Genomic DNA, 57671 nt, shown 5'->3' with positions numbered 1-57671 from the left:
GGTACCGGCTGCAGGCCCAGCTTGCGCTTGCCTTTCACTTCCATCCGGTAAATACCGACGTTCTGCTTGCCGAAGTTGTCCGGGTCAAGCGGATCGCGCGAAACCACACAGGCTTTGTCGAGATAGAAACCACCGTCGCCATCGTTCAGGCGGAACAGCGGCAGAATATCGAACAGGTTGATATCGTCGCCATCAACGGTGTTTTCCGCCCACGCCGGATTGGCGCGACGCTCCGGCGTTACCGGGAATTTATCCCAGCGGCGAATAAATTCATCAATCTGCTTTTTCACCGGCGTGTTTGGCGGCAGCCCCAGCGAAATCGCGTGGTTTTGCCAGGAACCGATGGTGTTCATGGCGACACGGGCGTTGGTAAAGCCGCGAATGTTATCGAACCATAGCGCCGGCGCGCCGTCGCCGATGCGCCCAGTGGCGTTAGCGGCAGCGGCGAGATCCGGCTCGGCATTCACCTCTTCGCTAATTTTTAGCAGTTGCCCCTGCTCATCCAGCGCCTGCAAAAAGCTGCGTAAATCATCAAAAGCCATGACTAATTCTCCTGTGATAAATTCTCGACCGCGCGTAAGCCTTTCCAGCGACGCGCTTTGTGGTATTCGAGACCAAACTGATCCAGCACCCGGGTTACAATATGGTTGGTGATATCCTCTACCGTTTCCGGGTGGTTGTAATAGGCAGGCATGGGCGGCACCATCGCTACGCCCATGCGCGACAGCGCCAGCATGTTCTCCAGATGAATGGTGCTCAGCGGCATTTCACGTGGCACCAGAACCAGCTTGCGCCCCTCTTTCAGCACCACGTCCGCCGCGCGGCCGACTAACCCTTCCGCATAGCCAGCGCGGATACCCGCCAGCGTTTTCATGCTGCAGGGGATAACAATCATGCCGTCGGTACGAAACGATCCTGATGAGATGGTCGCGGCCTGATCCGCAGGGCTATGGCAGAAGTCCGCCAGCGCGGCGACTTCACGAGCGCTATAGGGCGTTTCCAGCTCAATGGTGGTTTTTGCCCATTTCGACATCACCAGGTGCGTTTCCACATCCGGCATTTCGTTCAGCGCTTGCAACAGCGCGACGCCTAACGGCGCGCCGGTCGCCCCGGTCATCCCAATAATCAGTTTCATTCGCTACCTCATACATTGTTCGTATACGAACATTTGTATTAAAACTACGCTCATTCTTGCGAGATCTCAATATCGTTCGCACACGATCGCATCAATAATCAAAAAAATGAGATGTGAAAAGAAGCCGAAAATACGGCTATCATAAAGGTGATATTTTTGTGACGGAGTGTCCATGGAGTTACGTAACGAGGCGTTCCACCTTCTACGCCAGCTTTTTCAACAGCATACCGCGCGCTGGCAGCATGAATTACCGGAACTGACCAAGCCGCAATACGCGGTGATGCGCTCGGTAGCCGAACATCCTGGTATCGAGCAGGTGACGCTTATCGAAGCGGCCGTCAGCACAAAAGCGACGCTGGCGGAGATGCTTAGCCGGATGGAAAAACGCGGGCTGGTACGCCGCGAACACGATCCGAGCGATAAACGTCGCCGCTTTGTCTATCTGACGGATGAGGGGCAGGCGCTGCTGGCAAATTCCATGCCGCAGGGCAATCGGGTCGATGAAGAGTTTTTGAGCCGCCTTAACGAAGAGGAGCGCGCGCAGTTTTCCCGGCTGGTGCTGAAAATGATGGAAAATAAAAACGCGGATTAAGCGGTTCGTTCGCGCAGAAAATCGATAAATGCCCGGACCTTGGTTGGCACATGCTGCGCGTCCGGGTAGACGGCGTATACCCCCTGCGATGGAAAAATATACTCTGGCACTACCCGCACCAGCTCCTGCCGCGCGATAGCTTCGGCCACCAGCCACTCCGGGAGCAGCGCCACCCCGCTTCCCGCCAGCGCGAAGCCCATTAACGCTTGTGCGCTATCGGCTGAGATCCGCGGTGGTTGCGTAATTTCAAAAGCGATCGATTGCCCTTCGACGGTCAGGAGCTGCCAGCGTAGCGGCGTCGCCAGGCGCTCGTTAACTATCCACTCCGCCTGTGCCAGGTCGGCAAGCGTGCGCAGCGGATGTTTATCCAGCCAAATCGGCGAGGCCACGGGCACGATGGCGAAACGCGAAATCCGGGCCGCATGATAGCGTGAATCGGCCAGGGTCCCGAGGCGTATCGCGACATCAAAACGTTCAGAGATCAAATCCGCGTGATAAGACGATGAGACGTGACGCACCCGCAGCGCCGGATGTCGACGAGCAAATTCCGCCAGTGCCGGGATAATCACCTGGGCGCCATATTCCGGGGTGGTGGTGATCCGCAGTTCACCACTTAACCCGGCGTGGCTGGCGCGCACCTCATCCTGTAAATTCTCCGCGGCTTTCAACAGCCCGACGCCGCGCTGGTAAAACACCGCCCCGGCTTCGGTGAGCGTTAACCGGCGCGTCGAACGCAGCAGCAACGTCACCCCCAGTTCACTCTCTAGCTGGCGAACGTTAAAACTGACCACCGCTTTGGTCTGCCCAAGCGCCGCCGCCGCGGCAGTAAAGCTTCCGGCATCAACAACGGCGACAAACATGGTAACGCGCTGCAGGTTTAGCATTTGAATAGGGCTTATTGTCAAAAATTTTTAGACAGTATATCCCTGAAAAGCGCATTTATCCGCCCCTGAGACGCGGTTTACAGTAATCCCCTGCATTGCCTGCAGCTTAATCCGGAGAAAACATGAACCCATGGATCCAAGAAGTTATCGACGCCCACGTGATCATTGAACAATGGCTGGGCCGGAAGGAAGGTAGCGCACAAGCGCTGATGAGCCGTTTTGCACAAGAGTTTACAATGGTTCCTATCAGCGGCGCTAAGATGGATTACCCGACGGTAAGCGGCTTTTTCCATAGCGCTGGCGGCAGCCGCCCGGGATTAAGTATCGTGGTTGATAATGCGCAGGTGTTGAGCGAATGGCATGACGGCGGCGCGGTGCTCTACCGCGAAAGCCAGACCCTGCCGGAACAAGGCGAAGTCGTGCGCTGGTCCACGGCGATATTTCAACGCATTGAGGGAAAAATCCTCTGGCGTCACCTGCAGGAAACCCGTATCGGTTAATGCAAAGGAAAAGGCCCAATCGCTGGATTGGGCCTTTTTGAGAGAAAACGATTTATTCGCGGAATAGCGCTTCGATGTTTAGCCCCTGTCCCTGCAGGATCTCCCGCAGGCGGCGCAGGCCTTCCACCTGAATCTGACGAACGCGTTCGCGGGTCAGGCCGATTTCACGACCCACATCTTCAAGCGTTGCGGATTCATAACCCAGCAGCCCGAAACGACGAGCCAGTACTTCGCGCTGTTTGGCGTTCAGTTCGAACAGCCATTTGACGATGCTCTGTTTCATATCATCGTCCTGCGTGGTGTCTTCCGGGCCGTTGTCTTTTTCATCGGCCAGAATATCCAGCAGCGCTTTTTCTGAGTCACCGCCCAGCGGGGTATCCACTGAGGTAATGCGCTCGTTCAGACGCAGCATACGGCTAACGTCATCAACCGGTTTATCCAGCTGTTCGGCTATCTCTTCGGCGCTTGGCTCGTGGTCCAGCTTATGCGACAACTCGCGCGCGGTACGCAGATAAACGTTCAGCTCTTTCACAATATGGATGGGTAAACGAATGGTACGGGTTTGGTTCATAATCGCCCGTTCAATCGTTTGACGGATCCACCAGGTGGCGTAGGTTGAAAAACGGAACCCACGCTCCGGGTCAAACTTCTCAACTGCGCGGATCAGGCCGAGGTTACCTTCTTCAATCAGATCCAGCAGCGCCAGACCACGATTGCTGTAACGACGAGCAATCTTCACCACCAGACGCAGGTTACTTTCAATCATGCGACGGCGTGAAGCAACATCTCCACGTAGTGCGCGACGGGCGAAATAGACTTCTTCTTCGGCCGTCAGCAGCGGGGAATAACCAATCTCACCAAGATACAGCTGTGTCGCATCGAGAACGCGCTGGGTGGCGCCTTGCGACAGCAGCTCTTCCTCAGCCAGATCGCTATCACTGGGTTCCTCTTCTACTAAGGCTTTCTCGTCGAAAACCTCCATTCCGTTCTCATCAAATTCCGCGTCTTCATTTAAATCATGAACTTTCAGCGTATTCTGACTCATAAAGGTGGCTCCTACCCGTGATCCCTGAGCAAAGCACCTTCCGCGACCCATCACTAAACGACGCCGGAGTTATCCTCTTTATGCCTCCACTGAAGGAGGCATATCGCGACCGCCCTGGCGCCTTTCATGGTGTTACGCTTATCCGTACTTTGCCAAATTATCGCTGCGGTAAGTACTGCAGCGGGTTGACGGATTTCCCCTTGTAACGAATTTCAAAATGTAATCTTGTTGAGCTGGTTCCGGTGCTACCCATGGTAGCGATTTTCTGCCCCGCTTTGACTTCCTGTTGCTCCCGAACCAGCATGGTATCGTTATGAGCGTAGGCACTCAGGTAATCATCGTTGTGTTTGATGATAATAAGATTACCGTAACCGCGCAGTGCGTTACCGGCATAGACGACGCGCCCATCGGCGGTCGCGACAATAGCCTGTCCTTTACTGCCTGCAATGTCGATACCTTTATTGCCGCCTTCCGCGCCGCTAAAGTTCTCGATAACCTTGCCATCAGTCGGCCAGCGCCATGATGAGATCGGCGAACTGGTAGACGTACTGCTTGCAGTCGGTTGGGTTGTGCTAACGGTTGATGGCGCCGTAACCGGAGCGACCGCTGTCGTGGTCGTTGCTGGTTTATTATTCGGCAACATCTTAGTAGCACTCTGTTCACCTGAAGATTCAGAATACGTAATAGTCGGTTGTGACGCAACCACTGCGGTGGATTTTTGTGCAGAAGTTGTGGTGGCCGTCGCACCGCCGCTTGCTTGCGCGCTAGCCTGAGATACCGGGTTTTCGCCGGTGATCGGCTGGCCTGCGGAGTTGCCGACCTGCAGCACCTGGCCCACGTTCAGCGCGTACGGCGCCGGGACGTTGTTGCGTTCCGCAAGGTCGCGGAAATCGTTGCCGGTGACCCATGCGATATAGAACAGGGTATCGCCGCGCTTAACGGTATAGGTGCTGCCGCCGGTGTAGCTGCCTTTCGGAATATCGCCATATTTACGGTTGTAAACGATCTTACCGTTCACCGTCTGCACCGGTTGCTGAGCCATCGGCTGAACCTGGGTCGGCTGAGTCTGAATTGGCTGGGTCTGCATCGGCTGAATCGGCTGAGCCGGCGGAACTTGCTGCGCGCCGGAGGATGGCGGTGTAATCAGCATCCCGGAATTGGTGCTGGAGGACGCAGCGCCGCTTGCCGAATTCACCGGCGCAGGCGGATTATTGGTATTTGTACACCCGGCCAGCCAGAGTGAAACCAGTGACAACGCCGCAATACGGCTTACGGTAAATTTTGGGCTTCCCGCGCTCATTTATCCCCCAGGAATATGTTAACTGCCAATATCTTGCTTACCGGGCAGCGCCCGGCCAGGACACTGAAAAATGTGTCCACCCTACGCCTAAACTTAGGCAAAAAAAACCTGGAATAATCCGGGTTCAGGCCAGTTCCCCTCTGACGAGCGGAACAAAGCGAACGGCTTCGACGGTATCGATGAAAAATTCGCCGCCGCGGCGACGGATCCGCTTCAGGTACTGATGTTCTTCACCGACAGGCAAAACCAGCACGCCGCCTTCATCAAGCTGCGCCATCAGCGCGGCCGGAATTTCCGGCGGCGCGGCGGTGACGATAATCGCGTCAAAAGGCGCGCGAGCCTGCCAACCCTGCCATCCATCGCCATGACGGGTTGAAACATTATGTAAATCAAGTTGTTTAAGACGCCGACGCGCCTGCCACTGCAGGCTCTTAATCCGCTCAACCGAGCAGACGTGGTGCACAAGGTGCGCCAGGATCGCCGTCTGATAGCCGGAGCCGGTGCCGATTTCCAGCACCCTTGAGTCCGGCGTCAGTTCCAGAAGCTCCGTCATCCGCGCCACCATATAAGGCTGCGAGATGGTTTGCCCCTGGCCAATCGGCAGCGCGGTGTTTTCCCACGCCTTATGTTCAAAGGCTTCATCAACGAATTTTTCGCGCGGAACCTGCGCGATTGCCTCGAGGACCCGCTCATCGACGATGCCCTGAGTGCGTAGCTGATTCAACAAACTTTCAACACGTTTACTTACCATTGCGTATCAACCCCGACGCGTTCTAACCAATCGGTTACCACCTCATGTGCCTGATGAGCGGTTAAATCGACATGCAATGGCGTTACGGAAACATAGCCTTCATCCACCGCCGCAAAATCGGTCCCCGGCCCGGCATCGCGCTTATCTCCCGGCGGGCCGATCCAGTACAGCGTATTGCCGCGCGGATCTTTTTGCGGGATGACCTGGTCGGCCGGATGCCGGTTACCGCAGCGGGTGACGCGAATGCCTTTGATTTGCTCGAGGGGAAGATCCGGCACGTTGATGTTGAGGATCCGCCCGGTACGCAGCGGCTCGCGGCTTAACGCGCGCAGAATGGTGCACGTCACTGCCGCCGCGGTATCGTAATGTTGATAGCCGTTCAGCGAAACGGCAAGGGCGGGAAAACCAAGATGGCGGCCTTCCATCGCGGCCGCGACGGTACCGGAATAGATAACATCATCGCCAAGATTGGGGCCCGCGTTGATTCCAGAGACCACAATATCCGGGCGCGGGCGCATCAGCGCGTTAACGCCGAGATAGACGCAGTCGGTCGGCGTGCCCATCTGGACGGCGATATCGCCATTTTCAAAGGTGAACGTGCGCAGAGAAGATTCCAGCGTGAGCGAATTTGAGGCGCCGCTGCGATTACGATCGGGTGCAACGACCTGGACCTCAGCAAATTCGCGTAAGGCCTTCGCCAGGGTTTGGATCCCCGGCGCGTGGATACCGTCATCGTTACTCAGCAATATTCGCATAGTCACCCGTTGTATTGATAAGTTCCCTTACCACGCTGGTGGCAAAACTTCCCGCTGGCAGCCAGAAGCGCAGTTCAACAGTGACATCATCCCACCAGTTCCAGCACAATTGCTGCGGATACAGCAGCATCGCCCGGCGCGCGGCTTCAACTTTCTCGCGCGCCAGCAGCGCCTGTAGCGACGTTTCTTCGGCTATCGCGGCTTGCTCGGCGGCCAGCGCGTCGCGTTGGCTGCCCCAGTCGCCGCTGCCCGGCAGCGCAGCGGTAATCATCAGTTCGCGGTTATCGACCCGCGTCTGCAATTCCGCCAACTCTTCGGTGGTTGCCACAAACCAGCTTCCGCGCCCCGCTAATTGTAGCGCATCGCCATCAACAACCTGATTAAATTCCGTTTTTTTTAATCTAATTGCAACTTGCTGATTAAACAACGCGCTGCGAGCCGCCGACAACCAAAAACTGCGTTTATTGCGATCGCGCACCGGTTCGCCGCTCTCGGCCCAGCGCAAAGCGCCCTGCAGGTTACTGCCGCCGATACCAAAGCGTTGCGAGCCGAAATAGTTCGGCACGCCGCAGTCGGCAATCGCCTGCAAGCGCTTTTCGACATCGTCGCGTTCGCTGATTTCCCGCAGGATCAGCGTGAACTGGTTGCCCTTCAGCGCGCCTAAACGCAGCTTACGCTTATGGCGGGCATACTCCAGCACCTGGCAGCCTTCGAGCTGAAACTTGCTCAGATCCGGCATCTCTTTGCCCGGCACGCGGGCGCACAGCCACTGTTCGGTGACCGCGTGCTTATCCTTTTGCCCGGCAAAGCTCACTTCGCGCGCATGGATTTTAAGGAATTTCGCCAGCGCATCGGCAACAAAACGGGTGTTGCAGCCATTTTTCAGAATCCGCACCAGCACATGTTCGCCTTCGCCATCAGGGGCGAAACCGAGGTCTTCGACCACCAGAAAGTCTTCCGGATTGGCCTTCAGCCGCCCCTGGCCCAGCGGCTTGCCGTGCAGGTATGTTAAGTCATCAAAGGCGATCATTGCGCAGCCTTACGCAGCAGCGCCACCGCTTCACAGGCGATGCCTTCGCCACGGCCGGTGAAGCCAAGCTTCTCGGTGGTGGTCGCTTTCACATTGACGTCGTCCATATGGCAGCCGAGATCTTCGGCGATAAACACGCGCATCTGCGGGATATGCGGCAGCATTTTTGGCGCCTGGGCGATGATGGTGACGTCAACGTTGCCAAGGATATATCCCTTAGCCTGAATCCGCCGCCACGCTTCACGCAGCAGCTCGCGGCTATCCGCGCCTTTAAAGGCCGGATCGGTATCCGGGAACAGTTTACCGATGTCGCCGAGCGCCGCAGCGCCCAATAGCGCGTCGGTCAACGCGTGTAGCGCGACGTCGCCATCGGAATGGGCGAGCAGCCCTTTCTCATAAGGAATACGTACCCCGCCAATAATAATTGGCCCTTCACCGCCAAAAGCGTGTACGTCAAAACCGTGTCCAATTCGCATTAAGCCTTCTCCTGGTGTCGGGAACGGGTAAGGTAAAATTCGGCCAGCGCCAGATCTTCCGGGCGCGTTACTTTAATATTATCAGCTCGTCCGGCGACCAATTCGGGATGGAAGCCGCAGTACTCCAGCGCCGACGCTTCATCGGTGATGGTCGCGCCTTCATCCAGCGCGCGCGTCAGGCAGTCAAATAGCAGTTCACGCGGGAAAAATTGCGGCGTCAGCGCATGCCATAAATCATTGCGTTCAACGGTATGGGCGATCGCGGTTTTGCCCGGTTCGGCACGCTTCATGGTATCGCGCACCGGCGCCGCCAGTATGCCGCCGACGCGGCTGGTTGCGCTCAGCGCCAGCAGCCGCGAGAGATCGTCCTGATGCAGGCACGGTCGCGCGGCATCATGAACCAGCACCCATTGCGCATCCGCTAACGCTTTTAGCCCCGCGAGTACCGAATCTGCGCGCTCGGCGCCGCCGTCAACGACGGTGACCTGCGGATGATGGGCTAAGGGAAGTTGACTAAAGCGGAGGTCGCCGGGGCTGACGGCGATCACCACCCGCTGAACGCGTTCGTTCGCCAGCAGCGCGGCGACCGAATGTTCGAGAATCGTTTTGTTACCGATTGAGAGATATTGTTTCGGGCACTCCGTTTGCATACGGCGGCCAAAACCGGCTGCCGGCACCACGGCGCAAACGCCCGGAAAAGTGGCTGCCATATTGTCATCCTGGGCTTGTTTATCGATTATTCTGCGCAGAACCCTGATTGCGTTTTGAGGCATCCGGCACCAGACGATAGAATGTTTCGCCCGGGCGGGTCATGCTGAGTTCATTGCGTGCGCGTTCTTCGATCGCTTCCTGACCGCCGTTGAGATCGTCAATTTCGGCGAAAAGCTGATCGTTGCGCGCTTTTAATTTGGCGTTAGTGGCCTGCTGAGCGGAGACATCGTCATTAACCCGGCTATAGTCGTGCAAACCATTTTTGCCAAACCACAGCGAGTACTGTAGCCAGACCAGCAAAGCTAATAATAGCAGCGTTAATTTACCCATCCTGCCCCCTGAAAAACGGCATCATCATCCCATAACTCGCCGGAGTACTCTACCCTGGCGCGCGGACGATGCCGCGTAACGCGGGGACTGTACCACATTTTTGCGATGGATACCCAGGCTTGATTCATCCCAAAAAGGCTATCCCAACAACCAGAGGAACAGCAGACCAAACATCAGCCCGACGGTTAAAATCGTCGCGCAAACGCTGTAAATCAGCTTGCCGTCCAGTAATGAATGTAGCGCAATACCGACCACCACGGCGACCGGCATAATGGCAAGGAAGAAAGGCCAGGTGTAGAGGAAGAAAAAGAGCGTATTACCGCCATACAAGAGGAAGGGAATACCCAGCGCCAGCAGCCACGAAATAAAGCCCACGGCGGCGCCCGACAAAGACCAGGTGGTCTCGTCGCTGGCCGCCGGAGGCGGTTCTGAACGAATAATACTGAGGTTCTGGGTATTGCGCATATCGAATCCTGTTGACCGGCCGACCGGCACCCCTCGATGCCGTTGCCTTTTCAGGATCTGATAATATCGCTCTGTCGAAGCAGGTCTAATAGTTGGTGCACCAAATTTGTTACCAATTGTTCACCATCCAGATGAATTTCAGCATTCTCCGGGGATTCATAGACCGAATCAATACCGGTAAAATTGCGCAACTCCCCTGCCCGCGCCTTCTTGTACAATCCTTTTGGATCCCGCGTCTCACAGATGGCTAACGGGGTATCGACAAAGACCTCGATAAAGCGTCCCTCTCCCAAACGCTCACGCACCATCTGCCGTTCTGCACGATGCGGAGATATAAATGCCGTCAATACAACCAGCCCGGCATCGACCATCAGCTTAGCCACTTCACCGACGCGGCGAATGTTCTCTTTGCGATCGTCGTCACTGAATCCCAGATCGCTGCACAGCCCGTGACGCACATTATCGCCGTCAAGCAAATAGGTGCTTACGCCAAGCTCGTGCAACGCCTCTTCCAGCGCCCCGGCGACGGTGGATTTACCCGACCCCGAGAGGCCGGTAAACCACAGCACCACGCCGCGATGGCCATGGTGCTGCTCGCGCTGCTCTCGGGTCACCGGATGCGCATGCCAGACGACGTTTTCGTCATGCCGGGCCATTACTTGCCTCCCAGCAGATCGCGCGCGTCCCAGTGCGGGAAGTGTTTCCGAATCAGCTGATTCAGTTCCAGTTCAAACGCGCTGTACTGCGACGTCGGGGCCTGCGCCTGCAGGTGCGGTTCGTTGACCATTCCCGCGCCAACCGTCACGTTGCTCAGGCGATCGATAAAGATAAGCCCGCCGGTCACCGGGTTGTCCTGATACGAATCGAGCACCAGCGGCTCGTCAAAGGTCAGCTCCACCAGCCCAATGCCGTTCAGCGGCAGGGTTTCGACTTCCCGCTGGGTCAGATTATTGATGTCCACCTGATAGCGGATAGCGTCAACGCGTGCGCGGGTTTTCTTGCCAGCCACTTTAATGTCATAGCTCTGGCCCGGCGACAGCGCCTGTTCCGCCATCCACACGACGTCGATGCTGGCGCTTTGTACCGCAGGCAGCGAGGCTTCAGCGTCAACCAGCAAATCGCCGCGGCTGATGTCGATTTCATCTTTCAGGACGATAGTGATCGCTTCCCCCGCCCCGGCCTGAGGCAGGTCGCCGTCAAAGGTGACAATACGCGCCACGTTCGACTCCACGCCCGACGGCAATACCTTCAGGCGCTGGCCAACGGTGACCGTACCGGAAGCGACGGTGCCGGAGAAACCGCGGAAATCCAGGTTCGGACGGTTCACGTACTGCACCGGGAAGCGCAGCGGCTGGCTTTCAACCTCGCGCTGGATGTCAACGGTTTCCAGCACTTCCAGCAGCGTCGGGCCGCTGTACCACGGCATTTTATCGCTCTGGGTGGCGACGTTATCCCCTTCCAGCGCCGAGAGCGGCACGAAACGGATATCAAGCTTGCCCGGCAGCTGTTCGGCGAAGGTCAGATAATCTTCACGAATTTCATTGAAGCGCGCTTCGCTGAACTCGACGAGATCCATTTTGTTCACCGCGACCACCAGGTGCTTAATCCCCAATAGCGTAGAGATAAAGCTGTGGCGGCGAGTCTGGTCGAGCACGCCTTTGCGGGCGTCAATCAGCAGGATCGCCAGATCGCAGGTGGACGCGCCGGTCGCCATATTACGGGTGTACTGCTCATGGCCCGGCGTGTCGGCAATGATAAATTTGCGTTTCTCAGTCGAGAAGTAGCGATAGGCGACATCAATGGTGATGCCCTGCTCGCGCTCGGCCTGCAGGCCATCCACCAGCAGCGCCAGATCCAGTTTCTCGCCCTGAGTACCGTGACGCTTGCTGTCATTGTGCAGGGAAGAGAGCTGATCTTCATAAATCTGGCGCGTATCGTGCAGCAGGCGGCCAATCAAGGTACTTTTGCCGTCATCGACGCTGCCGCAGGTCAGAAAACGCAGCAGGCTTTTGTGCTGTTGCGCGTGCAGATAAGCTTCTACGCCACCTTCTTTAGCAATTTGTTGTGCAATCGTAGTGTTCATGGCGGCTCCTTAGAAATACCCCTGACGTTTTTTCAGCTCCATGGAGCCTGCCTGGTCGCGGTCAATGACGCGCCCCTGACGTTCGCTGGTGGTGGATACCAGCATCTCTTCAATAATTTCCGGCAGCGTTTGCGCGTTGGACTCTACCGCGCCGGTCAGCGGCCAACAGCCGAGGGTACGGAAGCGCACCATCTGCTTTTTGATCATCTCGCCCGGCTGCAGATCGATACGGTCGTCATCAATCATCATCAGCATACCGTCACGCTCCAGTACCGGGCGCTCTGCCGCCAGGTACAGCGGAACAATTTCAATATTTTCCAGGTAGATGTACTGCCAGATATCCAGCTCGGTCCAGTTAGAGAGCGGGAAGACGCGAATGCTTTCGCCTTTGTTAATCTGACCGTTGTAGTTGTGCCACAGCTCCGGACGCTGATTTTTCGGGTCCCAGCGGTGGAAACGATCGCGGAAGGAGTAAATTCGCTCTTTGGCGCGGGATTTCTCTTCATCGCGACGCGCGCCGCCGAATGCGGCATCAAAGCCGTATTTGTTCAACGCCTGCTTCAGGCCTTCGGTTTTCATGATATCGGTGTGCTTGGCGCTGCCGTGAACGAACGGGTTGATGCCCATCTCCACCCCTTCCGGGTTTTTATGCACCAGCAGCTCGCAGCCATAAGCTTTGGCGGTACGGTCACGGAATTCATACATCTCACGGAATTTCCAGCCGGTATCGACGTGCAGCAGCGGGAACGGCAGGGTCCCCGGATAAAACGCTTTGCGCGCCAGATGCAGCATTACGCTGGAATCTTTACCGATGGAGTACATCATCACCGGGTTAGAGAATTCGGCGGCCACCTCACGAATGATATGGATGCTTTCCGCCTCCAGTTGCCGCAGGTGAGTGAGTCGTTTTTGGTCCATAACCGTTCCTTAAGCCAGATTTACCACAGAAGAGTTAAACCCTTCCGCTGTCGTTGTGTGTTGAAACCAGGCGAGCTGCTGATGCAGCTGTACCACTTCGCCCACCACCAGTAGCGCGGGCATTGGGGCATCTTTCGCCAGATGTTCGAGCTGTTGTAACGTGCCTGTCAGCGTCTGCTGATCCTCGCGAGTGCCGCGGGAAATCACCGCCACTGGAGTATTCGCGTCGCGGCCATGGGCGATCAGCTGAGCGCTGATGTCCGCCGCTTTCATGGTGCCCATGTAAATCGCCAGCGTTTGTTGGCTCTTCGCCAGCAGCGCCCAATCAAACGGCGCGCTGTCAGATTTATAGTGACCGGTGACGAAAACTGCGCTTTGCGCATAATCGCGATGGGTCAGCGGAATGCCGGCATAGGCCGTCGCGCCCGCCGCGGCGGTAACGCCTGGCACCACCTGGAACGGGATCCCGGCGGCGGCGGCGGCCTGCAGTTCTTCCCCGCCGCGCCCGAAGATAAACGGATCGCCGCCCTTCAGGCGCACTACCGTTTTCCCCGCTTTGGCGGCCTCCACCAGCATTTGATTCGTTTCGTGCTGCGGTACGGAGTGCTCGCCCGCGCGCTTGCCAACGCAGATCATTTCGGCATCGCGGCGCACCAGTTCCCGCACGCTCTCGGTCACCAGATGGTCATAAAACACCACGTCCGCCTGTTGAATCGCCTGCAGGCCGCGTAGCGTCAGCAAGCCGGCATCCCCCGGCCCGGCGCCTACCAGAATAATTTCGCCCACGCTGCGTTCCGGCCTGTCGAGTTCATCCTGCAGCGCCCGTTCCGCCGCCGCGTGGTTACCGGCCACCATCAGGCTGGCAAAACGCCCGGTGAAAACGCGCTCCCAGAAGCGACGACGCGCTTCGGTGGTGGTCAGCCGGGTTTTCAGATGATGGCGCCAGTAGCTCGCCGTTTCGGCCAGCCGCCCCAGATTGGTTGGCAGTAGCGCTTCGATTTTTTCACGCAGAATGCGCGACAGCACCGGCGCCTTGCCGCTGGAGGAGATCGCCACCAGCAGCGGCGACCTGTCGACAATAGAAGGAAAGACGAATGAGCACAGTTGCTGGTCATCCACCACATTTACCAGGCGGTAACGCGCGTTAGCCGCGGCAAACACCCGCTGGTTAAGTTCACGATCGTCGGTGGCGGCAATCACCAGAAATACATCGTCCACCTGCTGCTCATCAAAGGCGGTTGCCCGCCAGCTGATTTGCTGACGTTCAACCTGTTCAGCGAGCTCCGGCGACAGGACGGCGGCGACCACCTGTACCTTCGCCTGCGCCCGCAGCAAGAATTTAATCTTACGGACGGCAATTTCACCGCCGCCGATAACCAGCACGGGTCTCTCTTTCAACTCGGCAAACAGGGGCAAGTAATCCACGGCGCAACAACTCTCTTACATTCAGCAATAGAGGGACTATAGGGGGCGGCCTTGAGCAAATGAAATTACGAAATGGAATGAGTTGTGACGCAAAAGAATAACGAGCTGGAAATCTAAATATCAAAAAGTGCTTAACACGCTCATTTTCCGCTATTTAAGAGCAAATGAAATTGTTTAAGCGCCGTCACAGTTTCATACTAACGCGGTCGAAATGTTTCGCTTGTGTAAGGACCCATTATGTTTTCCGCGATGTGCCGCCGTCTGCTGCCGCTGGCGCTTGGCACAGGTTTTGTCTTCTCCGCCGCTCCGGCATTCAGCGCCCTGGGCGACACCGCCAATACCCAGGCCCGCCATATTGCTACCGTCTTCCCCGGAAGAATGACCGGTACGCCGGCCGAGATGCTATCAGCCGATTATCTTCGTCAACAGTTTGCCCAGATGGGTTATCAGAGCGACGTGCGTAGCTTTAATACCCGCTACATCTATACCGACAGCAATCAACGTAAGAACTGGCACAACGCCACCGGCAGCACGGTTATCGCCGCGCATGAAGGCCAGTCTCGCCAGCAAATCATTATTATGGCGCACCTCGATACCTACGCGCCGCAGAGCGATAAAGACGTTGAGAACAACCTTGGCGGCCTGACGCTGCAGGGGATCGACGATAACGCAATGGGGCTCGGCGTGCTGCTGGAGCTGGCGGAACATTTAAAGAACGTCCCCACCCGTTACGGCATTCGCTTTATCGCCACCAGCGGCGAGGAAGAAGGCCGCCTGGGCGCGCAAAACATACTTAAACGCATGAGCGAGGCGGAAAAGAAAAATACGCTACTGGTGATTAATCTCGATAACCTGGTGGTCGGCGATAAGCTCTATTTCAATAGCGGGCGCAGCACGCCGGCATCGGTACGCAAGCTGACCCGCGATCGCGCGCTGGCTATCGCCCGTAGTCACGGTATCGCCGCGTTCACCAATCCAGGGCTGAATCCGGAGTTCCCGAAAGGCACCGGTTGCTGTAACGATGCCAGCGTTTTTGATAGCGCCGGGATCCCGGTACTCTCTGTGGAAGCGACTAACTGGTCATTGGGTAAAAAGGATGGCTATCAGCAGCGCAGTAAAACCCGTAGCTTCCCGCAGGGTACCAGCTGGCATGATGTACAACTGGATAACCAACAGTATATCGACAAAGCGCTGCCGGGAAGGATCGAGCACCGCGGGCGCGATGTTGTCAAAGTGATGCTGCCGCTGGTGAAAGAGCTGGCGAAAGTTGAGAAGAAAAAGTGATTTTCGCAAAGCGAACCCGCGGTATAGCCCGCGTGTCCGCTTTGGAATAACACTCTCCGGCATAGCGCATCGCTTAGCCTTCGTGCAATCCGCACTCCCGCTTGAGGCCAAAGAATCGGGTTTCTTCTTCCGCCATACCGGGTTCCCATTTACGGGTGGTGTGAGTGTCACCGACGGACAAATACCCCTGCTCCCATAGCGGGTGGTATTTCAGGCCGTGCTTTTGCAGATACTGATAAACCGTCCGGTTATCCCAGTCGATAATCGGCAGCAGCTTAAAGACGCCGCGCTGGATAGCCAGCACCGGTAAATGCGCCCGGCTGCCGGACTGCTCGCGGCGCAGGCCAGCAAACCAGGTGCGGGTGTTGAGCTCCTTCAGCGCCCGGTTCATCGGCTCAACTTTGTTGATTTCATTGTACTTCTCAATGCCTTCAACGCCCTGCTCCCACAGTTTGCCGTAACGCGCTTCCTGCCAGGCGGCGCTTTCCGTCGCCCGGTAGACTTTAAGGTTCAGGTTGAGCTTCTCGGTCAATTCATCAATAAACTGATAGGTTTCCGGGAACAGATAGCCGGTATCGGTCAGGATCACCGGAATGTCCGGGCGCAGCTGGTTCACCAGATGCAGGCTGACTGCCGCCTGAATACCAAAGCTTGAAGAGAGCGCATAGTCGCCGGGCAGGTTTTCCAGCGCCCACGCCACGCGTTCTTCGGCGCTGAGTTTTTCCAGCTGAGTGTTAACTTCCGCCAGCGCCATGACGCGTTCTACTTTAGGCAGATCGTTCAGCGCGTTTAGATCGAGTTTGGACATAGATTCCTCACTGTGTGCCTTGCCTGATGGCGCTTCGCTTATCAGGCCTACGCGAACGGTAGGCCTGATAAAGCATTCATGCCGCTATCCGGCAATTCAGGTTATTCCCAGAAATCTCGCGCCGGGTCGAGCACCGGGCGAATGATGCCCGCACGCACCGTAAAGTCGCCGAAGCCTTCACCCGCTTCGCGCTCTTTCGCCCAGCGCCCTACCAGCTCGTCGAGCGAAGCAAGGATCTCCGGCTCGGTGATATTTTCACGATACATTCGTGGAATGCGCGTCCCGCTGCGGTTGCCGCCAATATGCAGGTTATAGCGGCCAGGGGCTTTACCCACCAGGCCAACTTCCGCCAGCATCGCGCGGCCGCAGCCGTTCGGGCAACCCGTGACGCGGGTTACGATATGCTCATCGCCAACGCCGTGCTTGCTCATCACCTCTTCGACCTTGTCGATAAACGACGGCAGGAAACGCTCGGCTTCGGCCATCGCTAACGGACAGGTCGGGAACGACACGCAGGCCATTGAGTTCTCACGCTGCGCCGTGACGGCATTCATCAGGCCATGATCGCGGGCCAGTTTCTCGATCCGCGCTTTCTGATCTTCCGGTACGCTGGCGATGATCAGGTTCTGGTTGGCGGTGATACGGAATTCACCTTTGTGAATCTTCGCGATCTCCAGCAGGCCAGTTTTCAGCGGGCGGCCCGGATAATCCAGAATACGGCCGTTCTCAATAAACAGCGTCAGGTGCCAGTTATTATCGATACCCTTAACCCAGCCGATGCGGTCGCCGCGGCCGGTAAACTCGTACGGACGAATCGGTTCGAATTTGATCCCGGCACGACGCTCAACTTCCGCCTTGAAGGTCTCCACGCCGACGCGCTCAAGGGTATATTTGGTTTTCGCGTTTTTACGATCGGTACGATTACCCCAGTCGCGCTGGGTGGTCACGACCGCTTCCGCCACTGCCAGGGTATGCTCCAGCGGCAGATAGCCAAACTCGCTGGCGGTACGCGCATAGGTTTTCTTATTACCGTGCTCGATAGACAACCCGCCGCCCACCAGCAGGTTAAAGCCGACAAGCTTGCCGTTTTCCGCAATCGCCACGAAGTTCATATCATTGGCATGCAGATCGATATCGTTCTGCGGCGGGATCACCACCGTCGTTTTGAATTTACGCGGCAGATAGGTCTGGCCGAGGATCGGTTCCTCGTCGGTGGTGGCGACCTTTTCCTGATCCAACCAGATCTCAGCATAGGCGCGGGTACGCGGCAGCAGATGTTCAGAGATCTTCTTCGCCCACTCGTAGGCTTCGGCATGCAGCTGCGACTCAAACGGGTTCGAGGTGCACAGCACATTGCGGTTCATGTCGTTGGCGGTCGCCAGCGCGTCCAGCCCAACGGAGTGCAGCATCTGATGCACCGGCTTCACGTTCTTCTTCAGAATACCGTGGAACTGGAAAGTCTGACGGTTGGTCAGACGAATACTGCCGTAGATGGTGTTATCCGCGGCGAATTTATCGATCGCCTGCCACTGTTTGGTGGTGATAACGCCGCCCGGCAGACGGCAACGCAGCAGCATCGCGTGGCGCGGCTCCAGTTTCTGCGCCGCGCGTTCTGCGCGAATATCGCGGTCGTCCTGCTGGTACATACCGTGGAAGCGGATGAGCAGGAAGTTGTCGCCTTTAAAACCGCCGGTCAGGCCGTCATTTAAATCTTCCGCGATGGTGCCGCGCAGGTAGTTGCTCTCGATCTTCATACGCTCGGCGTCGGAGAGTTTACCTTCGACCACCAGCGGGCCAGGATGTTTTTCGCTCATTAGTAGACATCTCGCTGATAACGGCGCTCAACGCGCAGCTCACTTAAAAATTCGTCCGCCGCTTCGGCGTCCATCGCGCCGTATTCGGCAATCACTTCCAGTAACGCCTGCTCGACGTCTTTCGCCATACGATTGGCATCGCCGCAGACATAAATATGGGCGCCGTCGTTAATCCAACGCCACACTTCAGCCCCCTGCTCGCGCAGTTTGTCCTGTACATAGACTTTTTGTTGTTGATCGCGGGACCAGGCCAGGTCGATTCGGCTCAACACGCCCTCTTTGACGTAGCTCTGCCATTCCACCTGATAGAGGAAATCTTCCGTGAAATGCGGATTGCCGAAGAACAACCAGTTCTTCCCTTGCGCCCCTTCCGCCGCGCGCTGCTGCATAAAGGCGCGGAACGGCGCAATCCCGGTTCCAGGGCCAATCATGATAACCGGGGTTTGCGGGTTGGCAGGCAGACGGAAGTTGTCATTGTGTTCGATAAAGATTCGCACTTCGCCATCTTCCTCCACGCGGTCGGCGAGGAAGCTGGACGCGCCGCCGGCGCGAGCGCGGCCTTCGATGTCATAACGCACGACGCCAACGGTAACGTGGACTTCGTTTTCCGCTTCCGCCTGTGAGGACGCAATAGAGTAGAGGCGCGGCGTTAGCGGGCGCAGCAGACCGATTAGGGCTTCGGCATCCAGCTGTGCCGGCGAGAAGCGCACCATATCGACGATAGGCGTCGTCGCAGCGTAGTGCTGCAACTGCGCTTTATCGCCAACCAGCGGCAGCAGCGTTTCACTGCGGGTCAGGGTGGCATAGTTCTCAACAATATTGGCGGTATTGACCGTCAGCTCGAAATGCCACTCCAGCGCTTGCGCCAGCGGCAGCGTTTTGCCTTCGATCGTGACCGGTTCATCACCCTTGAGCCACAGCAGCTCCACCAGCTCTTTGACCAGCGCAGGATCGTTCTGATACCACACGCCTAGCGCATCTCCCGGCTGATAACGCAGGCCGGAATCACCCAGATCGATCTCAATATGACGGACATCTTTTTCCGAGTCGCGACCGGTTATTTTTTGATTCACAGCAAGCGTCGCCGTCAGCGGCGCTTCTTTAGTATATGGACTGGTATGAATTTCATTCACGGCGCAGCTGGTCGCAAGCTGGGCAGGCGCAGCCGTCGGCGCGCGCGCTTTCAGCACATCCACTACGCGAGCGCGCCATTCCGCCGCCGCGGCTTGATATTCAACGTCGGCATCAACGCGATCGAGCAGGCGTTCGCCGCCCAGTTCGGCCAGTTTGCTATCGAAATCTTTGCCGGACTGGCAGAAAAACTCATAGGAGGTATCGCCGAGGCCAAACACCGCGAAGGCGGTGCCATCGAGCTTCGGCGCTTTCTTTGAAAACAGGAATTTATGCAATGCGACGGCTTCTTCCGGCGGCTCACCTTCACCCTGGGTCGACGTCACCACGACCAGCAGTTTTTCACCGGCGATTTGTTTGAATTTATAGTCGCCGGCGTTCACCAGTTTCACGTTCAGCTGCGCGGCCTGCAAATCGTCGCGCAGCGCTTCGGCAACCCGACGCGCGTTGCCGGTCTGCGAAGCGGAAATCAGGGTGATGGCCGGCGCTTCTACCGCCTGAGCGGGCGCGCTTACCACGGCGCCGGGCTGCTGATTCAGCATGCCCCAGAAATAGCCGGACACCCAAGCCAGTTGGGTTGGCGTAAAGTCAGTCGTGGCCGCCTGTAGGCGCGCCAGTTGCTCCGGGTTTAGCGGCAGCAGATTGGAAGGTGGGGCCTGTGTCGTCATGCGTCGTTATGTTCCAGTAAGCAAAGCTGTTATTCACGCCCTGTCAGCGCGACAAAAACAGAAGAGATTGTAAGGTTAACGGCGGGCATACTAACAATTAAAGAAGGGATGGAAATAACAAATAACCAAATGGACTAACCTGTTTTAGTTATAGTTATTAACAACAAAAGCGATTAGTTAACCTATTGAAAAAAAATAAATTAAATCATCAAAACACCACAAAAACGGCGATTTTGCGTTCAGGGCCGTTTTAGTTAATGCTAAAAAATGTACTTTCCGGTACCCTACGGCGGTTTTTTTCGTCCTGTTGAGAGTTAATGATGTCCACCACGCTGTTTAAAGATTTCACCTTCGAAGCCGCCCACCACCTGCCGCACGTACCGAAAGGCCACAAATGCGGTCGCCTGCATGGTCACTCTTTTATGGTGCGTCTGGAGATTACCGGTGAAGTCGATCCCCATACCGGGTGGATCATGGATTTCGCCGAGCTGAAAGCCGCGTTTAAACCGACCTACGATCGTTTAGACCACTATTACCTGAACGATATCCCAGGACTGGAGAACCCAACCAGCGAAGTGCTGGCCAAATGGATTTGGGATCAAATGAAACCGCTGGTTCCTCTGCTGAGCGCGGTAATGGTAAAAGAGACCTGCACCGCAGGCTGCGTCTATCGCGGCGAGTAATTCCCTGCCTATCCGCCATCGGGCTGCTGCCAAGGCGGTTTTCTGTTTCATCCCACGCCGTTGGAATCAACGCACCAGATAGCCGCCATCCACCGCCAGAATATGGCCGTTAACGTAATCCGAGGCCCGGCTGGCGAGGAACACAATGGCGCCCATTAAATCCTGCGCTTCTCCCCAACGGCCTGCGGGTATATGCGCCAGCACGCGTCGGTTCTCTTTTGGGATACTACGGGTGATAGCGGTCATGGCGGTTTCGTAATAGCCAGGCGCGATGCCGTTAACCTGAATATTATGCGGGCCCAGCTCATCGCAGTAGGCTTTGGTTAAGCCAGCCAGCGCATGCTTGGTGGCGGCATAGGCCGGCGACCAGCTGCCGCCGAGATAAGAAAACACCGAACAGATATTAATAATCTTACCGCTTCGCCGCGGAACCATAATTTTCGCGGCTTCGTGGCTAAGCTCGAACGCTGCGGTCAGGTTAGTCTCGATCATCGGATCCCAGTCTGTTCGCCCAAAGCGCAGCACCTTATTCAACTGACAAATACCGGCATTGTTCACCAGAATATCAACGGTACCGAAACGTTCGCAGCAGGCGGCGATAATCCGCTGCGGCATACCGCCATCGGTGATATCCGCCAGCATGAATTCCAGCTCAACGCCCTGCTGTTCGATAAGTTTGCGGGTTTGCGTGTGTTCTTCGCGCAGAGCGGGAACAAACAGATTCGCGCCGGCGGTCGCCAGAGCAACGGCAAAAGCCTGCCCCAGGCCGCTATTACCACCGGTAACGATAGCGGTTTTCCCCTTGAGCGAGAAGAAGTCCATAGAGAAGGCAGTGGATGGATCAATTGGCTGCATGGTTAACTCGTTCCTTAAGTCAACGTATCAGCCGCCCGCTTCAGGCGGCTGAATTAATGCGCCAATGATAGCACTGCTGTCATGAAGGCGTATCTCAACCCCGGCGCTGAAATCGAGTGCAAAGATGAATTCATATATGAAGAAGAGAGCTGCCGGGCGGTTAGCAACCTACCCGGCAATGAAAGAGGTGATCAGGCGATGTTCAGGTATTTATGCGTCTGCATGGATAAGCGCCAGTTTCGGGCGATACAGGTCTCAATGCACAACCGCGTGGCATCTTCTTTTTGGCTAATCGGCTGCAAGGCAATAATACGCGGCTTTTCGTCGGCCAGCGTTTCCAGCAGTTCATCCAGCGCTTCGATATCGCGCACGCGGCCAACCGGATGCTTGATTTCATCGGCGCGCTGCAGCGCCTGCGAAAGCACATCATAGCCGCCGCGCATGTTCACTTTCGGCGAGACCGTGACCCAGGTGTTGTGGCTGCAGCGCACTTCATGGGTGCCGCTGGTTTCAATCTGGCAGCTGAAACCATGTTGCTCAAGCAGATCGGTCAACGGCGTGAGATCGTGAATACAGGGCTCGCCGCCGGTAATCACGACGTGACGGGCGGTCCATCCCTGACGGCCAATGATCGCCAGCAGATCGTCGCTGGTCGCCGGGCCCCACTTATCGCTCTCTTTGGTTTTAGCGAGGATACTAAATAGAGACACTTCCCGATCGGCCAGCTTATCCCAGGTATGTTTGGTATCGCACCAGGCGCAACCAACCGGGCATCCCTGCAAACGAATAAAAATGGCAGGCACGCCGGTAAAGTAACCCTCGCCTTGCAAGGTCTGGAACATCTCGTTAATCGGGTACTGCATAGTCATCTCTGTTCAGGTGGTAAAAAGGTATTATCGCAGATTCAGGCGCTCAGGTCTTGTCCTCAGCTGCGATTACCAGACCCCATCGTCAGCTTTTCGTAAGCCATCTTTTTATATTAGCTAGCAAACTATAAAATAAGCACAAAATGTATTTACGATATTTTGAGTATTATTTTAGCATGCGCCGCACTTGGTCATTGAATTGGATTATTTATTACTTTCTTCAGATGTATCTGCGCGCGGATAAAGATGTAACAAAGAATGTCTTTGATGATCGTAATGACATTATCCATCGCTGTCCAAAGCAACAAAAAGAAATTATTAATCAACGATGTACAAACCGATACATGAAACAATGAATCTTTTATCTTCGCCCAGGGTCAAATTCAATTCACTTGATTTCCATAGCTTAAAATAAGCTTAAGAAAGCGCTTGTTGCCGCCTGTTTTTATTTAATCTCCGTTTAATTTTCTGCGCCTAGAATCCAGTCGACCAACCATGAGAGACTGCATTCATGAATACATTATTAATTACAGGCGTTACCGGATTTCTGGGTGGAGCGGTATTAGAGAATATCCTCAATAATGAAAATGGGATTAATCTACTGCTCCTGGTGCGAGCCAATAACGATGAAGCGGCTCTGGCCCGGGTGAAGGAAAACCTGCGTAAATTCAATATTGCAGAGGAGAAGCTGGCCGCATTAACCCCCCGGCAGATCCTGCTCGGCGATTTGTCATCACCGGAGACGTTCCTGAGCGACCCGCGCCTGGAGCAGGTCACTCACGTGATCAACAGCGCTGCCGTCGCCTCATTTGGTAATAATCCACTCATCTGGAAAGTGAACGTCGAAGGAACGTTCAAATTTGCCCAACGGATGTCCCGCGTAGCTGGACTACAACGTTTTCTCCACGTCGGCACCGCGATGTCTTGTACCCCGGAGCCAGATTCACTGGTCGCAGAAAGCGCTGAATTCCGCGAGCACGCCGAGCATCTGGTGGAGTATACCCATTCCAAATCGACGATTGAGCGCCTGATGCAGGTGCAATGTCCGACGTTACCGTTAGCCATCGCCCGCCCTTCTATCGTCGTTGGTCATACTCATCACGGTTGCCAGCCCTCAAGCAGCATTTTTTGGGTGTTCAGCATGGGGCTGATGCTGCAAAAATTCCTCTGCTCCCTGGAAGACCGTGTTGACGTGATCCCGGTCGACTACTGCGCCGATGCGCTGCTGATGTTATTGCAGCGCCCGTTGGCGCGTGGTGAAGTCGTGCATATCTCCGCCGGAGAAGAAAACAGCGTGAAATTTGCGGAAATCGATCGCGCGATGGCCTCAGCGCTGGAGCAGGCTCCGGTAGGCGACCGATACGCGCAGGTCAGCTACGAGACGCTGGTTAAAATGCGCCGTGAGTTGAAGGATATTTTTGGCCCGTGCAACGAGCGCCTGATGCTCAAAGCGATGCGCCTGTATGGCGCCTTCGCGACGCTTAACGTCCGCTTCAGCAATGATAAGCTGCTCAGCCTGGGCATGCCTAAACCGCCGCGCTTCACCGATTATATCGACCGCTGCGTACAAACCACCCGCGGGCTCTCTATCCCGCAGCAGATGGCCGTCGATTTCAAGTAAGTGCAATTAGCAGGTAAAAAAAATGCCAGTCCGCAGACTGGCATTTTTATTTCACAAAAAGTCAGGATTAAGCCTGGCCTTTGATCTCTTTACGACCGTTGTACGGCGCTTTTTCACCCAGCGCTTCTTCGATACGAATCAGCTGGTTGTATTTAGCAACGCGGTCAGAACGGCTCATAGAACCAGTTTTGATCTGGCCTGCAGCGGTACCAACAGCCAGGTCAGCGATGGTAGCGTCTTCAGTTTCGCCAGAACGGTGAGAGATGACAGCGGTGTAGCCAGCGTCTTTCGCCATCTTGATTGCAGCCAGAGTTTCGGTCAGAGAACCGATCTGGTTGAATTTGATCAGGATGGAGTTAGCGATGCCTTTTTCGATGCCTTCTTTCAGGATCTTGGTGTTGGTTACGAACAGATCGTCACCAACCAGCTGGATTTTGTCGCCCAGTACTTTGGTCTGGTATGCGAAACCGTCCCAGTCAGACTCGTCCAGACCATCTTCGATGGAGACGATCGGGTACTGTTTGGTCAGCTCTTCCAGGAAGTGGGTGAACTCTTCAGAAGTGAACGCTTTGTTGCCTTCGCCAGCCAGAACGTATTTACCGTCTTTGTAGAATTCAGAAGCTGCGCAGTCCATCGCCAGAGTGATGTCTTTGCCCAGTTCGTAGCCTGCTGCTTTAACCGCTTCAGCGATAACAGCCAGCGCTTCGGCGTTGGAACCCAGGTTCGGCGCGTAGCCGCCTTCGTCACCAACTGCAGTGTTCATACCTTTGGATTTCAGAACTTTCGCCAGGTGATGGAACACTTCAGAACCCATGCGTACGGCTTCTTTCAGAGTCGGCGCGCCAACCGGCTGAATCATGAATTCCTGGATGTCGACGTTGTTGTCAGCGTGCTCACCACCGTTGATGATGTTCATCATCGGAACCGGCATAGAGTATTTGCCCGGAGTGCCGTTCAGTTCAGCAATGTGTTCGAACAGCGGCTGGCCTTTAGAAGCAGCTGCTGCTTTGGCGTTCGCGAGGGATACCGCCAGGATTGCGTTCGCACCGAAGTTGGATTTGTTTTCAGTACCGTCCAGGTCGATCATGATCTTATCGATGCCAGCTTGATCTTTAGCATCTTTACCCAGGACTGCCTGAGCGATCGGGCCGTTTACCGCAGCAACAGCTTTGGTTACGCCTTTACCCAGGAAACGGGATTTGTCGCCATCGCGCAGTTCCAGCGCTTCGCGGGAACCAGTAGAAGCACCTGACGGAGCAGCTGCCATACCGACGAAACCACCTTCCAGGTGTACTTCGGCTTCAACAGTCGGGTTACCACGGGAGTCGATGATTTCACGACCGATGACTTTAACGATTTTGGACATTAGGTTTTCCTCAGTACAAGTTAAACTAAAACTCCAGACAAACAATGCACCCAATTGGGTGCATTGCCGTTCTAACTCTTTTTACTTCGCCTGACGCTTCTGGTACTCGCTCGCGGCTTTCACAAAGCCTGCAAACAGCGGGTGGCCGTCACGCGGCGTCGAAGTAAACTCCGGGTGGAACTGGCAGGCCACAAACCACGGATGGTTCGGCACTTCGATGATCTCGACCAACTGATCATCCCCGGAACGGCCCGCAACGCGCAGGCCGGCAGCTTCAATCGGTTTCAACAACATGTTGTTGACTTCGTAGCGGTGACGATGGCGCTCGGTGATAGTCGGCTCGCCGTACAGCTGACGGACCAGAGAATCATCACCCAGCTGGCACTGCTGCGCGCCAAGGCGCATGGTGCCGCCGAGGTCGCTCTTCTCGGAACGAACTTCAACGTTGCCTTCTTCGTCACGCCATTCGGTAATCAGCGCCACCACCGGGTACTTACAGTCTGGCACAAATTCCGTAGAGTTGGCGTTTTCCATGCCCGCTACGTTGCGCGCGAACTCAATCAGCGCAACCTGCATACCCAGGCAGATACCCAGATATGGAATATTGTTCTCACGCGCATAGCGCGCGGTGGCGATCTTGCCTTCAACGCCGCGGTAGCCGAAGCCGCCCGGGATGAGGATCGCGTCTAAATCTTTGAGGATTTCGACGCCGCGCGTTTCAACATCCTGCGAATCGATAAGCTTGATGTTGACGGTCACGCGGTTTTTCAGACCACCGTGTTTCAGCGCTTCAATCACCGATTTGTAGGCATCCGGCAGTTCAATGTACTTACCGACCATACCAATGGTGACTTCGCCTGCCGGGTTAGCTTCTTCATAGATTACCTGTTCCCATTCGGCCAGGTTTGCTTCCGGACAAGTTAAGCTGAATCGTTTACAAATATAATCGTCCAGCCCCTGAGATTTCAACAGGCCTGGAATTTTATAAATGGAATCGACGTCTTTCAGAGAAATCACAGCCTTTTCCGGGACGTTACAGAACAATGCAATTTTTGCACGTTCGTTGGCCGGAACCGCGCGATCGGAGCGGCAAATCAGGATATCTGGCTGGATACCGATGGAGAGCAGCTCTTTAACAGAGTGCTGAGTCGGTTTAGTTTTGACTTCACCCGCCGCCGCCATGTATGGCACCAGGGTCAAGTGCATGAACAGGGTATGCTCACGGCCGATTTCTACCGCCATCTGGCGAATAGCTTCGAGGAACGGCAGGGATTCGATATCGCCTACGGTACCGCCGATTTCAACCAGCACCACGTCATGGCCTTCGCCGCCAGCCAGTACGCGCTCTTTGATGGCGTTGGTGATGTGCGGGATAACCTGTACGGTTGCGCCCAGGTAGTCGCCACGGCGCTCTTTACGCAGAACGTCGGAGTAGATTCGACCGGTAGTGAAGTTGTTGCGGCGAGTCATCTTGGTGCGGATGAAGCGCTCGTAGTGGCCCAGGTCCAGATCGGTTTCAGCGCCGTCTTCAGTAACGAACACTTCCCCGTGCTGGATTGGGCTCATGGTGCCCGGATCGACGTTGATGTACGGATCCAGTTTCATGATAGTTACATTGAGCCCACGGGCTTCAAGAATGGCTGCCAGGGAAGCTGCGGCAATGCCTTTACCCAGAGAGGATACGACCCCGCCGGTCACAAAAATATAGTTCGTTGTCATGCTGAACCTGAGAAGTTAGGGTAAAACGATGGAATAACCAGGACGGGAAAGTAGTATACCCGAACATGCGTGACGCCACAAACTTTCATTCTCCCCTCCTCTTCTTTCTACCAGCCGCACCTGCGTTGCGACTCGAACAACTCGAAGAGGCAGGCTACATGGTGTTTCAACAACATAACGGAATGAGAAAATAGCCGCTTTTGGCGAAATGTTTTTGACGTAAATCAAGCGCTTGTTATTTATAAAATCACACAAATAGCGCTTGATCACGAAAACTCGTTAGAGATCAGTTTCCTGGCGTTTTACTTCCTGCCACACTTCTTCCATGGTTTCGAGGTCAACGCCGGTCATTTCCAGACCTCTGGCGGCGACAATCCGCTCAACTTCGCGGAAGCGGCGCTCAAATTTGAGGTTCGCTTTCTGCAATGCGACCTCAGCTTTAACCCCTAAATGACGGGACAAATTCACCGTGGCGAACAGCAAATCGCCCACTTCTTCCTCAAGTTTAGCGTCATCAACCACCGCCTGCTGCGCTTCATGCATGACTTCATCTATCTCTTCATGCACTTTATCGAGCACCGGGCCAAGCGAGGTCCAGTCAAAGCCCACCGCCGAGCAGCGACGCTGAATTTTATGCGCGCGCATCAGCGCCGGCAGGCTATGCGGAATATCATCCAGCGCCGAGTGTTGCGCCTTTTCCGCTCGTTCCGCGCTCTTAATCTGCTCCCAGCGCGCCAGCACTTCCGCACTGTTCCCGGCCGAAGCATCGCCAAAGATATGCGGATGACGACGTTCCAGTTTGTCGCTGATGGCGGCGCAGATATCGTTGAAATCAAAACGCCCTTCTTCCTGCGCCATCTGCGCATAGAACACCACCTGGAACAGCAGATCGCCAAGCTCGCCGCGCAGATCGTCAAAATCTTCGCGCGCAATGGCGTCCAGCACTTCATAGGTCTCTTCAAGGGTGTAAGGGGCGATAGTGGCAAAGGTCTGTTCTTTATCCCACGGGCAGCCGTTTTCCGGGTCGCGTAGGCGACGCATAATACCGAGCAGGCGGTCAATTTGAGTCATGTAACAATCCTGGAAATTTAAAAATAGTAGGCCCGCAAAGGCATTTATGCCTTATCCGGCCTACAGACGAATTAACCGCCGTGCAGACGACGCGCGTCGATCACATCCGGCACCTGGTTCAGCTTGCCGAGCACCCGGCCCAACACCTGCAGGTTGTAGATTTCAATGGTCATATCGATGGTCGCCAGCTGCTGTTTCGTATCGCTGCGGCTGGCCACCCCCAGCACGTTCACCTTCTCGTTGGCAAGAATAGTGGTAATGTCGCGCAGCAGGCCGCTGCGGTCGTTGGCGACCACGCGCACCACCAGCGAATATCCCGCCGAATAGCTCTCACCCCATACCGCATCAACGATGCGTTCCGGCGCGTGAGACTGCAGCTCAGCCAGCTGATCGCAGTCGGCGCGGTGTACTGAAATCCCGCGCCCCTGGGTGATAAAGCCGACGATTTCGTCGCCGGGGATCGGCTGGCAGCAGCGGGCAATGTGATGCATCAGATTGCCGACGCCCTCAACCACCACCCGGCCATTATCTTTGCTGCGGTTCTGCGGGGTGTAGGTTTTTTGCTGCAGTTGCTTCAGCGCGGCGGCATCCTGCTCGGCGGCGCTCGGTTTGTTGAACTGCGCCTGCAGGAAGTTGACCATCTGGTTAAGGCGAATATCGCCGCCGCCGATAGCCGCCAGCAGTTCATCCAGTTCATTAAAGTTGTAGCGCGGCAGCAGATGTTTCTCGGCATCCTTCAGGCTGATGCCCAGATGCTCGAGCTCATCGTCGAGGATCTGCCGCCCGGCGAGAATGTTTTTATCGCGATCCTGTTTACGGAACCAGGCGTGAATTTTGGAGCGTCCACGGCTGGTGGTCACGTAGCCAAGGTTCGGGTTCAGCCAGTCGCGGCTTGGGTTCGGCTGCTTCTGGGTGATTATCTCAATCTGATCGCCCATCTGCAGCTGATAGGTGAACGGCACAATGCGCCCGCCAATTTTGGCGCCGATGCAGCGGTGCCCGACATCGCTATGGATATGGTAGGCAAAGTCGAGCGGAGTTGAGCCCGCCGGCAGATCAACCACGTCGCCCTTCGGCGTAAACACGTAGACCCGGTCGTCGAAGACCTGGCTGCGCACTTCGTCGAGCATTTCGCCGGAATCGGCCATCTCTTCCTGCCAGGCGATCAGCTTACGCAGCCAGGCGATACGGTCTTCATGGCCGCGACCGCCGCTCGCCCCGGCGCTGGCCCCCTCTTTATACTTCCAGTGCGCCGCCACGCCGAGCTCGGCGTCTTCATGCATCTGTTTGGTGCGAATTTGGATCTCAACCGTTTTCCCGCCCGGCCCAAGCACCACGGTGTGAATAGACTGGTAGCCGTTCGGTTTCGGGTTGGCGACGTAATCATCAAATTCGTCAGGCAGATGACGATAGTGGGTATGCACGATCCCCAGCGCCGCGTAGCAATCCTGCAAACGTTCAGCGACGATACGTACCGCGCGCACATCAAACAGCTCATCAAAAGCGAGATGCTTCTTCTGCATTTTGCGCCAGATGCTATAGATATGCTTCGGACGCCCGTATACCTCAGCCTTCACGCCTTCATTTTTCATTTCTGAACGCAGGTGGCCGACGAACTCATCGATGTAATGTTCGCGGTCGATACGGCGTTCGTGCAGCAACTTAGCAATACGCTTATATTCGGCTGGATGCAGGTAACGGAAGCAGTAGTCTTCCAGTTCCCACTTCAGTTGACCGATGCCTAAGCGGTTCGCCAGCGGCGCATAGATATTGGTACACTCTTTTGCTGCCAGTACGCGCTCATCTTCGGGTTCATCTTTTACCTCGCGCAGGTGAGCGATACGTTCCGCAAGCTTGATAACCACGCAGCGGAAATCATCGACCATCGCCAGCAGCATGCGGCGAATATTGTCGACCTGTTCTGAGGAGACGGTGTCGGTGTGCGTGGCTTTAAGCTGGCGAATCGCCGCCATATCACGCACGCCGTGAATCAGGGTAACGACGGATTTGCCGACGCTCTCTTGCAGGACCTCTTCGCTGACGACGTTGCCGTCCGCCAGCGGAAACAGTAAAGCGGCCCGCAAGGTATCGATATCCATATTGAGCATGGAGAGAATTTCTACCATCTCCACGCCGCGCCAAAGCAGGAGATCCGCCTGCGGGTGTCCCTGCGTTGTTACGCGACAATAATCCCAGGTCTCGGCTAAGCGCTCACACGACTGCTGGCTGGAAATCCCCAGACTCGCGATCCATTTCTTCGGGTCAAACTCACCAGCTTTATTAAGATGTGCACTTCTTACCGCAACCATTGTCCTCTCCTTAAGGGACTCAGCCTACCGAAGTCAGCAAGCCGTATTTTATACCCGTCATACTTCATCCTTCAGTCCACACCGCCATCAGGCATCTTCACTGTCGCCTCGATGCGGGCTGAACAATTTTATGTAAGCTCGCGCTCAAACAATACTATCGATTCCAGGTGCCCGGTGTGCGGGAACATGTCCAGCATCGCCAGACGTTGAATGCGATATCCCGCCTGAAGCAACGCTTCGCTATCGCGCGCCAGCGTCGCCGGGTTACATGAAACATAGACCATCCGCCGCGGTGCCAGCTTGATAATATGCGCCATCACGCCCGGCGCCCCGGCTCTTGCCGGGTCGAGTAGAATTTTATCAAAGCCATGCTTCGCCCAGGCCTGCCGGGTAACATCTTCTTCCAGGTTTTCATGAAAGAAAGTCACGTTCTGCAATTCATTGAGGGCGGCATTTTCCCGTCCCTTTGCCACCAGCGCGGGTACGCCTTCGACGCCCACCACGCTCGCCGCCACTTTGGCCAGCGGCAGGGTGAAATTGCCCATACCGCAAAACAGATCCAGAACGCGGTCCTGCGGCTGAATATCTAACCAGGCCAGCGCCGTACGCACCATTTTCTGGTTTACGCCATCGTTGACCTGGATAAAATCGCGCGGACTGAACACTAAGCGTAGTCCGTCTGACGTGTACCATGGTTCATCGCCGCGAATATGTTCAAGTATCTCGCTTTGCGGCGCGAGGTACAGGGATAGACCGTGAGTTTGCGAAAAACGTTCCAGTTTTTCTTTATCCGCCGCCGTCAGCGCGGCGGTATGGCGTAAAACCATCAGCGGGCCATTATCCGCCTGCACCAGTTCAACGTGGCCAAGTTGACGTTGTGATTGCAGGCTGGTTAAACACTCGCGCACCGCGGGTAACAACGCCTCAAGTTGGGGCACCAAAACGGGGCACTGCACCACATCGATGATTTCGCTGGAGTTGGCCTTGCGAAAACCCATCTGCAGTTGTTGGGTCTTTGGCTGATAATTCAAGCTCAAACGCGCCCGACGCCGGTAGCCCCAGGGTTCAGCGGCTATAATGTCGTCAACGTCACGTTTCATCAGGCGGGAGAGCGCGGCGCGCTTGCTTTGCTGCTGTAGTTCAATGCTCGCATGTTGCTGCTGACATCCGCCGCAGACGCCGAAATGCGGGCAGCGCGGCGCGACGCGCTGTGGGCTGTCGTTGAGGCGGCGTTTAACCTGAGCGCGGGCATACTGTTTTTTATCCTCTACCAGCACGACTTCCGCCTGCTCTTGCGGCAACAGGCCGGGGATAAACAGCGCCTTACCCTGATGACGGGCTACGCCCTGGCCAAAGGGATCAAGGTCATTTACCGTCACGGTTATGATCTGGCGCGTCGTCACACGCCGTTTTGCAGAGTAGAATTGCGCCATCGTAGAGGATTATCTCAAAAATATACTGACTCTATACATGAAATCATTCGGGCTACCAATGCAGAAGCCGTCTGAAGGTTGATATGTATATTCTCCCATAATGGAACCGCATGACCAACTACAGCCTACGTGCTCGCATGATGATTCTTATTCTGGCGCCGACCGTTTTGATTGGTCTGCTGCTCAGTATTTTCTTCGTTGCCCACCGCTATAACGACCTGCAGCGGCAGTTGGAAGATGCCGGCGCCAGTATTATCGAACCGCTGGCGGTATCCAGTGAGTACGGCATGAATTTGCAAAATCGCGAGGCGATCGGCCAACTTATCAGCGTGCTTCACCGCCGCCATTCCGATATCGTGCGGGCTATTTCTATTTATGATGCTAAAAACCGGCTGTTCGTTACCTCTAACTTCCAGCTCGATCCGCGGGAAATACAGCTCCCGCGCGGCGTGCCCTTCCCTCGCCGACTGAGCGTCACCCGCCACGGCGACATCATGGTGCTGCGCACGCCTATTGTGTCAGAAAGCTATCTGCCCGATGAGTCGCCGGAAAGCGATGCTAAAATGCCGGACAATATGCTCGGCTATGTGGCGCTGGAGCTCGACCTTAAATCTGTGCGCCTGCAGCAGTACAAAGAGATATTTATCTCAAGCGTCATGATGCTGTTTTGTATCGGCATTGCGCTGATTTTCGGCTGGCGCCTGATGCGCGACGTGACCGGACCGATTCGTAATATGGTCAACACCGTTGACCGCATCCGCCGCGGCCAGTTGGATAGCCGCGTTGAAGGTTTTATGCTCGGCGAGTTGGATATGCTGAAAAACGGCATTAACTCGATGGCGATGTCGCTGGCGGCCTACCACGAGGAGATGCAGCACAATGTCGATCAGGCGACCTCGGATCTGCGCGAAACGCTGGAGCAGATGGAGATTCAGAACGTCGAGCTGGATCTGGCGAAAAAGCGCGCCCAGGAGGCCGCGCGCATCAAGTCCGAGTTCCTTGCCAATATGTCGCACGAGCTACGAACTCCGCTTAACGGCGTGATTGGCTTTACCCGCCTGACCTTGAAAACCGATCTCAACGCTACCCAGCGCGACCACCTGACCACCATCGAACGTTCGGCGAATAATCTGCTGGCCATCATCAATGACGTGCTGGATTTCTCCAAGCTCGAAGCGGGCAAGCTGATTCTGGAAAGCATTCCTTTCCTGCTGCGTAATACCCTGGATGAAGTGGTGACCTTGCTGGCACATTCGGCGCACGATAAAGGTCTTGAGCTCACCCTCAACATTAAAAGCGATGTCCCGGATAATGTGATTGGCGATCCGCTGCGCCTGCAGCAGGTGATCACCAATCTGGTGGGTAACGCGATTAAATTCACCGAACACGGCAACATTGATGTGCTGGTTGAACAGCGGGCGATGAGCAATTCGCGAGTACAAATCGAAGTACAGATTCATGATACCGGCATCGGCATTCCGGAGCGCGATCAGTCGCGGTTGTTCCAGGCCTTCCGTCAGGCCGATGCCAGTATCTCACGCCGCCACGGCGGCACCGGCCTGGGGCTGGTTATCACTCAGCGGCTGGTCAAAGAGATGGGCGGCGATATCTCATTCCATAGTCAGCCGAACCGCGGTTCCACTTTCTGGTTCCATATCAGCCTTGACCTGAATCCGAACGCCATTACCGACGGTTTCGATACCCATTGCCTGGCGGGCAAGAAGCTGGCCTACATTGAAGCCAATACCACCGCTGCGCAAAGCACGATGGAACTGCTGGCAACCACACCGCTGGAAGTGGTCTACAGCCCGACGCTGTCAGCGCTGCCGGATGCGCACTACGATATTTTACTGGCCGGTATTCCGGTGTCGATGCGCGATCTCAGCAACCAGCGGGAAAAACTGGTCCGCGCTTGCTCACTTTCCGATACCCTGGTGCTGGGGCTGCCTTGCCACGCGCAGGTTAGCGCCGAAGAGCTGAAAAGAAACGGTGTTACCGCCTGCCTGCTTAAACCATTGACCTCCACGCGGCTTTTCCCGGTGCTGATGGCCTCTTGCCGCGCGCAGCCGCCGGTGCCACAGCCCTATATCGATAGCGATAAACTGGCGATGACGGTAATGGCGGTAGATGATAACCCGGCCAACCTCAAGCTTATTGGCGCGCTGCTGGACGATCTGGTGCAGCATGTCATTCTGTGCGATAGCGGCCAGGATGCCGTAGAGCAGGCCAAACAGTCGCAGTTGGATCTCATTCTGATGGATATTCAAATGCCGGATATGGACGGCATTCGCGCCTGTGAATTGATCCGCCATCTCCCGCATCAGCAGCAGACCCCGGTGATCGCGGTGACCGCCCACGCCCTTGAGGGGCAGCGCGAGAAACTGCTGGCCGCCGGGATGAACGATTATCTGGCGAAGCCAATTGAAGAAGATAAGCTTAGCACCCTGCTGTTGCGCTATCAGCCCGGCATGCACGTCGCCGCGCCGCAATTAGCCGAACCGGTGGAGCCGGTTATCGATCATAACGTCACGCTCAACTGGCAGCTGGCGCTGCGTCAGGCTGCCATGAAACCAGACCTCGCGCGGGAGATGCTGCAAATGCTGCTCGCCTTTATGCCGGAGGTGCGCAATAAAGTTGAAGAACAGCTGGTTGGCGAAACGCCGGAAGGGTTGCTGGATTTAATTCATAAACTGCACGGCAGCTGCAGCTATAGCGGCGTACCGCGGCTGAAAAAACTGTGCCATACCCTTGAAAGCCAGTTGCGCGCAGGTACCGCGCCGGAAGAGCTGGAGCCGGAACTGCTGGAACTGTTAGACGAGATGGATAACGTCGCCCGCGAAGCGTGCAAGATGGGAGTGTAAACCCCGGATAGCGGCGCTGCGCGTCTTATCCGGGCTACCTATGGCACTGGGCCCACCCATTGCACTGGATCTGTAGGCCCGCGCAAGCACAGCGCCGCCGGGCAATATCCGCGGTTAAGGCGCCGCTTTTGCGCCGGATGGCGGCTGCGCCTTATCCGGCCTACGGTCCGTGCGGCCTGTCGTTAATTTATTCACCACACTGACTGAAACTGCCGGTGTTGGTGGCCTCAAAATCGCTGAGACGTTCCCGGCAGGCCGGGATAAGTCGAAGGTACTCGAAGTGGCGATTTTGGCGGCCGGAGCCCTCTGTACGCTCCCTGCGCCACGGAAAACATATTGCAGAAAAAATTAACCGGGAGCGCAATATACTCTGAAGCGAAACGGGATAAACGCCTTTCTCAAGCTATAAAGTTGCAAACCGATAACAGTTGGTAGCCCCGGTAAGCGTAAGCGCCACCGGGGAGAGGGTCCGGATCGCGGCGCTACGCACCTTATCCGGGCTACCAATACCACTGCGCCGGCCGGGTTACCGCTTGCCGCCCATCTCTAATACCGCCGCCACGTTACGTGCCGTCATCCGCACGTTGGCGGCGGCGTTCGCCAGCGCCTCTTCCAGGGTACAGACGGAATAGAGCACGCTAAAGACGGCATCGAGGCCATGCTGATGCACGACGCCAACATCGGCGGTCAGGCTGCCGGCAATCCCAATCACCGGCACGTTGAAGCGTTTCGCAACCTTCGCCACCCCCACCGGTACCTTGCCGTGAATGGTCTGGCTGTCGATACGCCCTTCACCGGTAATCACCAAATCGGCATCAGCCACTAGCTCTGCCAACCCCAGCGCATCGGTCACAATCTCAATTCCCGGACGTAGGTTGGCGCCGCAAAACGCATACAACGCCGCCCCCATACCACCCGCCGCCCCTCCCCCTTCCAGGTTCAGCACGTCAATATCTAAATCGCGGTCGATAATCTGCGCAAAGTGTTGCAGGCCGCGGTCAAGACGCTCAATCATCGCCGCCGTCGCCCCTTTTTGCGGGCCAAACACCGCGCTTGCGCCCTGCGGGCCGGTTAACGGATTGGTAACGTCGCAGGCGACATCAATCCGGCAATCCGCCAATCTTGGATCCAGTTCGCTAAGATCGATCCGCGCCAGCGTCTCCAGCGCGCCGCCGCCCGGCGCAATTTGCTGTTGGCCGGCGCTCAGCAGTTTCGCTCCCAACGCCTGTGCCATACCGGCGCCGCCGTCATTGGTCGCGCTGCCGCCGATGCCAATAATAATCTGCGAAACCCCTGCATCCAACGCGTGACGAATCAGCTCGCCGGTTCCCCAGGAGGTGGTCAGTAGCGGATTACGTCGCGTGGGCGGCACGCTTTCCAGTCCGCTGGCTGCCGCCATTTCGATATAGGCGCAGCGCATATCGCCGGAGAGGCCGTAAAAGGCGTTGACCGGTTCGCCAAGCGGCCCGGTAACACTGACTTGTACGATATGCCCTTGGGTCGCGGCCACCATCGCCTCAACGGTACCCTCGCCGCCGTCGGCAACCGGGACTTTAACGTACTCCGCATGGGGATAAATTTCGCGGAACCCCGTTTCTATCGCGGTGGCGACGTCCAGCGCACTCAGGCTCTCTTTGTAAGAATCCGGCGCGATCACTATCTTCATAAGTGTCCTTAATATGAATAACCCCGGCGACCGGCAGTTGCCGACCCTTACAGGGTCGGCGTTATCTTAGCGAACCATGCAAGGACGTTTGTTATCAAAGGTCCAGTTCGGGATTAAATATTGCATCGCCATGGCGTCATCACGCGCGCCCAGGCCATGTTTCTTATATAGCTCATTAGCCTGCATCACGCGGTCCATATCCAGCTCAACGCCCAGACCCGGCGTCGCCGGCACCTGCACCATACCGCCTTTGATTTCAAACGGCTGTTTGGTCAGACGCTGGTTGCCCTCCTGCCAGATCCAGTGGGTATCGATAGCGGTAATTTTACCCGGCGCCGCCGCGGCAACATGGGTAAACATCGCCAGCGACACGTCGAAGTGATTATTAGAGTGCGAACCCCAGGTCAGGCCGAATTCATGACACATCTGCGCCACGCGTACCGACCCTTGCATGGTCCAGAAGTGCGGGTCCGCCAGCGGAATATCCACCGATTGTAGCGACAGCGTATGGCCCATCTGCCGCCAGTCGGTGGCGATCATGTTGGTCGCGGTCGGCAGCCCGGTCGCCCGACGGAATTCAGCCATCACTTCGCGGCCGGAGAAACCTTGTTCAGCGCCGCAAGGATCTTCCGCATAGGCCAGCACGCCTTTCAGCTGTTTACCTATCTGGATGGCTTCATCCAGCAGCCAGGCGCCGTTCGGGTCGAGGGTCACGCGCGCATCAGGGAAACGCTTCGCCAGCGCGCTAATCGCTTCGGCTTCTTCAAAACCGGCCAACACCCCGCCCTTCAGTTTAAAGTCATTGAAGCCATATTTTTCGTAAGCGGCTTCCGCCAGACGAACCACAGCCTCCGGCGTCATCGCCTCTTCATGACGAATACGATACCAGTCGCACTGTTCATCCGGCTGGCTTTGATAAGCCAGCGGCGTCGCGTGGCGGTTACCGACAAAGAACAGGTAGCCCAGCATTTCGACTTCGCTCCGCTGCTGACCGTCGCCAAGCAGAGAAGCAACGTTCACGCCCAGATGCTGGCCCAGCAGATCCAGCAGCGCCGCTTCAATCCCGGTCACCACGTGAATGGTAGTGCGCAGATCGAAGGTTTGCAGGCCGCGGCCGCCGGCATCGCGGTCGGCAAACTGGTTACGCACGGCGCTCAGCACATTTTTGTACTCGCCCAGCGTTTTACCCACCACCAACGGCGCGGCGTCTTCCAGGGTCTGGCGGATCTTTTCGCCGCCGGGGATTTCGCCAACGCCCGTGTGCCCGGAGTTATCTTTGATGATAACGATATTACGGGTGAAGTACGGCGCGTGCGCGCCGCTCAGGTTCATCAGCATGCTGTCATGCCCGGCGACCGGGATAACCTGCATAGCGGTCACAATTGGCGTTGAAGATGATGTAGTCATAGCGTAATCCTTTTTAATTAATGACGGCCGAAAACGGGGCGTTTACGGTCGAATGTCCAACCGGGAATCAGATACTGCATCGGGCCCGCATCGTTACGCGCGCCGCCTGGCAGCGCCTTATAGGCCTCATGAGCTTTATGCACCTGTTCCCAGTCCAGCTCCACGCCGAGTCCCGGCGCGTCTGGCACGGCGATTTTGCCGTTGATAATCTGCAGCGGATTTTGCGTCAGGCGCGCATCGCCCTCCTGCCAAATCCAATGGGTATCTATAGCGGTCGGATTGCCCGGCGCCGCGGCGCCGACGTGGGTAAACATCGCCAGAGAAATATCAAAGTGGTTGTTCGAATGACAGCCCCAGGTCAGCCCCCAGTCATCGCACAACTGCGCCACCCGAACCGCGCCGGAGAGCGTCCAGAAGTGCGGGTCCGCCAGCGGAATATCGACGGCGTTGAGCATGACCGCATGCCCCATTTCGCGCCAGTTGGTGGCTATCATGTTAGTCGCCACCGGCACCCCGGTGGCGCGGCGGAACTCGGCCATCACTTCCCGACCGGAAAAGCCCTGTTCAGCGCCGCACGGATCTTCGGCATAGGTCAGGACATCCTGCAGCCCTTTGCACAGCGTAATCGCTTCATCCAGCAGCCAGGCGCCGTTCGGGTCAACGGTAATGCGGGCGTCAGGGAAGCGTTTTTTCAGCGCGCGGGCGGTGTCGATTTCCTGCTCGCCAGGTAATACGCCGCCTTTTAGCTTAAAGTCTTTAAAACCGTAGCGATCCTGCGCCGCCTCCGCCAGTCGCACTACCGCGTCGCTATTCAGCGCCTGCTGGTGACGAAGACGGTACCATTCGTGGTCGCCCGGCGTCCGCGCAAGATAGTCCAAATCGGTTTTTTCGCGGTCGCCGATATAGAACAGGTAGCCCAGCACGGTCACCGCATCACGCTGTTTGCCCGGCCCCAATAGTTCGCACACCGGGACATTCAACACCTTGCCAAGCAGGTCGAGCAGCGCGGCTTCCAGCGCCGCTACCGCATTGACTTTCAATTCGAAGGTCCATGCCCCTTTGCCGAAGGTGTCGAAATCCGCCGCCTGATTGCCTTTATGTACCTGCTGCACCACGCGGTTGAGGCGAGCGACTTCCTGCCCAACCACCTGGGGTATGGCATCGACCAACGTCTGGTAGATGACTTCGCCGCCGGGCGCTTCGCCGACGCCGGTATGGCCGGCGTTGTCGGTTAACACCACAATATTGCGGGTAAACCAGGCATTATGCGCGCCGCCGATGTTCATCAGCATGCTGTCGTGCCCGGCGACCGGAATCACCTTCATTTCGGTAACGATTGGGCTGGATTGGGTATTCATGATTAACGCCCCGCAATCGGTTTAAGTTCGATACGTTTGATATCGCCAACCAGCACCAGGTAGCTGAATACCGCCACCAGAGCGTGGATACCGACGTAAATCAGCGCGCCGTTGAAAGAGCCGGTGGTGCCGACGATATAGCCGATAGCGATAGGGGTGACGATGCCGGAAATATTGCCGAACATGTTGAACAGACCGCCGGACAGGCCGCTGATCTCTTTCGGCGCGGTGTCCGCCATTACCGCCCAGCCCAGCGCGCCAATGCCTTTGCCGAAGAAGGCCATCGCCATAAAGCCGATGATCATCCATTCCGCGTTGACGTAGTTACACATCAGCATGGTCATGGACAACAGCATACCCAGTACGATCGGCGTTTTACGCGCGATATTCAGCGAGCCGGTACGGCGCATCAACCAGTCGGAAATAATCCCGCCCAACACGCCGCCGACAAAGCCACACACCGCCGGAATCGAGGCGACAAAGCCCGCTTTGAGGATCGACATGCCGCGCGCCTGCACCAGATAAACCGGGAACCAAGTGATAAAGAAGTAGGTTAACGCGTTGATGCAGTACTGGCCGATATAGATCCCGACCATCATTCGCGAGCCGATCAACTGCTTGATTTGGCCCATTTTTACGCTAAAGGGCACCTTCTGCGCACTGCTCTTCTGATCCATGTTGATCAACGCGCCGCCTTCGGCGATGTAGTCCAGCTCTTTCTGGTTAACGCCTGGGTGGTTATTGGGATCGTGGATCACTTTCAGCCACACGAAGCTGATGACAATACCCAATCCGCCCATAAAGAAGAATACGTGCGACCAACCCACTTCATGGGTCAACCAACCCATAATCGGCGCGAAAATAACGGTGGCAAAATACTGCGCGGAGTTAAAAATCGATACCGCCGTCCCTCTCTCCTGCGCCGGGAACCAGGCGGCCACAATGCGGCTATTACCCGGGAACGAGGGCGATTCGGCAAGGCCGACGAGGAAGCGCAGGGTAAACAGCGCGATGATAATGCCAAAGCCGCTAAAGATATCCACGAAGCCCTGCAGCAGGGTAAACACGGACCAGATAAAGATGGACCAGAAATAGACGCGTTTAGAACCAAAGCGGTCAAGCAGCCAGCCGCCTGGGATCTGTCCGATCACATAGGCCCATGAAAACGCGGAAAAAACGTAACCCATGCCAACAGGATCGAGGCCGATATCCTTGGCCATTTCAGAACCGGCGATCGACAGCGTCGCGCGGTCGCCATAGTTAAAGGATGTGACGATAAACAGCATCACCACTATCCAATAGCGAGCATTGGTGCGCTTTTCAGCGGCGCTCGCAGCCTGACTTAATGAACTCATTGTTGTACTCCTGAATCATAGCGTTTAGCTACGTTCATTCTGAACAGCACAACCTGTAGGGTAATCAGAATGACGTGTTAGTGTTTTTTTCGTTATATCTGGCGTACTGCTTTTGTCACTGGCAGGAAAAGTATAAAAAGAGGCGTCGGCGGGCTCACCGTGCATATACACAGCTTTAGCGGGTGATACTGCGTTAGTTTATGGCGTATGCCTAAGGTTGTGGGGAGTAGTTCACGGAAATGGAAAACCGCCGCCCGCTGATGGGTCGATGGACGACATTACCTTCAGAGTGTGAATCGGCTCTCTTGACGCCGGGGAAACGCAAAGAAAAAAGCCATATCGATAAAGTGGTTATCAGGCAGATGCCCGAAGCCGGGCGCGATGGAGAGCGGTAAGATAACCCTGACCGTTTATCCGGCCACTGGCAGCTTAAGCGCGCCCTCTACGTAGGGAGAGGGCGTTCTTAATAGGATTAGTCGAGCAGTTTAGCCCACGCTTCTACCCAAGGGTTGGAAACGCTTTCTGGCTCCGGGTTTTCGCTGGCGTCAATGGTGAGCATCTCGCCAATACGACGTGCGCCCTGCTCCTGCAGCAATGCATCAAAGGTTTTACCGCCGCCGCAGAAGTTGGCGTAGGTACTATCGCCAAGCGCGATAATGCCGTAGCGCAGATGCGGTTGATACATATCTTTAATGCCTTCATACAGCGGAACGATGCTGTCCGGCAGATCGCCCTGCCCGGTGGTCGAGGTCACGACCAGCACGTATTTGCCGGTATAGGATTCCCAGTCTTTTACTTCCGGGTCCTCAAAGACCGTCGCTTTATGCCCCAGCCCGCCCAGAATGGCTTCCGCCTCTTCGGCGACCAACAGCGAGTTTCCGTACATCGTGCCGACAAAAATTCCGACTTCTGCCATAGTGATTATCTCCCTGGATTATCCGCGATACTCTCATCCTGACCGCTGTCGTCGGCAAACTCAACCCTTTCATTTAACGGGAGAAGCCCGCGCCAGCCAAACTGCGACAGCGCGCGCATCCAGACATCATCCAGACCCGCGCGAATCGTCAGCGGCTCGCCGGTAAACGGATGCGTTAATGACAGCTGACTGGCATGCAGCATCAGGCGATTACAGCCGAAATGTTCAGCGGCGCTGCGGTTTTGCCGTAGATCGCCATGTTTGCTGTCACCGAGGATCGGATGGCGCAGATGGGCCAAATGGCGACGCAGCTGATGCTTACGCCCGGTTTTCGGCTCCAGCTCCACCAGCCCGTAGCGGGTGGTCGGGTAACGGCCGGTGGCGACCGGCATTTCTACCGTCGCCAGCCCGCGATAGTGGGTCACCGCCGGCTGCGGGCCTTTATCCTCACAAGCGAACTTATCGGCGATTTTGTCCAGCTCTTCCACCAGCGGGTAATCCAGTACATCCTCTTCAGTCAGCCAGCCGCGAACGATCGCATGATAGCGTTTTTGCATCTGGTGTTGTTCAAACTGCTGCGCCAGCAGCCTGCCGGCTTCGCTCGATAATCCCATCAGCAGCACGCCGGAAGTCGGCCGGTCCAGGCGATGAGCGGTGAAGACGTGCTGGCCAATTTGATCGCGCACGGTCTGCATCACCACCACTTTCTCATCGCGATCCAGCCAACTGCGATGCACCAGCCAGCCAGATGGTTTGTTCACCGCCACCAGCCACTGGTCCTGATAAATAATCTCCAGCATCAGGCGTTTTCGTCCGCGAATAATGCATCCAGCAGCAGTAGCTCAGCCACGATAGCTTCGCGCGCCGGATGGGCTTTATCCAGCGCCATCTCGTAATAGGGCGCGACGGCAAAGTTCTGCGGCAGCGGCATACCGCTGGCAATCAGTTGATGCATACGTGGGATCAGCACCCACTGTAGCCATTCCAGCGGCTCGAGCGTGTCCAGGCAAAACGGCTGCTCGCTGGCGAAAGCGCGGCTATCCGGGGCCTGTTCCTGCCAGTGGTTTGTTTCGCGCAGCAGCGCTTCAATGGCGTGCAGGCGATCGCGCACGCTAGCGTGAAGGGTCATGGGGAAACCTCGATGAATTGTAAACCGGGCGCAGGATAGCAAATCCGCGAGAGAAATAAAAAAAGGGAGCACTGTATAAACAGTGCTCCCGGTTCGTTTTGCAGCATTCCAGCTACATTGGTGCTCCCTGCTCGTCCTTGAAAACTTTTCCTGAGGTCTCCTGACCAAGTTCATCCATAAACTAGCGCATCCTGCTTTCACACCACCCCGATGTGAAATAACTTATCCCTAAGTGTGTCCAGATCTTCCTGATCCACCGTTCATCCTGAGCGGCTCTCGTTCTCCATCCTGGAGGTGTCCTTTACGCTTTCCTGCGTTATCCTTGCTTCATCCTGAAGCCTGTCCTTGCAACGCCATCCTGGCGGGTCCTGTAGAAGAGCCATCATCCTGATGTTCTCTTCATCCGCGACTTCCTGTCGACGCACATAGGATCACTGATTCCGCCTCTTCTTACAAGACTTACTACGACAATCTCTTAAGATTAGTGGCCAAACCAAAAGCGCACACAATCATCAAATCATTAAATAACAATGGGTTATATGTAATCACTACGTAAAAAATTGCTGAAAATGATGACGATCTCTTACAGGTCTTGTAAGAGATCTCTCACAAACAACTTGGGGAAATGGATTACAGAAGGGGCTCAAGCTGATTCAGGAAACTCGCAAGCGAGTGGGAAAGGGTCTCTCTTTTTCGAGTACCGAGCGTCTCTTTAATCACTTCGCCGCTCAGGTTACAGACCGAAATAACCTCCAGTTCGCTATCCAGCGTGGCGATAAACAGCGTCGGCGATAGCTTCAGACGTTTTTGTACCACCAGGTGACCAATGAGGTTTTCCTGTACTCGCTGGAAATCATCCGGGCTCCATGCCTGCAGCAGAGTGAGGTTCTGTTCCGCGAAGCGGGCGTGCATATCGCCAGCGAACTGAGTGGTATAATAACTATGAATCGGCTGTTGTACCACAATCTCCAGCGCCCGTTCAACCCCATCGAGATGGTGTTCTAACGTAAACGGCTGCGGCTGCCAGAAAACGGCATCGTCTTCGCTAGCGCTAATACAGGGAGATGGGATGCCATAAAGGTCTTCGCTACGCGGCAGGCTGGCATAACGCTGCTGCCACGCATCGCAGTAACGTTGGGTAAATGATTGCAGCGCTTCTATGGTCTGATGATCCACCGGTTTCTCTCTTCACGTTAGACAGGATACACTTGGCATATAGTGTACCCGCTTTACTATGGTGAAACATGTCTTCTTACGATAATCATCAGGCGCTGGCCGGCCTGACGCTCGGTAAATCAACGGATTACCGCGATACCTATGACGCTTCGTTGCTGCAGGGCGTGCCCCGCAGCCTGAACCGCGATCCGCTCGGCCTGCATGCCGATAATCTGCCGTTCCACGGCACCGATATCTGGACGCTGTACGAGCTGTCGTGGCTGAACGCCAAAGGCCTGCCGCAGGTCGCCGTCGGCTACGTGGAACTGAGCGATACCACCATCAATCTGGTGGAATCGAAAAGCTTCAAACTGTACCTGAACAGCTTCAACCAGACCCGCTTCGCCGACTGGCAGGAAGTTCAGGCCACGCTAACCCGCGATCTCAGCGCCTGCGCCCAGGGCGAGGTCAAGGTTTCGCTGTACCGACTCGATGAGCTGGAAGGGCAACCGGTCGCCCATCTGCATGGCACCTGCATCGACGATCAGGATATCGAGATTGATAACTATCAGTTCAGCGCCGACTACCTGCAGGACGCGGCCAGCGGCAAAGTCGTCGAAGAGACGCTGGTCAGCCATCTGTTGAAATCGAATTGTCTGATCACCCACCAGCCGGACTGGGGCTCGGTACAGATTCAGTATCGCGGGCCGAAAATCGATCGCGAAAAACTGCTGCGCTATCTGGTGTCGTTCCGCCACCACAATGAATTCCACGAACAGTGCGTCGAACGCATCTTTAATGATGTGCTGCGTTTCTGCCGCCCGGAATCGCTTTCCGTGTACGCTCGCTACACCCGCCGCGGCGGCCTGGATATCAATCCGTGGCGCAGCAACGGTGAATTCGTGCCGGCAACCGGCCGTCTGGCGCGGCAATAAGCGAAATTTTTCACACTTTGCGTGCGTTAACGCGTACGCAAGGTTGTGGAAATACTACGGCCAGGGCTATTGTAATCACAGGAAGACGATAATCGTCCTGTAAGGAGTTCACTTGATTACACACGTTAGCCCGCTTGGTTCAATGGATATGCTGTCACAGCTGGAAGTGGATATGCTTAAACGCACCGCCAGTAGTGACCTGTATCAACTCTTTCGCAACTGCTCGCTTGCTGTGCTCAACTCGGGGAGCCTGACCGATAACAGCAAGGAGCTACTGTCTCGTTTTGAAAACTTCGATATTAACGTGCTGCGCCGCGAACGCGGCGTGAAGCTGGAACTGATCAACCCGCCGGAAGACGCTTTCGTCGATGGCCGTATTATCCGTTCCCTGCAGGCCAACCTGTTTGCCGTGCTGCGCGATATCCTGTTCGTCTACGGGCAGATCCACAACACCGTCCGCTTCCCGAATCTCGATCTCGAAAGCTCAATTCATATCACCAACCTGGTGTTCTCGATTCTGCGCAACGCCCGCGCGCTGCACGTCGGCGAAGCGCCGAATATGATTGTCTGCTGGGGCGGCCACTCTATTAATGAAAATGAATACCTGTACGCGCGCCGCGTCGGTACCCAGCTTGGCCTGCGCGAACTGAACATCTGCACCGGCTGCGGGCCAGGCGCCATGGAAGCGCCAATGAAAGGCGCCGCCGTCGGCCACGCCCAGCAGCGCTATAAAGACAGCCGCTTTATCGGCATGACCGAACCCTCCATTATCGCCGCTGAGCCGCCAAATCCGCTGGTCAACGAACTGATCATCATGCCGGACATCGAAAAGCGTCTCGAAGCGTTCGTGCGCATCGCCCACGGTATTATCATCTTCCCCGGCGGCGTGGGTACTGCGGAAGAGCTGCTTTATCTGCTGGGCATCCTGATGCATCCGGATAACAAGGCGCAGGTGCTGCCGCTTATCCTCACCGGGCCGAAAGAGAGCGCCGACTACTTCCGCGTGCTGGACGAGTTCATCGTTCATACCCTCGGCGAATCGGCTCGCCGCCACTATCGCATTATTATTGACGATGCCGCGGAAGTGGCGCGCCAGATGAAAAAAGCGATGCCATTGGTCAAAGAGAGCCGCCGCGAAACCGACGACGCCTACAGCTTCAACTGGTCGATTCGTATTTCGCCGGACCTGCAGATGCCGTTCGATCCGACGCACGACAATATGGCCAATCTCAAACTTTATCCGGACCAACCGGTGGAAGTGCTGGCCGCCGACCTGCGTCGCGCCTTCTCCGGGATTGTCGCCGGCAACGTGAAAGAAGTCGGTATTCAGGCCATCGAGAAATATGGCCCTTACAAGCTGCATGGCGATCCGGAAATGATGCGCCGCATGGACGATCTGCTGCAGGGCTTCGTTGCCCAGCACCGCATGAAGCTTCCGGGCGGCAGCGCCTACATTCCGTGCTACGAAATCTGCTCCTGATAACGTAATACCTCTCCCGGGCGGCGGTCGATACCTTGCCCGGGCATTCCCCCTCTGTTTCCAGTTAATTAATTTTTCTAATAAATGATTCGTAGAGTTTCCATATAGCCAAACGTTTGCGTTTCCAAAAAGAGCAATAAAATTCACCATAAAAATAACATTAAGGCGAAAAAACGTCGTTTACATCACTTTTTTGCAGCAAAAACCTCGTTATTTGGTAACAGAGCTTTTATCTCATGTGCTGCAAATGATAGCCTTCGCGCCACATTTATCTGGCTGATCACCATAAACAGACTGTTGGGCTAAAAACGTTCATATTTAAAGTGGATTATTGCATTTGGGATCCCGATCACTGATGCATTTCCGATATAAATGTATCTTGCCGCCCAATTGTTACGGAGAAAATTTCTAAAAAACCGTAAAGCAACGAATTTCATATTATTTAATCGTTTTTATTTACTAGATTTTGTTGATTCCTCCAGGAGATACAGATGGAAACCACACAAACCAGCACTATCGTTTCGGGTGAATCCCGCAGCGGATGGCGCAAAACGGATACCATGTGGATGCTGGGCCTGTACGGCACGGCGATCGGCGCGGGCGTTTTGTTCCTGCCAATCAACGCCGGCGTCGGCGGTATGATCCCACTAATTATCATGGCGATTCTGGCCTTCCCGATGACCTTCTTCGCACACCGCGGTATGACCCGCTTCGTGCTGTCCGGTAAAAATCCGGGCGAAGACATTACCGAAGTCGTTGAAGAACACTTTGGCGTAGGCGCAGGTAAACTGATTACGCTGCTCTACTTCTTCGCAATCTACCCGATCCTGCTGGTTTATAGCGTGGCGATCACCAACACCGTCGAAAGCTTCATGGCGCACCAGCTGCACATGACGCCGCCGCCGCGCGCCATTCTGTCCCTGATTCTGATTGTCGGCATGATGACCATCGTGCGTTTCGGCGAGCAGATGATCGTTAAGGCAATGAGTGTCCTGGTATTCCCGTTCGTTATCGCGCTGATGGTTCTGGCGCTGTACCTGATCCCGCAATGGAACGGCGCGGCGCTGGAAACCCTGTCGCTGAGCAGCGCGTCAACAACCGGTAACGGTCTGCTGATGACCCTGTGGCTGGCGATCCCGGTAATGGTCTTCTCCTTTAACCACTCGCCGATCATCTCCTCCTTCGCGGTAGCGAAGCGTGAAGAGTACGGCGAAGGCGCAGAGAAGAAATGCTCCAGCATCCTGGCGCGCGCTCACATCATGATGGTGCTGACCGTTATGTTCTTCGTCTTCAGCTGCGTACTGAGCCTGTCTCCGGCGGACCTGGCGGCGGCGAAAGAGCAGAACATCTCGATTCTGTCTTACCTGGCGAACCACTTTAACGCACCGGTTATCGCCTGGATGGCGCCGATCATCGCGATGATCGCTATCACCAAATCCTTCCTCGGCCACTATCTGGGCGCTCGTGAAGGTTTCAACGGCATGGTGATTAAGTCTCTGCGCGGCAAAGGCAAGACCATCGAAATCAACAAACTGAACAAGCTGACCGCGCTGTTTATGCTGGTCACCACCTGGATTGTGGCCACACTGAACCCGAGCATCCTCGGCATGATTGAGACCCTGGGCGGTCCGATTATCGCGATGATTCTGTTCCTGATGCCGATGTACGCTATCCAGAAAGTTCCGGCCATGCGCAAATACAGCGGCCACATCAGCAACGTCTTCGTTGTGATTATGGGCCTGATTGCCATCTCCGCGATTTTCTACTCTCTGTTCAGCTAATTCTCTTAAGACCTCCCCTCGCGCCGCTTAACGGCGGCGCGCTTTCCGACAGTACTGGAATACATCATGATCAGCGTATTCGATATTTTCAAAATCGGCATTGGCCCATCCAGCTCCCATACCGTTGGACCGATGAAAGCGGGCAAACAATTTACTGACGACCTGATTGCGCGCGGCCTGCTGGCCGACGTCAGCAAAGTCGTCGTCGACGTTTACGGCTCCCTGTCTCTGACCGGTAAAGGCCACCATACCGATATCGCCATTATCATGGGACTGGCCGGCAATCTGCCGGATACCGTCGACATCGACGCGATCCCGGGCTTTATTCAGGACGTTAACACCCACGGCCGCCTGCTGCTGGCGAACGGTCAGCACGAAGTCGAGTTCCCTGTCGACCAGTGCATGAATTTCCATGCCGACAACCTTTCTCTGCATGAGAACGGCATGCGCATTACCGCGCTGGGCGGCGACAAGGTGCTCTACAGCCAGACCTACTACTCCATCGGCGGCGGCTTTATCGTCGATGAAGAGCACTTCGGCCTGACCACCGAGGCGCCGGTTGCTGTGCCTTATCCGTACAAAAACGCCGCCGACCTGCAGAAACACTGCAATGAAACCGGCCTGTCGCTCTCCGGTCTGATGATGCAAAACGAGCTGGCGCTGCACAGCAAAGAAGAGCTGGAACAGCACTTCGCCGCGGTGTGGGAAGTGATGAGCGCCGGTATCGAGCGCGGCATTACCACTGAAGGCGTGCTGCCGGGCAAACTGCGCGTTCCGCGCCGCGCCGCCGCGCTGCGCCGCATGCTGGTAAGCCAGGACAATACCAACAGCGACCCGATGGCGGTAGTGGACTGGATCAACATGTTCGCGCTGGCGGTGAACGAAGAGAACGCCGCCGGCGGCCGCGTGGTGACCGCGCCAACTAACGGCGCGTGCGGTATCGTTCCTGCGGTACTGGCCTACTACGACAAGTTTATCCGCAAGGTGAACGCTAACTCTCTGGCCCGCTATATGCTGGTCGCCAGCGCCATTGGTTCGCTGTATAAGATGAACGCCTCTATCTCCGGCGCCGAAGTCGGTTGCCAGGGCGAAGTCGGCGTGGCCTGCTCGATGGCCGCGGCCGGTCTGGCGGAGCTGCTGGGCGCTAGCCCGGCCCAGGTGTGCATCGCCGCGGAAATCGGTATGGAACATAACCTCGGCCTGACCTGCGACCCGGTTGCCGGCCAGGTGCAGGTACCGTGCATCGAGCGTAACGCCATCGCGGCGGTCAAAGCGGTTAACGCCGCGCGCATGGCCCTGCGCCGTACCAGCGAACCGCGCGTGTGCCTCGATAAGGTTATCGAGACCATGTATGAAACGGGCAAAGATATGAACGCCAAGTACCGCGAAACCTCTCGCGGCGGCCTGGCGATGAAAATCGTCGCCTGCGATTAACGCCTCTGGCCCGGCACGCTTCGGCATGTCGGGCCAACTCTCCTCCAGCCCTGGCTCATTCTGCGAGCCTGCTTCCCGAACTTCGCGCTACCAATAGCCTCGTATTGCCACCGATGTTACCCTTATAGCCTGAGAACAAAGGGAGATATCTTGTGGCTGTTCATCTGTTAATTGTCGACGCGCTCAATCTGATCCGCCGTATTCATGCGGTGCAGGGTTCCCCCTGCGCGGATACCTGCCTGCACGCCCTCGAACAGCTTATCGTCCACAGCCAGCCGACGCACGCCGTGGCGGTGTTCGACGATGAAGACCGCACCCACGGCTGGCGCCACCAGCGGCTGCCGGACTATAAAGCCGGGCGCGCGCCGATGCCGGAAACGCTGGAAGCGGAAATGCCGGCGCTGCGGGCGGCTTTCGAACAGCGCGGTATCCGCTGCTGGGCGCTGCCCGGCAGCGAAGCGGACGACCTGGCGGCCACGCTCGCCGTTAAAGTTGCCCAGGCCGGACATCAGGCGACTATTGTTTCGACCGATAAAGGCTACTGTCAGCTGCTGTCGCCGACCATTCGCATCCGCGACTATTTCCAGAAACGCTGGCTGGATGCGCCGTTTATCGCCAATGAATTCGGCGTGACGCCGGAACAGCTCCCGGACTACTGGGGCCTGGCGGGAATTAGCAGCTCGAAAGTCCCGGGCGTTGCCGGGATTGGGCCGAAAAGCGCGGCGCAGCTGTTAACGGATTATCAGGATTTAGAAGGCATCTACGCGCGGCTTGCCGAAGTGCCGGAGAAGTGGCGTAAGAAGCTTGAAGAGCATAAAGAGATGGCGTTTACCTGCCGGGAAATCGCCCGCCTGCAAACGGATTTACAGCTCGATGGCAACCTACAGCAGCTGCGTTTGCCATCCGCGTGATCCCCGGCCGCGCTAATACGTGGCCGGGTCTGCTGAGCGCTGATTAGCGCTCGTCGCGGCGGCCGCCGACCGCCGCCCACAGGCGACGCACGTGTACGGTCACTTCTTCACGGTCGTGATACAGCTGACGGGCCTGAATCTGCGCGTTAATTCCGTGCTCATCAAGCTGCGCCTGGATATAGGCCAGGTTTTGCGACACCTCTTCATAGCGCTTTTTCATCGGCAGCTTGAGGTTAAAAATGGTCTCGCGGCACCAGCCATTCACCAGCCACTGGGCCATTAACGCCGCCACTTTCGCCGGTTTCTCAACCATGTCGCACACCATCCACGAGATGTTATTGCGGTTCGGACGATAGCGGAAGCCATCTTCACGCAGCCAGGTCACCTGTCCGGTATCCATCAGGCTCTGCGCCATCGGGCCGTTATCGACCGAAGAGACCCACATGTTGCGCTTCACCAGTTGATAGGTCCAGCCGCCCGGGCAGGCGCCGAGATCCACCGCGTACATGCCATTCGCCAGACGCTCGTCCCACTCATCCGCCGGAATGAAGACGTGAAATGCCTCTTCCAGCTTCAGCGTCGAACGGCTCGGCGCATCGGAAGGGAACTTCAGGCGCGGGATCCCCATATAAAACGGCGAGTTGTTATTGCTAAAGGAATAGCCGGTATAGCAACAGCCGGGTGCGATAAAGAACACGTGCACCACCGGACGCTTCGGCGTTTCATAGTTGGTCAGCACGCCGGCTTCACGCAGCGCCGCGCGCAGCGGCACCGTGAACTTGCGGCAGAACTTCATCAGCTCTTTGCTTTCGTTGGTATCCGCGACCTCAACGCGCAGATCGCCGCCCTTTTCCACCACGCCCTGCAGCATACCGACGATCGGCGTGATGCGGTCTTCCGGCGGCAGGTCGCGCAGCAGTTCGCCAACAACGAACATCTGACGCGCGAAAATCAGCGAGCTAAACGGTAGATCGCGCACCAGCTTCTCGCCATCGCCCTGCTGATAGCACTCAAAAATCACATATCCGGAGTCGTCTTTGACCCGGGCAAAACCAAATACCTCAAGGCGGGCTGCCTTATCGGTAATTTCTGCTGCGCACTCTTTCTCAAACCCGGGGCGACAATAGAGGACAACCTTATTCATGAACAACGCCCTTACGTTTCAGACGAATTGCACCAATTAACATTAATACCCAACCGGCAAGGAAGCAGACGCCGCCTACCGGGGTAACGAACGCCCACAGGCGTAAATGCGACAGCGCCAGGCAATATAAGCTGCCGCTGAACAACACGGTTCCCAGCGCCAAAAACACGCTGCTCCAGTAAAACCAGATACTTATCCGCCGCTGCATGGCGACAGACAGGCCTAAAATCGCCAGCGTATGAAACGCCTGATACTCAAGGCCAGTGTGGATCCAGGCCATTTCGGCCGCACCCAGCGATTTACTTAATACGTGTGCGCCAAAGGCGCCCAGAGCCACAAAAATAAAGCCGCTGATGGCGGCAAAAATCAGCATAAAACGGCTGGTCATGTTGATACCCTACAAAGTCAGTTAACGCCTGGTCATCAGGCCGTTATTGTTCGTAACGAAAGCGGAATTTTTCTTGTTCGCTCGCCGCCTTCGCTAAAATCCACTGGCGGAAAGCGGCTATTTTACCCAGTTCAGCCTGACTGTCATGACAAACAAGGTAAAACGCGTTCTTACTGACCAGAACATCATTAAACGGGCAGACCAAACGGCCTGCTTCAATTTCGGACTGGGCCATAACGTTATTGGCCAGTGCGACGCCTTGTCCATGGATTGCCGCCTGCAGCACCATCGCGCTGTGGCTGAATATCGGTCCCTGTTGCACATTGATATGATTTAGACCCAGTTGCCGGGTATAAGTTTGCCAGTCGCGGCGAGAGGCATCATGTAACAGCGTATGTTGCGCCAGATCGGCAGGCGTTTTCAACGCTTTGTCACCGGTTAACAACAACGGCGAACAAACCGGTAGTAAATATTCGGCGTACAGTTTTTCAACACGCAGCCCCGGCCAGTTGCCGCGGCCATAGAAAATCGCTACGTCGACGTCGTCGGCCAGTTTGTCTTCCTGACGGTCCACCGCCTGGATCCGCACGTCGATCCCCGGATAAGCTGAGTTAAAGCTTGAGAGTCGCGGCACCAGCCACTGAATGGCGAAACTGGGCAATAAACTAACAGTTAGCGCCCCTTTCGCGCTGCGCGCCTGCAGTTTACGCGTCGCTTCGGTGAGCTGCGAAAAAATCTCTTTAATATCCTGAAAATAGCTTTGCCCCTCTTCCGTTAACAGCAGCGAGCGATTGCGTCGACGAAACAGCTTCAGGCCCAGAAAGTCCTCTAGTGACTTGATTTGGTGACTTACTGCGGCCTGCGTCACAAAAAGCTCATCGGCTGCGCGAGTGAAGCTCAGATGACGTGCGGCTGCATCAAAAACACGTAATGCATTCAGAGGTGGTAATCGCTTCGACATGGTTATTCTGACTGAGATGTTAACGAGTTTTAACAAATAGGAAACAACAGTTAACCTATTAGTTTTTTTTATCTGAGCCATTATAAATTGTCCGTTGAGGTTCTACCAGCAAATACCTATAGTGGCGGCACTTCCTGAGCCGGAACGAAAAGCTTTTTTTGGAATGCGTGTTCCAACAAGCTTTTGGCTTACGGTTGTGATGTTGTGTTGTTGTGTTTGCAATTGGTCTGGGTTTGCAGACCATGGTAGCAAGGCTACCTTTTCACTTCCTGTACATTTACCCTGTCTGTCCATAGTGATTTAATGTAGCACCGCAATGCGCGGTGCTTTTTTTTGCCGAAAAATCACCGTTCTCCCCGCCTCCTCGCTATCACCAGCCTTGCCCTAATGGGGAATTTGCGCGACGATCGTGATATCGATATGAGGAATTCCATGAACGCATTCAATCCCGCCCACTTCCGCGCCCAGTTTCCAGCCCTGGCGGATGCCGGCGTCTACCTGGATAGCGCGGCGACGGCGCTAAAACCGCTGGCCGTGATCGATGCCAGCGACCAGTTTTATCGTCTGAGCGCCGGCAACGTCCACCGCAGCCAGTTTGCCGCCGCCCAGCGTCTTACCGAGCGCTACGAGGCGGCGCGCGAACGCGTCGCCAGTTGGCTTAACGCCTCTTCCGGCAAAGATATCGTCTGGACCCGCGGCACCACCGAAGCCATCAATATGGTCGCGCAGAGTTACGTGCGCCCGCGCCTGCATCCTGGCGATGAAATAATCGTCAGCGAAGCCGAACACCACGCCAACCTGGTGCCGTGGCTGATGGTTGCCGAACAAACCGGCGCGCGGGTGGTCAAGCTTCCGCTGGGCGCCGATCGTCTGCCGGATGTCGCGCAACTGCCTTCGCTTATCTCTCCGCGCAGCCGGGTGCTGGCGATTGGCCAGATGTCTAACGTCACCGGCGGCTGCCCCGATCTGCGACTTGCTATTGATTTCGCCCATCAGGCGGGAATGATAGTGATAGTTGATGGCGCGCAGGGCGCGGTGCACTTTCCGGCCGACGTGCAGGCGCTGGATATCGATTTTTATGCCTTCTCCGCCCACAAGCTGTATGGCCCAACGGGTATTGGCGCGCTGTATGGCAAAAGCGAGTTGCTGGCGGAGATGTCGCCATGGCTCGGCGGCGGCAAAATGATTACTGAAGTCTCATTCGATGGCTTTAAAACCCAGCCCGCCCCCTGGCGGCTTGAAGCCGGGACGCCCAACGTCGCCGGCGTTATCGGCCTCAGCGCCGCGCTGGAATGGCTGCAGGAAATCGATCTTACACAGGCGGAAAGCTGGAGCCGTAGCCTGGCGACGCTTGCGGAAGATGAGCTGGCAAAGCGGCCCGGTTTTCGTTCGTTCCGCTGTCAGGATTCGAGCCTGCTGGCCTTTGATTTCGAGGGCGTACACCATAGCGATATGGTTACGTTGCTGGCGGAGTCCGGCATTGCGCTACGCGCCGGGCAGCATTGCGCGCAACCGCTGCTGGCGGTATTAGGCGTCAGCGGTACGCTGCGCGCCTCATTCGCGCCGTACAATACGCAAGATGATGTTTATGCGCTGGTGCACGCTATCGACCGCGCGTTGGAAATACTGGTGGATTAATGATGACCTCCCAACCTTTAAGCGCCGCGCTCAGCGAAGCGACGCTGCGCCAAATCTTCGCCCCGCTAACTCAGTGGGAAGATAAGTACCGCCAGTTGATTTTAGTAGGTAAGAAACTGCCGCCATTAACGGATGACCAGCGGGCGCAGGCGAAAGAGATCGCCGGCTGCGAAAACCGTGTCTGGCTGGGGTATCAGGTTGATGCTGAGGGCAAGATGCACTTCTTTGGCGATAGCGAAGGGCGTATCGTGCGCGGCCTGCTGGCGGTGCTGTTAGCCGCCTGCGAAGGAAAAAGCGCCGCTGAGATTTTAGCTAATGATCCGTTGGCGTTATTCGATGAGCTGGGTTTGCGCGGGCAGCTTAGCGCTTCGCGCAGCCAGGGGCTGCAGGCGCTAAGCGACGCGGTGCTCGCCGCCGCCCGCGAGAACTAATTCAAACGCCGTCTCCCCGGCTTGCGCTACGCTGAGCCGGGCTACTCCCACTACAACCGCATCAATGCTGACTGAAACTGCCGGTGTTGGGGGCCTCAAAATCGCTGAGACGTTCCCGGCAGGCCGGGGCAGCCCGCATGGATGCGGGCTGAGGGCCGTGTTTTGCACGGACGCTGCCTCGGCCCGACCCGAAGCCTGCAGGGATAAGTCGAAGGTACCACGAAGTGGCGATTTTGGCGGCCAGAGCCCGGGAGTACAGAGGGCGGCGGCGACTGGCCGCCCTCTGTGCGCTCCCTGCGCCATGAGTGCCATAACGCAGAAGAAATATCGGGAGCGCAATGTGCTTTGAATTAACACAAAGCACATGTTTATCCCCAACCAAAACCGTTGCAAACTAATAATAGTATCTACGGTTCCAGGCCAATAAAGGAAACGCCTGCCGGACTATTCCCCCTGACGCTGCGCTTTTGCCAACATCTTCTTCAACGCATGGGATACGGCGACAAAACCAAAGGTCGCCGTCACCATGGTCGCCGCGCCAAAACCGGAGGCGCAATCCATCCGCTTCGGCCCTTCCGCCGTGCTTTTCATTGCACATACGCTGCCATCCGCCTGCGGGTAGACCAATGCTTCGGTCGAGAAGACGCAATCAATGCCCAGCTTTCCTTTACTATTCTTCACTACGCCAAACTGGCTTTTCAGCCGTTCGCGCAGTTTCGCCGCCAGCGGATCCTGAATAGTTTTCGCCAAATCGGCCACCTGGATCTGCGTCGGATCGATTTGCCCGCCGGCTCCGCCGGTCGTCACCAACGGTACTTTATAACGGCGGCACCAGGCGATCAGCGCCGCTTTTGGCCTGACGCTATCGATCGCGTCGATGACATAGCTAAAGCCCGCTCCCAGGTATTCCGCTACGTTCTCGGGCGTGATGAAATCATCGATAACCGTGACCCGACACTCCGGGTTAATCAGACGTATACGCTCGGCCATCACTTCCGCTTTCGCCAGCCCAACGTTGCCGCCAAGGGCGTGGATTTGGCGATTGGTATTGGTGACGCAAACATCATCCATATCAATCAGCGTAATCGCGCCAATCCCGGTACGCGCCAGCGCTTCCGCCGCCCATGAGCCGACGCCGCCGATCCCGACTACGCAAACATGCGCCTCGGCAAAACACTGCAGCGCCTTTTCGCCATATAAACGCGCCGTGCCGCCAAACCGCTGGCGCCAGGCATCGCTGATTACTACAGACATAAAACCTCAGAATAAAGTAGAGACCCCGGATCCGGCGCGTTGCGCGGATCCGGGTTAGACACGTTCGGACGTTTAAACGTTAACCGCTAAAGACGCTACCGGCGCCTGGCGCGTTTTTCAGTACCCACACGCGGCCATAGTGGTTATACCAACCGGCGCGATGACCCGCATCCGGGCCGATGCCCTGGTAGATATCGAAGTGCTGGCCTTTAATCGCCCCGCCGACATCCAGCGCCACCATCAGGCGTAGCTCGTACTGACCGTTAAACTTACCGTTATTATCCAGCAGAGGCACCTCGGCCAGCAAGGTGGTTCCCGGCGGAATAATCGAACGGTCAGAGGCGACCGACGCGCGGCCAATCAATGGTACCGCGCTCGCCCCTTTCACCGGCGCGTAGGACTGCGGTTTAAAGAAGACGAAAGATGGGTTCTGCTCCAGCAGCTCGCGGACTTCCGCTTCGCTATGCTTTTCGCCCCATTCACGGATCGCCTGCATCGACATATCTTCCCGCTTCACTTCGCCGCGGTCGATAAGCACTTTACCGATACTACGGTAAGGCCAGCCGTTTTTCCCGGCGTAGCTGAAGAAGTTAAGCGGCGAACCGTCGCCAAAGTCGATATAGCCGCTGCCCTGCACGTCCATGATGAAGTTATCCATCAGCGAGTTGCTGTAGGCCAGCACGTAGTTATCGCTGAGCGCTCCGGCATAGATGCTGGCGCGGGAAGGGAGCTTGCCGTTTTTCGGCGGCATACGGTAAATAGGATACTGGAACTCGCCCTGGCGAGTGTGGCGGGCCTGTACGACCGGGGTGTAGTAGCCGGTAAACTGCACGTTGCCGTAGTTATCAGCCCCCTGCATCTGCCAGGCATCAATACCAAACTGGCGTAACGTGCGGGTATCGCCGCCGGAACGCAGCCACTCCTGAATCGCGTTATAGACGCTGCTCTGGCTATTATAGAGACGCGGAGAGGCGCTACGAATCTGACCAACCTGCTGGGAGAAGTCGCCGGCGTTAATCGGCGCGCCTACCGCATCAGGTTGGTTTACCAATGAAAACGGCTGGGTAAACTTGCCATCACTATATTGCTGACCGCGATCGGTCGGTTTCGAGGTACAGGCGGCGAGCATCGCCAGCATTGCCCCCGTCGCTACATATTTTGCCCAACGTCCTTTCATGGTATCTCTTCTTTATTGCTGCTAAGCCTTAGTGCGTGATGAAGATAACAAACCCATGCGGCTAATGAAATGCACGAAAGCGCCCCGCAGCCCAAATTGTGTAAAAATTCGCCCATTACTGTATTTTTAGCCGCCGTTTTTTACAAAATTGACGATTTCTACGAAAAAAGGTTGCATCAGAACGCTAGCGGAGTATAGTGCGCTTCCACGGACGCGGGGTGGAGCAGCCTGGTAGCTCGTCGGGCTCATAACCCGAAGGTCG

52 protein-coding genes (1 of these 52 running past the window's edge) are annotated in these 57671 nt (G+C 56.2%); 13 read left to right on the top strand and 39 right to left on the bottom strand.

Features of this window, described 5'->3' with window-relative positions; translation table 11 throughout:
• Both ABLV07_RS23970 and ABLV07_RS23965 read right to left on the bottom strand, forming a co-directional pair.
• Window positions 1-542, bottom strand: the start of a protein-coding gene (locus tag ABLV07_RS23970; RefSeq protein ID WP_042895308.1) for a non-oxidative hydroxyarylic acid decarboxylases subunit C. The gene continues 886 nt to the left of window position 1, outside the view; 542 of the gene's 1428 nt are visible here — the first part of the coding sequence; it begins with the start codon at window positions 540-542; its stop codon lies beyond the left edge, outside the window.
• Window positions 543-544: 2 nt separating this feature from the next.
• Window positions 545-1135 (bottom strand): non-oxidative hydroxyarylic acid decarboxylases subunit B, encoded by a 591-nt coding sequence (locus ABLV07_RS23965; protein ID WP_042895312.1) that lies wholly within the window; start codon window positions 1133-1135, stop codon window positions 545-547.
• 172 nt (window positions 1136-1307) lie between these two features.
• Here ABLV07_RS23965 and ABLV07_RS23960 point away from each other — a divergent pair, with 172 nt between their 5' ends.
• Entirely contained in the window at window positions 1308-1727 is a 420-nt protein-coding gene (locus ABLV07_RS23960) for a MarR family transcriptional regulator (protein ID WP_042895315.1), read from the top strand.
• On the opposite strand, the gene ABLV07_RS23955 is transcribed toward ABLV07_RS23960, so the two are convergent.
• On the bottom strand, window positions 1724-2611 hold the full coding sequence (locus ABLV07_RS23955; protein ID WP_032709004.1) for a LysR family transcriptional regulator: 888 nt from the start codon (window positions 2609-2611) through the stop codon (window positions 1724-1726). The genes ABLV07_RS23960 and ABLV07_RS23955 overlap by 4 nt on opposite strands.
• A 122-nt stretch (window positions 2612-2733) precedes the next feature.
• On the opposite strand from ABLV07_RS23955, the gene ABLV07_RS23950 reads away from it, so the two are divergent.
• Complete coding sequence (locus ABLV07_RS23950) at window positions 2734-3111, top strand: DUF4440 domain-containing protein (protein WP_015703291.1); 378 nt, start codon at window positions 2734-2736, stop codon at window positions 3109-3111.
• 52 nt (window positions 3112-3163) lie between these two features.
• Here ABLV07_RS23950 and rpoS read toward each other — a convergent pair whose 3' ends face one another.
• From rpoS to cysG, 13 genes are all read right to left on the bottom strand, one after another.
• Window positions 3164-4156, bottom strand: coding sequence for an RNA polymerase sigma factor RpoS (gene rpoS / locus ABLV07_RS23945; protein ID WP_015369990.1), 993 nt, complete (start codon window positions 4154-4156; stop codon window positions 3164-3166).
• Window positions 4157-4313: 157 nt separating this feature from the next.
• A complete protein-coding gene (gene nlpD, locus ABLV07_RS23940) occupies window positions 4314-5456 on the bottom strand; it encodes a murein hydrolase activator NlpD (protein ID WP_015703293.1) in 1143 nt (380 codons plus the stop codon).
• Between the two features lie 124 nt (window positions 5457-5580).
• On the bottom strand, window positions 5581-6207 hold the full coding sequence (locus tag ABLV07_RS23935; RefSeq protein ID WP_015369988.1) for a protein-L-isoaspartate(D-aspartate) O-methyltransferase: 627 nt from the start codon (window positions 6205-6207) through the stop codon (window positions 5581-5583).
• Window positions 6201-6962, bottom strand: a complete 762-nt coding sequence (gene surE, locus ABLV07_RS23930; RefSeq protein ID WP_015369987.1) for a 5'/3'-nucleotidase SurE — start codon at window positions 6960-6962, stop codon at window positions 6201-6203. The genes ABLV07_RS23935 and surE overlap by 7 nt, the downstream gene beginning before the upstream one ends.
• Complete coding sequence (gene truD, locus ABLV07_RS23925; protein ID WP_015369986.1) at window positions 6943-7992, bottom strand: tRNA pseudouridine(13) synthase TruD; 1050 nt, start codon at window positions 7990-7992, stop codon at window positions 6943-6945. Before truD ends, surE begins: the two co-directional genes overlap by 20 nt.
• Window positions 7989-8468, bottom strand: coding sequence for a 2-C-methyl-D-erythritol 2,4-cyclodiphosphate synthase (gene ispF, locus ABLV07_RS23920; protein WP_015369985.1), 480 nt, complete (start codon window positions 8466-8468; stop codon window positions 7989-7991). The genes truD and ispF overlap by 4 nt, the downstream gene beginning before the upstream one ends.
• Window positions 8468-9178, bottom strand: coding sequence for a 2-C-methyl-D-erythritol 4-phosphate cytidylyltransferase (gene ispD, locus ABLV07_RS23915; protein ID WP_020078075.1), 711 nt, complete (start codon window positions 9176-9178; stop codon window positions 8468-8470). The genes ispF and ispD overlap by 1 nt, the downstream gene beginning before the upstream one ends.
• 19 nt (window positions 9179-9197) lie before the next feature.
• Window positions 9198-9509: a cell division protein FtsB gene (ftsB, locus tag ABLV07_RS23910; RefSeq protein ID WP_015369983.1), complete on the bottom strand. Its 312-nt coding sequence runs from the start codon at window positions 9507-9509 to the stop codon at window positions 9198-9200.
• 138 nt (window positions 9510-9647) lie between these two features.
• Window positions 9648-9974 (bottom strand): DUF3561 family protein, encoded by a 327-nt coding sequence (locus tag ABLV07_RS23905; protein ID WP_015369982.1) that lies wholly within the window; start codon window positions 9972-9974, stop codon window positions 9648-9650.
• 50 nt (window positions 9975-10024) lie between these two features.
• Entirely contained in the window at window positions 10025-10630 is a 606-nt protein-coding gene (gene cysC, locus ABLV07_RS23900) for an adenylyl-sulfate kinase (RefSeq protein WP_015369981.1), read from the bottom strand.
• A complete protein-coding gene (gene cysN / locus ABLV07_RS23895; RefSeq protein ID WP_348853850.1) occupies window positions 10630-12057 on the bottom strand; it encodes a sulfate adenylyltransferase subunit CysN in 1428 nt (475 codons plus the stop codon). Before cysN ends, cysC begins: the two co-directional genes overlap by 1 nt.
• 9 nt (window positions 12058-12066) lie before the next feature.
• Window positions 12067-12975, bottom strand: a complete 909-nt coding sequence (gene cysD / locus ABLV07_RS23890; RefSeq protein ID WP_047052752.1) for a sulfate adenylyltransferase subunit CysD — start codon at window positions 12973-12975, stop codon at window positions 12067-12069.
• Between the two features lie 9 nt (window positions 12976-12984).
• Window positions 12985-14391: a siroheme synthase CysG gene (gene cysG / locus ABLV07_RS23885; protein WP_162184003.1), complete on the bottom strand. Its 1407-nt coding sequence runs from the start codon at window positions 14389-14391 to the stop codon at window positions 12985-12987.
• A 246-nt stretch (window positions 14392-14637) separates the two neighbouring features.
• Between cysG and ABLV07_RS23880 the strand changes: the two genes are divergently transcribed.
• The gene (locus ABLV07_RS23880) at window positions 14638-15684 is read left to right on the top strand and encodes an aminopeptidase (protein ID WP_015369977.1); all 1047 of its coding nucleotides are present in this window, start codon (window positions 14638-14640) and stop codon (window positions 15682-15684) included.
• Between the two features lie 73 nt (window positions 15685-15757).
• Here ABLV07_RS23880 and cysH read toward each other — a convergent pair whose 3' ends face one another.
• The 3 genes from cysH to cysJ all read right to left on the bottom strand — a co-directional run bounded on the left by cysH (window position 15758) and on the right by cysJ (window position 20105).
• Entirely contained in the window at window positions 15758-16492 is a 735-nt protein-coding gene (gene cysH / locus ABLV07_RS23875) for a phosphoadenosine phosphosulfate reductase (protein ID WP_015369976.1), read from the bottom strand.
• Between the two features lie 101 nt (window positions 16493-16593).
• Window positions 16594-18306, bottom strand: a complete 1713-nt coding sequence (cysI, locus tag ABLV07_RS23870; RefSeq protein ID WP_015369975.1) for an assimilatory sulfite reductase (NADPH) hemoprotein subunit — start codon at window positions 18304-18306, stop codon at window positions 16594-16596.
• Window positions 18306-20105, bottom strand: a complete 1800-nt coding sequence (cysJ, locus tag ABLV07_RS23865; protein WP_348853848.1) for an NADPH-dependent assimilatory sulfite reductase flavoprotein subunit — start codon at window positions 20103-20105, stop codon at window positions 18306-18308. The genes cysI and cysJ overlap by 1 nt, the downstream gene beginning before the upstream one ends.
• A 317-nt stretch (window positions 20106-20422) precedes the next feature.
• On the opposite strand from cysJ, the gene queD reads away from it, so the two are divergent.
• A complete protein-coding gene (queD, locus tag ABLV07_RS23860) occupies window positions 20423-20788 on the top strand; it encodes a 6-carboxytetrahydropterin synthase QueD (RefSeq protein ID WP_015369973.1) in 366 nt (121 codons plus the stop codon).
• Between the two features lie 66 nt (window positions 20789-20854).
• On the opposite strand, the gene ABLV07_RS23855 is transcribed toward queD, so the two are convergent.
• Both ABLV07_RS23855 and queE read right to left on the bottom strand, forming a co-directional pair.
• Window positions 20855-21643 carry an SDR family oxidoreductase gene (locus tag ABLV07_RS23855; protein WP_348853847.1) on the bottom strand — a complete coding sequence of 263 codons (789 nt, stop codon included), beginning with the start codon at window positions 21641-21643 and terminating at the stop codon, window positions 20855-20857.
• A 191-nt stretch (window positions 21644-21834) separates the two neighbouring features.
• Window positions 21835-22506 carry a 7-carboxy-7-deazaguanine synthase QueE gene (gene queE, locus ABLV07_RS23850; protein WP_015369971.1) on the bottom strand — a complete coding sequence of 224 codons (672 nt, stop codon included), beginning with the start codon at window positions 22504-22506 and terminating at the stop codon, window positions 21835-21837.
• 514 nt (window positions 22507-23020) lie between these two features.
• On the opposite strand from queE, the gene ABLV07_RS23845 reads away from it, so the two are divergent.
• Complete coding sequence (locus tag ABLV07_RS23845) at window positions 23021-24130, top strand: SDR family oxidoreductase (protein ID WP_126028239.1); 1110 nt, start codon at window positions 23021-23023, stop codon at window positions 24128-24130.
• 67 nt (window positions 24131-24197) lie between these two features.
• Here ABLV07_RS23845 and eno read toward each other — a convergent pair whose 3' ends face one another.
• The 5 genes from eno to rlmD all read right to left on the bottom strand — a co-directional run bounded on the left by eno (window position 24198) and on the right by rlmD (window position 32028).
• Window positions 24198-25496, bottom strand: a complete 1299-nt coding sequence (gene eno, locus ABLV07_RS23840; protein WP_015369968.1) for a phosphopyruvate hydratase — start codon at window positions 25494-25496, stop codon at window positions 24198-24200.
• A gap of 81 nt (window positions 25497-25577) precedes the next feature.
• Window positions 25578-27215, bottom strand: coding sequence for a glutamine hydrolyzing CTP synthase (pyrG, locus tag ABLV07_RS23835; protein WP_015703305.1), 1638 nt, complete (start codon window positions 27213-27215; stop codon window positions 25578-25580).
• A gap of 279 nt (window positions 27216-27494) precedes the next feature.
• Window positions 27495-28286 carry a nucleoside triphosphate pyrophosphohydrolase gene (gene mazG / locus ABLV07_RS23830; protein ID WP_015369966.1) on the bottom strand — a complete coding sequence of 264 codons (792 nt, stop codon included), beginning with the start codon at window positions 28284-28286 and terminating at the stop codon, window positions 27495-27497.
• Between the two features lie 71 nt (window positions 28287-28357).
• Entirely contained in the window at window positions 28358-30595 is a 2238-nt protein-coding gene (gene relA / locus ABLV07_RS23825) for a GTP diphosphokinase (protein ID WP_015369965.1), read from the bottom strand.
• Between the two features lie 128 nt (window positions 30596-30723).
• Window positions 30724-32028, bottom strand: coding sequence for a 23S rRNA (uracil(1939)-C(5))-methyltransferase RlmD (rlmD, locus tag ABLV07_RS23820; protein ID WP_015369964.1), 1305 nt, complete (start codon window positions 32026-32028; stop codon window positions 30724-30726).
• A 110-nt stretch (window positions 32029-32138) separates the two neighbouring features.
• Between rlmD and barA the strand changes: the two genes are divergently transcribed.
• Entirely contained in the window at window positions 32139-34889 is a 2751-nt protein-coding gene (gene barA, locus ABLV07_RS23815) for a two-component sensor histidine kinase BarA (RefSeq protein ID WP_047077612.1), read from the top strand.
• Between the two features lie 526 nt (window positions 34890-35415).
• Here the strand turns inward: barA and ABLV07_RS23810 are convergent.
• The 8 genes from ABLV07_RS23810 to syd all read right to left on the bottom strand — a co-directional run bounded on the left by ABLV07_RS23810 (window position 35416) and on the right by syd (window position 43896).
• Window positions 35416-36555: a glycerate kinase gene (locus ABLV07_RS23810; protein ID WP_103825698.1), complete on the bottom strand. Its 1140-nt coding sequence runs from the start codon at window positions 36553-36555 to the stop codon at window positions 35416-35418.
• 66 nt (window positions 36556-36621) lie between these two features.
• Entirely contained in the window at window positions 36622-37962 is a 1341-nt protein-coding gene (gene gudD / locus ABLV07_RS23805) for a glucarate dehydratase (RefSeq protein ID WP_020078056.1), read from the bottom strand.
• Between the two features lie 17 nt (window positions 37963-37979).
• On the bottom strand, window positions 37980-39320 hold the full coding sequence (locus ABLV07_RS23800) for an enolase C-terminal domain-like protein (protein WP_047076594.1): 1341 nt from the start codon (window positions 39318-39320) through the stop codon (window positions 37980-37982).
• 2 nt (window positions 39321-39322) lie between these two features.
• Complete coding sequence (locus tag ABLV07_RS23795; RefSeq protein ID WP_015369959.1) at window positions 39323-40675, bottom strand: MFS transporter; 1353 nt, start codon at window positions 40673-40675, stop codon at window positions 39323-39325.
• Between the two features lie 472 nt (window positions 40676-41147).
• Entirely contained in the window at window positions 41148-41591 is a 444-nt protein-coding gene (locus ABLV07_RS23790; RefSeq protein WP_348853844.1) for a flavodoxin, read from the bottom strand.
• 5 nt (window positions 41592-41596) lie between these two features.
• On the bottom strand, window positions 41597-42391 hold the full coding sequence (gene truC / locus ABLV07_RS23785; RefSeq protein WP_047052747.1) for a tRNA pseudouridine(65) synthase TruC: 795 nt from the start codon (window positions 42389-42391) through the stop codon (window positions 41597-41599).
• Complete coding sequence (locus ABLV07_RS23780; RefSeq protein WP_045388938.1) at window positions 42391-42720, bottom strand: YqcC family protein; 330 nt, start codon at window positions 42718-42720, stop codon at window positions 42391-42393. The genes truC and ABLV07_RS23780 overlap by 1 nt, the downstream gene beginning before the upstream one ends.
• A 630-nt stretch (window positions 42721-43350) precedes the next feature.
• Window positions 43351-43896: a SecY-interacting protein gene (gene syd, locus ABLV07_RS23775; protein WP_015369954.1), complete on the bottom strand. Its 546-nt coding sequence runs from the start codon at window positions 43894-43896 to the stop codon at window positions 43351-43353.
• Between the two features lie 68 nt (window positions 43897-43964).
• Here syd and queF point away from each other — a divergent pair, with 68 nt between their 5' ends.
• The 5 genes from queF to xni all read left to right on the top strand — a co-directional run bounded on the left by queF (window position 43965) and on the right by xni (window position 50416).
• Window positions 43965-44810 carry an NADPH-dependent 7-cyano-7-deazaguanine reductase QueF gene (gene queF, locus ABLV07_RS23770; protein ID WP_015703314.1) on the top strand — a complete coding sequence of 282 codons (846 nt, stop codon included), beginning with the start codon at window positions 43965-43967 and terminating at the stop codon, window positions 44808-44810.
• 112 nt (window positions 44811-44922) lie between these two features.
• On the top strand, window positions 44923-46290 hold the full coding sequence (gene ppnN / locus ABLV07_RS23765; protein ID WP_015369952.1) for a nucleotide 5'-monophosphate nucleosidase PpnN: 1368 nt from the start codon (window positions 44923-44925) through the stop codon (window positions 46288-46290).
• A 491-nt stretch (window positions 46291-46781) separates the two neighbouring features.
• Window positions 46782-48071 carry an HAAAP family serine/threonine permease gene (locus tag ABLV07_RS23760; RefSeq protein ID WP_015369950.1) on the top strand — a complete coding sequence of 430 codons (1290 nt, stop codon included), beginning with the start codon at window positions 46782-46784 and terminating at the stop codon, window positions 48069-48071.
• A gap of 66 nt (window positions 48072-48137) precedes the next feature.
• On the top strand, window positions 48138-49505 hold the full coding sequence (locus tag ABLV07_RS23755; RefSeq protein ID WP_015369949.1) for an L-serine ammonia-lyase: 1368 nt from the start codon (window positions 48138-48140) through the stop codon (window positions 49503-49505).
• Between the two features lie 152 nt (window positions 49506-49657).
• Window positions 49658-50416: a flap endonuclease Xni gene (xni, locus tag ABLV07_RS23750; protein WP_015369948.1), complete on the top strand. Its 759-nt coding sequence runs from the start codon at window positions 49658-49660 to the stop codon at window positions 50414-50416.
• Between the two features lie 43 nt (window positions 50417-50459).
• On the opposite strand, the gene rlmM is transcribed toward xni, so the two are convergent.
• From rlmM to gcvA, 3 genes are read right to left on the bottom strand one after another with little or no spacing between them, the layout of a single operon-like run.
• Window positions 50460-51560, bottom strand: coding sequence for a 23S rRNA (cytidine(2498)-2'-O)-methyltransferase RlmM (gene rlmM / locus ABLV07_RS23745; protein ID WP_015369947.1), 1101 nt, complete (start codon window positions 51558-51560; stop codon window positions 50460-50462).
• Window positions 51553-51948: a DUF423 domain-containing protein gene (locus ABLV07_RS23740; protein ID WP_015369946.1), complete on the bottom strand. Its 396-nt coding sequence runs from the start codon at window positions 51946-51948 to the stop codon at window positions 51553-51555. Before ABLV07_RS23740 ends, rlmM begins: the two co-directional genes overlap by 8 nt.
• A 43-nt stretch (window positions 51949-51991) precedes the next feature.
• On the bottom strand, window positions 51992-52909 hold the full coding sequence (gcvA, locus tag ABLV07_RS23735) for a glycine cleavage system transcriptional regulator GcvA (protein ID WP_015369945.1): 918 nt from the start codon (window positions 52907-52909) through the stop codon (window positions 51992-51994).
• Window positions 52910-53341: 432 nt separating this feature from the next.
• Here gcvA and csdA point away from each other — a divergent pair, with 432 nt between their 5' ends.
• Window positions 53342-54547 (top strand): cysteine desulfurase CsdA, encoded by a 1206-nt coding sequence (gene csdA / locus ABLV07_RS23730; protein WP_015369944.1) that lies wholly within the window; start codon window positions 53342-53344, stop codon window positions 54545-54547.
• Window positions 54547-54978 carry a cysteine desulfurase sulfur acceptor subunit CsdE gene (gene csdE, locus ABLV07_RS23725; protein WP_020078046.1) on the top strand — a complete coding sequence of 144 codons (432 nt, stop codon included), beginning with the start codon at window positions 54547-54549 and terminating at the stop codon, window positions 54976-54978. Before csdA ends, csdE begins: the two co-directional genes overlap by 1 nt.
• 444 nt (window positions 54979-55422) lie before the next feature.
• On the opposite strand, the gene tcdA is transcribed toward csdE, so the two are convergent.
• Both tcdA and mltA read right to left on the bottom strand, forming a co-directional pair.
• Window positions 55423-56232 carry a tRNA cyclic N6-threonylcarbamoyladenosine(37) synthase TcdA gene (gene tcdA, locus ABLV07_RS23720; RefSeq protein ID WP_015703318.1) on the bottom strand — a complete coding sequence of 270 codons (810 nt, stop codon included), beginning with the start codon at window positions 56230-56232 and terminating at the stop codon, window positions 55423-55425.
• A gap of 79 nt (window positions 56233-56311) precedes the next feature.
• Window positions 56312-57409 (bottom strand): murein transglycosylase A, encoded by a 1098-nt coding sequence (gene mltA, locus ABLV07_RS23715; RefSeq protein WP_015369941.1) that lies wholly within the window; start codon window positions 57407-57409, stop codon window positions 56312-56314.
• Window positions 57410-57671 lie beyond the last annotated feature (262 nt).

Source organism: Klebsiella sp. CN_Kp097 (genome assembly GCF_040064495.1).
Lineage (GTDB): Bacteria > Pseudomonadota > Gammaproteobacteria > Enterobacterales > Enterobacteriaceae > Klebsiella > Klebsiella aerogenes.
The sequence above is the reverse complement of the archived record's forward strand: the minus strand, read 5'-3'. Positions and strand labels throughout refer to the sequence as shown.

Excerpts from the sequence above, each read along its gene's own strand:
- ABLV07_RS23965 (WP_042895312.1), bottom strand. The coding sequence starts at position 1,135 with ATGAAACTGATTATTGGGATGACCGGGGCGACCGGCGCGCCGTTAGGC.
- ABLV07_RS23960 (WP_042895315.1), top strand. The coding sequence starts at position 1,308 with ATGGAGTTACGTAACGAGGCGTTCCACCTTCTACGCCAGCTTTTTCAA.
- ABLV07_RS23955 (WP_032709004.1), bottom strand. The coding sequence starts at position 2,611 with ATGCTAAACCTGCAGCGCGTTACCATGTTTGTCGCCGTTGTTGATGCC.
- ABLV07_RS23950 (WP_015703291.1), top strand. The coding sequence starts at position 2,734 with ATGAACCCATGGATCCAAGAAGTTATCGACGCCCACGTGATCATTGAA.
- rpoS (WP_015369990.1), bottom strand. The coding sequence starts at position 4,156 with ATGAGTCAGAATACGCTGAAAGTTCATGATTTAAATGAAGACGCGGAA.
- nlpD (WP_015703293.1), bottom strand. The coding sequence starts at position 5,456 with ATGAGCGCGGGAAGCCCAAAATTTACCGTAAGCCGTATTGCGGCGTTG.
- ABLV07_RS23935 (WP_015369988.1), bottom strand. The coding sequence starts at position 6,207 with ATGGTAAGTAAACGTGTTGAAAGTTTGTTGAATCAGCTACGCACTCAG.
- surE (WP_015369987.1), bottom strand. The coding sequence starts at position 6,962 with ATGCGAATATTGCTGAGTAACGATGACGGTATCCACGCGCCGGGGATC.
- truD (WP_015369986.1), bottom strand. The coding sequence starts at position 7,992 with ATGATCGCCTTTGATGACTTAACATACCTGCACGGCAAGCCGCTGGGC.
- ispF (WP_015369985.1), bottom strand. The coding sequence starts at position 8,468 with ATGCGAATTGGACACGGTTTTGACGTACACGCTTTTGGCGGTGAAGGG.
- ispD (WP_020078075.1), bottom strand. The coding sequence starts at position 9,178 with ATGGCAGCCACTTTTCCGGGCGTTTGCGCCGTGGTGCCGGCAGCCGGT.
- ftsB (WP_015369983.1), bottom strand. The coding sequence starts at position 9,509 with ATGGGTAAATTAACGCTGCTATTATTAGCTTTGCTGGTCTGGCTACAG.
- ABLV07_RS23905 (WP_015369982.1), bottom strand. The coding sequence starts at position 9,974 with ATGCGCAATACCCAGAACCTCAGTATTATTCGTTCAGAACCGCCTCCG.
- cysC (WP_015369981.1), bottom strand. The coding sequence starts at position 10,630 with ATGGCCCGGCATGACGAAAACGTCGTCTGGCATGCGCATCCGGTGACC.
- cysN (WP_348853850.1), bottom strand. The coding sequence starts at position 12,057 with ATGAACACTACGATTGCACAACAAATTGCTAAAGAAGGTGGCGTAGAA.
- cysD (WP_047052752.1), bottom strand. The coding sequence starts at position 12,975 with ATGGACCAAAAACGACTCACTCACCTGCGGCAACTGGAGGCGGAAAGC.
- ABLV07_RS23880 (WP_015369977.1), top strand. The coding sequence starts at position 14,638 with ATGTTTTCCGCGATGTGCCGCCGTCTGCTGCCGCTGGCGCTTGGCACA.
- cysH (WP_015369976.1), bottom strand. The coding sequence starts at position 16,492 with ATGTCCAAACTCGATCTAAACGCGCTGAACGATCTGCCTAAAGTAGAA.
- cysI (WP_015369975.1), bottom strand. The coding sequence starts at position 18,306 with ATGAGCGAAAAACATCCTGGCCCGCTGGTGGTCGAAGGTAAACTCTCC.
- cysJ (WP_348853848.1), bottom strand. The coding sequence starts at position 20,105 with ATGACGACACAGGCCCCACCTTCCAATCTGCTGCCGCTAAACCCGGAG.
- queD (WP_015369973.1), top strand. The coding sequence starts at position 20,423 with ATGATGTCCACCACGCTGTTTAAAGATTTCACCTTCGAAGCCGCCCAC.
- ABLV07_RS23855 (WP_348853847.1), bottom strand. The coding sequence starts at position 21,643 with ATGCAGCCAATTGATCCATCCACTGCCTTCTCTATGGACTTCTTCTCG.
- queE (WP_015369971.1), bottom strand. The coding sequence starts at position 22,506 with ATGCAGTACCCGATTAACGAGATGTTCCAGACCTTGCAAGGCGAGGGT.
- ABLV07_RS23845 (WP_126028239.1), top strand. The coding sequence starts at position 23,021 with ATGAATACATTATTAATTACAGGCGTTACCGGATTTCTGGGTGGAGCG.
- eno (WP_015369968.1), bottom strand. The coding sequence starts at position 25,496 with ATGTCCAAAATCGTTAAAGTCATCGGTCGTGAAATCATCGACTCCCGT.
- pyrG (WP_015703305.1), bottom strand. The coding sequence starts at position 27,215 with ATGACAACGAACTATATTTTTGTGACCGGCGGGGTCGTATCCTCTCTG.
- mazG (WP_015369966.1), bottom strand. The coding sequence starts at position 28,286 with ATGACTCAAATTGACCGCCTGCTCGGTATTATGCGTCGCCTACGCGAC.
- relA (WP_015369965.1), bottom strand. The coding sequence starts at position 30,595 with ATGGTTGCGGTAAGAAGTGCACATCTTAATAAAGCTGGTGAGTTTGAC.
- rlmD (WP_015369964.1), bottom strand. The coding sequence starts at position 32,028 with ATGGCGCAATTCTACTCTGCAAAACGGCGTGTGACGACGCGCCAGATC.
- barA (WP_047077612.1), top strand. The coding sequence starts at position 32,139 with ATGACCAACTACAGCCTACGTGCTCGCATGATGATTCTTATTCTGGCG.
- ABLV07_RS23810 (WP_103825698.1), bottom strand. The coding sequence starts at position 36,555 with ATGAAGATAGTGATCGCGCCGGATTCTTACAAAGAGAGCCTGAGTGCG.
- gudD (WP_020078056.1), bottom strand. The coding sequence starts at position 37,962 with ATGACTACATCATCTTCAACGCCAATTGTGACCGCTATGCAGGTTATC.
- ABLV07_RS23800 (WP_047076594.1), bottom strand. The coding sequence starts at position 39,320 with ATGAATACCCAATCCAGCCCAATCGTTACCGAAATGAAGGTGATTCCG.
- ABLV07_RS23795 (WP_015369959.1), bottom strand. The coding sequence starts at position 40,675 with ATGAGTTCATTAAGTCAGGCTGCGAGCGCCGCTGAAAAGCGCACCAAT.
- ABLV07_RS23790 (WP_348853844.1), bottom strand. The coding sequence starts at position 41,591 with ATGGCAGAAGTCGGAATTTTTGTCGGCACGATGTACGGAAACTCGCTG.
- truC (WP_047052747.1), bottom strand. The coding sequence starts at position 42,391 with ATGCTGGAGATTATTTATCAGGACCAGTGGCTGGTGGCGGTGAACAAA.
- ABLV07_RS23780 (WP_045388938.1), bottom strand. The coding sequence starts at position 42,720 with ATGACCCTTCACGCTAGCGTGCGCGATCGCCTGCACGCCATTGAAGCG.
- queF (WP_015703314.1), top strand. The coding sequence starts at position 43,965 with ATGTCTTCTTACGATAATCATCAGGCGCTGGCCGGCCTGACGCTCGGT.
- ABLV07_RS23760 (WP_015369950.1), top strand. The coding sequence starts at position 46,782 with ATGGAAACCACACAAACCAGCACTATCGTTTCGGGTGAATCCCGCAGC.
- ABLV07_RS23755 (WP_015369949.1), top strand. The coding sequence starts at position 48,138 with ATGATCAGCGTATTCGATATTTTCAAAATCGGCATTGGCCCATCCAGC.
- rlmM (WP_015369947.1), bottom strand. The coding sequence starts at position 51,560 with ATGAATAAGGTTGTCCTCTATTGTCGCCCCGGGTTTGAGAAAGAGTGC.
- ABLV07_RS23740 (WP_015369946.1), bottom strand. The coding sequence starts at position 51,948 with ATGACCAGCCGTTTTATGCTGATTTTTGCCGCCATCAGCGGCTTTATT.
- gcvA (WP_015369945.1), bottom strand. The coding sequence starts at position 52,909 with ATGTCGAAGCGATTACCACCTCTGAATGCATTACGTGTTTTTGATGCA.
- csdA (WP_015369944.1), top strand. The coding sequence starts at position 53,342 with ATGAACGCATTCAATCCCGCCCACTTCCGCGCCCAGTTTCCAGCCCTG.
- csdE (WP_020078046.1), top strand. The coding sequence starts at position 54,547 with ATGATGACCTCCCAACCTTTAAGCGCCGCGCTCAGCGAAGCGACGCTG.
- tcdA (WP_015703318.1), bottom strand. The coding sequence starts at position 56,232 with ATGTCTGTAGTAATCAGCGATGCCTGGCGCCAGCGGTTTGGCGGCACG.
- mltA (WP_015369941.1), bottom strand. The coding sequence starts at position 57,409 with ATGAAAGGACGTTGGGCAAAATATGTAGCGACGGGGGCAATGCTGGCG.